54 protein-coding genes and 1 pseudogene (1 of these 55 only partly in view) are annotated in these 57,030 nt (G+C 69.7%); 26 read left to right on the forward strand and 29 right to left on the reverse strand.

Annotated features, from left to right (window positions below; translation table 11 throughout):
- Positions 1-527, reverse strand: a 527-nt coding sequence (locus ON37_RS30865; RefSeq protein WP_157171385.1) for a hypothetical protein, incomplete at its 3' end; no start/stop codon positions are given.
- A 114-nt stretch (positions 528-641) separates the two neighbouring features.
- Here ON37_RS30865 and ON37_RS07930 point away from each other — a divergent pair.
- Together ON37_RS07930 and ON37_RS07935 are read left to right on the forward strand one after the other, a co-directional pair.
- Positions 642-1,370, forward strand: a complete 729-nt coding sequence (locus tag ON37_RS07930; protein WP_157171386.1) for a helix-turn-helix transcriptional regulator — start codon at positions 642-644, stop codon at positions 1,368-1,370.
- 91 nt (positions 1,371-1,461) lie between these two features.
- Positions 1,462-1,941 carry a hypothetical protein gene (locus tag ON37_RS07935; RefSeq protein WP_040718161.1) on the forward strand — a complete coding sequence of 160 codons (480 nt, stop codon included), beginning with the start codon at positions 1,462-1,464 and terminating at the stop codon, positions 1,939-1,941.
- 79 nt (positions 1,942-2,020) lie between these two features.
- Here the strand turns inward: ON37_RS07935 and folE are convergent, their stop codons facing one another.
- From folE to ON37_RS07950, 3 genes are read right to left on the reverse strand one after another with little or no spacing between them, the layout of a single operon-like run.
- Positions 2,021-2,614 carry a GTP cyclohydrolase I FolE gene (folE, locus tag ON37_RS07940; protein ID WP_040718162.1) on the reverse strand — a complete coding sequence of 198 codons (594 nt, stop codon included), beginning with the start codon at positions 2,612-2,614 and terminating at the stop codon, positions 2,021-2,023.
- 1 nt (position 2,615) lies between these two features.
- Positions 2,616-3,047, reverse strand: a complete 432-nt coding sequence (locus ON37_RS07945; RefSeq protein ID WP_040718163.1) for a hypothetical protein — start codon at positions 3,045-3,047, stop codon at positions 2,616-2,618.
- A gap of 33 nt (positions 3,048-3,080) precedes the next feature.
- Complete coding sequence (locus ON37_RS07950) at positions 3,081-3,593, reverse strand: DUF2231 domain-containing protein (protein WP_040718164.1); 513 nt, start codon at positions 3,591-3,593, stop codon at positions 3,081-3,083.
- 131 nt (positions 3,594-3,724) lie between these two features.
- Here ON37_RS07950 and ON37_RS07955 point away from each other — a divergent pair, with 131 nt between their 5' ends.
- The 4 genes from ON37_RS07955 to ON37_RS07970 all read left to right on the forward strand — a co-directional run bounded on the left by ON37_RS07955 (position 3,725) and on the right by ON37_RS07970 (position 7,154).
- Entirely contained in the window at positions 3,725-4,423 is a 699-nt protein-coding gene (locus ON37_RS07955) for a helix-turn-helix transcriptional regulator (protein ID WP_040718165.1), read from the forward strand.
- 137 nt (positions 4,424-4,560) lie between these two features.
- Positions 4,561-6,003, forward strand: coding sequence for an NADP-dependent phosphogluconate dehydrogenase (gene gnd, locus ON37_RS07960; RefSeq protein ID WP_040718166.1), 1,443 nt, complete (start codon positions 4,561-4,563; stop codon positions 6,001-6,003).
- A gap of 284 nt (positions 6,004-6,287) precedes the next feature.
- The gene (locus tag ON37_RS07965; RefSeq protein ID WP_040718167.1) at positions 6,288-6,473 is read left to right on the forward strand and encodes a hypothetical protein; all 186 of its coding nucleotides are present in this window, start codon (positions 6,288-6,290) and stop codon (positions 6,471-6,473) included.
- A gap of 183 nt (positions 6,474-6,656) precedes the next feature.
- Positions 6,657-7,154 carry an SPW repeat protein gene (locus tag ON37_RS07970; RefSeq protein ID WP_083892812.1) on the forward strand — a complete coding sequence of 166 codons (498 nt, stop codon included), beginning with the start codon at positions 6,657-6,659 and terminating at the stop codon, positions 7,152-7,154.
- An 85-nt stretch (positions 7,155-7,239) separates the two neighbouring features.
- Here the strand turns inward: ON37_RS07970 and ON37_RS07975 are convergent, their stop codons facing one another.
- Positions 7,240-8,103, reverse strand: coding sequence for a DUF5995 family protein (locus tag ON37_RS07975; RefSeq protein ID WP_040718212.1), 864 nt, complete (start codon positions 8,101-8,103; stop codon positions 7,240-7,242).
- Positions 8,104-8,375: 272 nt separating this feature from the next.
- Between ON37_RS07975 and ON37_RS07980 the strand changes: the two genes are divergently transcribed.
- Both ON37_RS07980 and ON37_RS07985 read left to right on the forward strand, forming a co-directional pair.
- Positions 8,376-9,368, forward strand: coding sequence for an LLM class F420-dependent oxidoreductase (locus ON37_RS07980; RefSeq protein ID WP_040718213.1), 993 nt, complete (start codon positions 8,376-8,378; stop codon positions 9,366-9,368).
- A 35-nt stretch (positions 9,369-9,403) separates the two neighbouring features.
- Entirely contained in the window at positions 9,404-10,210 is an 807-nt protein-coding gene (locus ON37_RS07985) for a methyltransferase domain-containing protein (protein ID WP_051031334.1), read from the forward strand.
- A gap of 38 nt (positions 10,211-10,248) precedes the next feature.
- On the opposite strand, the gene ON37_RS07990 is transcribed toward ON37_RS07985, so the two are convergent.
- From ON37_RS07990 to ON37_RS08010, 5 genes are all read right to left on the reverse strand, one after another.
- Complete coding sequence (locus tag ON37_RS07990; protein ID WP_040718168.1) at positions 10,249-10,962, reverse strand: hypothetical protein; 714 nt, start codon at positions 10,960-10,962, stop codon at positions 10,249-10,251.
- Between the two features lie 34 nt (positions 10,963-10,996).
- Positions 10,997-11,512, reverse strand: a complete 516-nt coding sequence (locus tag ON37_RS30870) for a hypothetical protein (RefSeq protein WP_051031335.1) — start codon at positions 11,510-11,512, stop codon at positions 10,997-10,999.
- 147 nt (positions 11,513-11,659) lie between these two features.
- Positions 11,660-13,954, reverse strand: coding sequence for a glycosyl hydrolase family 65 domain-containing protein (locus ON37_RS08000; RefSeq protein WP_083892813.1), 2,295 nt, complete (start codon positions 13,952-13,954; stop codon positions 11,660-11,662).
- Positions 13,955-13,998: 44 nt separating this feature from the next.
- Entirely contained in the window at positions 13,999-14,673 is a 675-nt protein-coding gene (locus ON37_RS08005; RefSeq protein WP_040718169.1) for a DsbA family oxidoreductase, read from the reverse strand.
- A complete protein-coding gene (locus ON37_RS08010; protein ID WP_051031337.1) occupies positions 14,666-15,100 on the reverse strand; it encodes an ATP-binding protein in 435 nt (144 codons plus the stop codon). Before ON37_RS08010 ends, ON37_RS08005 begins: the two co-directional genes overlap by 8 nt.
- A gap of 246 nt (positions 15,101-15,346) precedes the next feature.
- On the opposite strand from ON37_RS08010, the gene ON37_RS08015 reads away from it, so the two are divergent.
- The gene (locus ON37_RS08015; RefSeq protein WP_040718170.1) at positions 15,347-15,664 is read left to right on the forward strand and encodes a chemotaxis protein CheB; all 318 of its coding nucleotides are present in this window, start codon (positions 15,347-15,349) and stop codon (positions 15,662-15,664) included.
- Positions 15,665-15,692: 28 nt separating this feature from the next.
- Here ON37_RS08015 and ON37_RS08020 read toward each other — a convergent pair whose 3' ends face one another.
- Positions 15,693-16,469: an STAS domain-containing protein gene (locus ON37_RS08020; RefSeq protein ID WP_051031338.1), complete on the reverse strand. Its 777-nt coding sequence runs from the start codon at positions 16,467-16,469 to the stop codon at positions 15,693-15,695.
- 253 nt (positions 16,470-16,722) lie between these two features.
- Entirely contained in the window at positions 16,723-17,991 is a 1,269-nt protein-coding gene (locus tag ON37_RS08025) for a sigma-54-dependent transcriptional regulator family protein (protein ID WP_040718219.1), read from the reverse strand.
- Positions 17,992-18,139: 148 nt separating this feature from the next.
- Between ON37_RS08025 and ON37_RS08030 the strand changes: the two genes are divergently transcribed.
- Positions 18,140-19,966 (forward strand): NAD(P)/FAD-dependent oxidoreductase, encoded by a 1,827-nt coding sequence (locus ON37_RS08030; RefSeq protein WP_040718171.1) that lies wholly within the window; start codon positions 18,140-18,142, stop codon positions 19,964-19,966.
- Positions 19,967-20,130: 164 nt separating this feature from the next.
- Here the strand turns inward: ON37_RS08030 and acs are convergent, their stop codons facing one another.
- On the reverse strand, positions 20,131-22,062 hold the full coding sequence (acs, locus tag ON37_RS08035; RefSeq protein WP_040718172.1) for an acetate--CoA ligase: 1,932 nt from the start codon (positions 22,060-22,062) through the stop codon (positions 20,131-20,133).
- Between the two features lie 92 nt (positions 22,063-22,154).
- Between acs and ON37_RS08040 the strand changes: the two genes are divergently transcribed.
- On the forward strand, positions 22,155-23,384 hold the full coding sequence (locus tag ON37_RS08040; protein WP_040718173.1) for a GAF domain-containing protein: 1,230 nt from the start codon (positions 22,155-22,157) through the stop codon (positions 23,382-23,384).
- A 58-nt stretch (positions 23,385-23,442) separates the two neighbouring features.
- Here the strand turns inward: ON37_RS08040 and ON37_RS34020 are convergent, their stop codons facing one another.
- Both ON37_RS34020 and ON37_RS34025 read right to left on the reverse strand, forming a co-directional pair.
- Positions 23,443-24,330, reverse strand: coding sequence for an MSCRAMM family protein (locus ON37_RS34020; RefSeq protein WP_245553111.1), 888 nt, complete (start codon positions 24,328-24,330; stop codon positions 23,443-23,445).
- Positions 24,322-25,725: pseudogene (locus tag ON37_RS34025) on the reverse strand (MFS transporter); the annotation flags it as partial. The gene ON37_RS34020 and the pseudogene ON37_RS34025, both read right to left, overlap by 9 nt.
- Before the next feature lie 447 nt (positions 25,726-26,172).
- Here ON37_RS34025 and ON37_RS08055 point away from each other — a divergent pair.
- The gene (locus ON37_RS08055; protein ID WP_245553108.1) at positions 26,173-27,549 is read left to right on the forward strand and encodes a lipase family protein; all 1,377 of its coding nucleotides are present in this window, start codon (positions 26,173-26,175) and stop codon (positions 27,547-27,549) included.
- A 27-nt stretch (positions 27,550-27,576) separates the two neighbouring features.
- On the opposite strand, the gene ON37_RS08060 is transcribed toward ON37_RS08055, so the two are convergent.
- The gene (locus ON37_RS08060; protein ID WP_040718175.1) at positions 27,577-28,905 is read right to left on the reverse strand and encodes an LLM class flavin-dependent oxidoreductase; all 1,329 of its coding nucleotides are present in this window, start codon (positions 28,903-28,905) and stop codon (positions 27,577-27,579) included.
- Positions 28,906-29,147: 242 nt separating this feature from the next.
- On the opposite strand from ON37_RS08060, the gene ON37_RS08070 reads away from it, so the two are divergent.
- The 3 genes from ON37_RS08070 to ON37_RS08080 all read left to right on the forward strand — a co-directional run bounded on the left by ON37_RS08070 (position 29,148) and on the right by ON37_RS08080 (position 32,533).
- Positions 29,148-30,737 carry an FAD-dependent oxidoreductase gene (locus tag ON37_RS08070; protein ID WP_040718177.1) on the forward strand — a complete coding sequence of 530 codons (1,590 nt, stop codon included), beginning with the start codon at positions 29,148-29,150 and terminating at the stop codon, positions 30,735-30,737.
- The gene (locus ON37_RS08075; RefSeq protein WP_040718178.1) at positions 30,737-31,075 is read left to right on the forward strand and encodes a 4Fe-4S dicluster domain-containing protein; all 339 of its coding nucleotides are present in this window, start codon (positions 30,737-30,739) and stop codon (positions 31,073-31,075) included. Before ON37_RS08070 ends, ON37_RS08075 begins: the two co-directional genes overlap by 1 nt.
- 150 nt (positions 31,076-31,225) lie before the next feature.
- Positions 31,226-32,533, forward strand: coding sequence for an NtaA/DmoA family FMN-dependent monooxygenase (locus ON37_RS08080; RefSeq protein WP_040718179.1), 1,308 nt, complete (start codon positions 31,226-31,228; stop codon positions 32,531-32,533).
- On the opposite strand, the gene ON37_RS08085 is transcribed toward ON37_RS08080, so the two are convergent.
- A complete protein-coding gene (locus ON37_RS08085) occupies positions 32,530-33,489 on the reverse strand; it encodes an NADP-dependent oxidoreductase (RefSeq protein ID WP_040718223.1) in 960 nt (319 codons plus the stop codon). The genes ON37_RS08080 and ON37_RS08085 overlap by 4 nt on opposite strands.
- Before the next feature lie 113 nt (positions 33,490-33,602).
- Positions 33,603-34,436: a class I SAM-dependent methyltransferase gene (locus ON37_RS08090; RefSeq protein ID WP_040718180.1), complete on the reverse strand. Its 834-nt coding sequence runs from the start codon at positions 34,434-34,436 to the stop codon at positions 33,603-33,605.
- Between the two features lie 147 nt (positions 34,437-34,583).
- Between ON37_RS08090 and ON37_RS08095 the strand changes: the two genes are divergently transcribed.
- On the forward strand, positions 34,584-35,384 hold the full coding sequence (locus ON37_RS08095; RefSeq protein ID WP_040718224.1) for a nuclear transport factor 2 family protein: 801 nt from the start codon (positions 34,584-34,586) through the stop codon (positions 35,382-35,384).
- Positions 35,385-35,434: 50 nt separating this feature from the next.
- Here the strand turns inward: ON37_RS08095 and ON37_RS08100 are convergent, their stop codons facing one another.
- Positions 35,435-36,370, reverse strand: coding sequence for a GlxA family transcriptional regulator (locus tag ON37_RS08100; RefSeq protein ID WP_040718181.1), 936 nt, complete (start codon positions 36,368-36,370; stop codon positions 35,435-35,437).
- Positions 36,371-36,441: 71 nt separating this feature from the next.
- Between ON37_RS08100 and ON37_RS08105 the strand changes: the two genes are divergently transcribed.
- The 3 genes from ON37_RS08105 to ON37_RS08115 all read left to right on the forward strand — a co-directional run bounded on the left by ON37_RS08105 (position 36,442) and on the right by ON37_RS08115 (position 39,947).
- Positions 36,442-36,777 (forward strand): cupin domain-containing protein, encoded by a 336-nt coding sequence (locus ON37_RS08105; RefSeq protein ID WP_040718182.1) that lies wholly within the window; start codon positions 36,442-36,444, stop codon positions 36,775-36,777.
- A gap of 298 nt (positions 36,778-37,075) precedes the next feature.
- Positions 37,076-38,341: a cytochrome P450 gene (locus ON37_RS08110; protein WP_040718183.1), complete on the forward strand. Its 1,266-nt coding sequence runs from the start codon at positions 37,076-37,078 to the stop codon at positions 38,339-38,341.
- 148 nt (positions 38,342-38,489) lie between these two features.
- Positions 38,490-39,947 carry an amidase gene (locus tag ON37_RS08115; protein WP_040718184.1) on the forward strand — a complete coding sequence of 486 codons (1,458 nt, stop codon included), beginning with the start codon at positions 38,490-38,492 and terminating at the stop codon, positions 39,945-39,947.
- 139 nt (positions 39,948-40,086) lie between these two features.
- Here the strand turns inward: ON37_RS08115 and ON37_RS08120 are convergent, their stop codons facing one another.
- Entirely contained in the window at positions 40,087-41,214 is a 1,128-nt protein-coding gene (locus ON37_RS08120) for an NERD domain-containing protein (RefSeq protein WP_040718185.1), read from the reverse strand.
- Positions 41,215-41,360: 146 nt separating this feature from the next.
- A complete protein-coding gene (locus ON37_RS08125) occupies positions 41,361-41,945 on the reverse strand; it encodes a winged helix-turn-helix transcriptional regulator (RefSeq protein ID WP_040718186.1) in 585 nt (194 codons plus the stop codon).
- A 93-nt stretch (positions 41,946-42,038) separates the two neighbouring features.
- On the opposite strand from ON37_RS08125, the gene ON37_RS08130 reads away from it, so the two are divergent.
- Positions 42,039-43,250, forward strand: a complete 1,212-nt coding sequence (locus ON37_RS08130; RefSeq protein WP_040718187.1) for a pyridoxal phosphate-dependent aminotransferase — start codon at positions 42,039-42,041, stop codon at positions 43,248-43,250.
- Positions 43,251-43,260: 10 nt separating this feature from the next.
- On the opposite strand, the gene ON37_RS08135 is transcribed toward ON37_RS08130, so the two are convergent.
- On the reverse strand, positions 43,261-44,076 hold the full coding sequence (locus ON37_RS08135) for an acyl-CoA thioesterase domain-containing protein (RefSeq protein ID WP_051031342.1): 816 nt from the start codon (positions 44,074-44,076) through the stop codon (positions 43,261-43,263).
- A gap of 203 nt (positions 44,077-44,279) precedes the next feature.
- On the opposite strand from ON37_RS08135, the gene ON37_RS08140 reads away from it, so the two are divergent.
- Both ON37_RS08140 and ON37_RS08145 read left to right on the forward strand, forming a co-directional pair.
- A complete protein-coding gene (locus ON37_RS08140; protein ID WP_245553109.1) occupies positions 44,280-45,956 on the forward strand; it encodes a bifunctional metallophosphatase/5'-nucleotidase in 1,677 nt (558 codons plus the stop codon).
- A gap of 80 nt (positions 45,957-46,036) precedes the next feature.
- A complete protein-coding gene (locus tag ON37_RS08145; protein ID WP_040718188.1) occupies positions 46,037-47,872 on the forward strand; it encodes an Eco57I restriction-modification methylase domain-containing protein in 1,836 nt (611 codons plus the stop codon).
- 80 nt (positions 47,873-47,952) lie between these two features.
- Here ON37_RS08145 and ON37_RS08150 read toward each other — a convergent pair whose 3' ends face one another.
- The 4 genes from ON37_RS08150 to ON37_RS08165 form a co-directional block, all read right to left on the reverse strand.
- Positions 47,953-48,570 (reverse strand): TetR/AcrR family transcriptional regulator, encoded by a 618-nt coding sequence (locus ON37_RS08150; protein ID WP_040718189.1) that lies wholly within the window; start codon positions 48,568-48,570, stop codon positions 47,953-47,955.
- A 114-nt stretch (positions 48,571-48,684) separates the two neighbouring features.
- The gene (locus ON37_RS08155) at positions 48,685-48,864 is read right to left on the reverse strand and encodes a hypothetical protein (protein ID WP_040718191.1); all 180 of its coding nucleotides are present in this window, start codon (positions 48,862-48,864) and stop codon (positions 48,685-48,687) included.
- Between the two features lie 129 nt (positions 48,865-48,993).
- Complete coding sequence (locus ON37_RS08160; protein WP_040718192.1) at positions 48,994-49,512, reverse strand: gamma carbonic anhydrase family protein; 519 nt, start codon at positions 49,510-49,512, stop codon at positions 48,994-48,996.
- Positions 49,493-50,473, reverse strand: a complete 981-nt coding sequence (locus ON37_RS08165; RefSeq protein WP_040718193.1) for a GlxA family transcriptional regulator — start codon at positions 50,471-50,473, stop codon at positions 49,493-49,495. Before ON37_RS08165 ends, ON37_RS08160 begins: the two co-directional genes overlap by 20 nt.
- Positions 50,474-50,544: 71 nt before the next feature.
- On the opposite strand from ON37_RS08165, the gene ON37_RS08170 reads away from it, so the two are divergent.
- Entirely contained in the window at positions 50,545-51,312 is a 768-nt protein-coding gene (locus ON37_RS08170; RefSeq protein ID WP_040718194.1) for an MBL fold metallo-hydrolase, read from the forward strand.
- Positions 51,313-51,405: 93 nt separating this feature from the next.
- Positions 51,406-52,515, forward strand: coding sequence for an alanine dehydrogenase (ald, locus tag ON37_RS08175; RefSeq protein ID WP_040718227.1), 1,110 nt, complete (start codon positions 51,406-51,408; stop codon positions 52,513-52,515).
- An 18-nt stretch (positions 52,516-52,533) separates the two neighbouring features.
- Here ald and sigJ read toward each other — a convergent pair whose 3' ends face one another.
- A complete protein-coding gene (gene sigJ / locus ON37_RS08180; protein WP_245553110.1) occupies positions 52,534-53,454 on the reverse strand; it encodes an RNA polymerase sigma factor SigJ in 921 nt (306 codons plus the stop codon).
- Between the two features lie 167 nt (positions 53,455-53,621).
- On the opposite strand from sigJ, the gene ON37_RS08185 reads away from it, so the two are divergent.
- On the forward strand, positions 53,622-54,713 hold the full coding sequence (locus ON37_RS08185; RefSeq protein ID WP_040718195.1) for a cobalamin biosynthesis protein: 1,092 nt from the start codon (positions 53,622-53,624) through the stop codon (positions 54,711-54,713).
- Positions 54,714-54,754: 41 nt separating this feature from the next.
- Here ON37_RS08185 and ON37_RS08190 read toward each other — a convergent pair whose 3' ends face one another.
- Both ON37_RS08190 and ON37_RS08195 read right to left on the reverse strand, forming a co-directional pair.
- Entirely contained in the window at positions 54,755-55,786 is a 1,032-nt protein-coding gene (locus tag ON37_RS08190) for an SURF1 family cytochrome oxidase biogenesis protein (RefSeq protein ID WP_040718196.1), read from the reverse strand.
- Complete coding sequence (locus ON37_RS08195; RefSeq protein ID WP_040718197.1) at positions 55,783-56,277, reverse strand: low molecular weight protein-tyrosine-phosphatase; 495 nt, start codon at positions 56,275-56,277, stop codon at positions 55,783-55,785. The genes ON37_RS08190 and ON37_RS08195 overlap by 4 nt, the downstream gene beginning before the upstream one ends.
- A 121-nt stretch (positions 56,278-56,398) precedes the next feature.
- Between ON37_RS08195 and cobC the strand changes: the two genes are divergently transcribed.
- Positions 56,399-57,030: the 5' portion of an Rv2231c family histidinol phosphate aminotransferase CobC gene (cobC, locus tag ON37_RS08200; protein ID WP_040718198.1), read on the forward strand. It continues 439 nt past the right edge of the window; only the first 632 of its 1,071 coding nucleotides appear in the window; it begins with the start codon at positions 56,399-56,401; the stop codon falls past the right edge of the window.

The raw sequence follows: 57,030 nt of genomic DNA on the forward strand, positions 1-57,030 counted from the left end.
CGCCGGCCCTGGCCCGCGTCGAGCCGGCGGCGCGCTTCGGCCATCGACTCGCCGATCGACCGGTGGCTACCCCACCAGTGGATGTGGCGCAGGTAGCCGCGGGAACGGTAGGTGTTCATCACCTCGACATGGTCGGGGCTGCCGGTGAATTCGGCCAGTGCCGCCTCGTCCGTCCACAGCGACAGCGAATAGGTGATCCGTCCCCACGGCTGATAGCTCGTGACGATGCCGAGCGCGCCGGGCGTGTCCAGCACCTGCTTCTCCAGTCGCGCGGAGATCGTCGCGACCGGAATCAGGTCGGCGCGCCGATGAGGGCGGAATTCGTTGACACTCAGCAGAATTCGGTCCGGCCACGGTTGGGTGCCGGTCGGGTACCAGGGCCGGTACAGGCGAAAATCGCGCGCATCGAAGCCGGAATCCGCATGCGCTCGCCACGTGATCGCCGGCGAGATCAGAAAGGCTTCCGAGGTGGACCGGATGTGTTGGGCGCGGGCGCGCACCGCGGTCCGGGCACGAACAGGGGACATGATCGACACTCTTTTCCGATGGCCTTCGGCGCGCGGTCGCCGCCGTGCCGCTAGCCTCCCAGTGTGTGCGCCGCGGGACTTCCGAAAACGTGCGGTGATCGACCGTCGCCGGTGGTGTGGATCAGGCCGGATCACGCCGGCTACCTCGGTCCCGATATTCGGGTGATCGCGCATGCCGCGGCCGTCGATGTGCTCAACGTGGGTGTCGACGGCCCGCTGATCTTCGAGGCGCCGGGACTCGGCTCCCGATCGCTGGGCAGTGTGACCGCTCCGGCCCGCGTTCCGCATCGGGTGCGAGTCCCGGAGGGAAGGGCGTTGCTGCTGTTCGCCGACCCGTCCGGGCACGCGGCATCCGGGTGGTCCGAGGCGATGAGTGAGACCCTGGGCGCCTTCGGATTCGGGCATCGCATGGAAGCCGAGATCGCGGCGGCCTGTCGCGCGGGCGCCCCGCCCGAAACCATCGCCGGGTTGGCCGCGGTCGGTACGGCACCGGCGGGCGATCCGCGAATCGCCCGCCTGACCGAGTCGATCCGCCGCGACCCCGGCCGCGGCTATCGGGCGCGGGAGATCGCCGCCGGGCTGGGGCTGTCGCCTTCCCACTTTCTGCGGCTGTTCGCGCGGGAGACGGGTACGACGTTCCGCCGGTATCAGCAATGGGCCCGGCTGCGGTGGGTGGTGCACGGGCTGGCCGGCGGCAACGACCTGACACGCAGCGCCGCCGATGCCGGGTTCGCCTCACCGTCGCACTTCAGCGACACCTTCCGGCTCACCTTCGGGCTCTCCGCCACCGATCTGCTCCACACCGGGGTCCGATTCGACGTCTCGGACCCCGATCTGGGCTGAGGCGCGTCGGGCACCGCCCTCGATTCGCCTGCTCGTGTAGTCCGTCCGCGGCCGGGTATCCGCCGCGCAAAACATCACGAGGAGGTATGTCATGGCGAAATGGCTCACCCGTTGTGCCGTCTCCGCGGCGGCGGTCGCCGCGGCGACGGCGCTCGCGACCGGTCCGGCGGCGGCCGCGCCCGCCGGGGTGTCGATCAACGGCAGTATGCAGGTCATGGGCATGAATGTCCTGCACATCGACGCCCAGGGACAGGGCGACGGGCCGGCGACCGGCACCTACACCGCGACCGCGCAGCTGGGGAATATGCCGCTGCCGGTCAAGGTGACCGGTCCGGTGACCTGCCTGCGCGTTCAGGGCGACACGGTCTCCCTGGTGTATCCGATCACGACGTCCCAGCCGATCATGGTCTTCGCCCCCGATTCCATGGCCATCCAGATCACGATCACCAAGGGGCGCAACGGCGCACCGAACATGATCGGCTACGGCATGCCGATGCCGACCAGCTCGTTCCGGGACTGCATGCCCGGCCCCACGCCGTTGATGTTCGACGGCACGATCGACATCACCTGATCGGCGGAACTCTCGGGGTCGGCGCCCACAGCGCCGACCCCGAGAGGGTGAGTGGGCGCAGCCTCCCGGGGCCTCGGTCTCAGGCCGCAATCCCGGTGAGGGAGAAGAACTCCTGGCGTGAGCGAGCATCTTCGCGCAACGTGCCGAGCAGGGTGGAGGTCACCGTGGTCGTGCCCGCGGCTTGAACTCCGCGCAACGTCATGCAGGTGTGTTCGGCCTCGATGACCACGCCGACGCCCTTGGGCTGCACATGGTCGGTGAGCCAATCCGCGATCTGTTTGGTCAACCGCTCCTGGACCTGCGGGCGGCGGGAGAAATGTTCCACGATGCGGGCCAGCTTCGACAATCCGAGTATGCGTTCGCCGGGCAGATACCCGACGTGGGCGACACCCACGAACGGCAGCAGATGGTGCTCACACACCGACCGCAGCGGAATGCGCCGGGCCAGCACCAGCTCGTCGTAGCCCTCCTCGTTCGGAAATGTGGTCAGGTCGAACGAGCGCGGGGTGAACAGCTCGGCATACGCCCGGGCCATCCGCCCGGGCGTCGCCTGTAGGTGCTCGCTGTCCAGATCGACGCCGAGCGCGGTGAGGAAGGTGCGGGCGGCGTCTTCGGCGACCGCCAGATCGACTGCGCCGGTGTCGTGAACGACACGTAATGCGGGCACGGACACGCTAGCTCCCACCGACGCCGAGGGCCGTCAGCAGTGCGAGCACCACGGTGGCGACCGCGAGCACACCGTGACCGCCGACGATCGCGACCGGGAAGTGGCGCTCGGCCGGCTGTGCCGCCTCGCTCGCGGCCGCAGTCCCCGCGGCGCGGTTCCGGTACACCGGCAGCCAGCGCAGCAGCATCACGAAGCCCAGCAGCGCGACCGGAACCAGGAGTCCGAAGCCGACCCAGGCCAGGGCATCGTTGTCGATGACGAGATAGACGATCCAGACCACCAGTCCGGCGGCGGCGAGCAGGAAGTGCCCGAATACCACCGGTGGCGGGAGGTGGGTCGAACCGGGTTGCCGCGCACCGCCTTTGGCGATCCAGGTAGCCAGCAGGAAGAAGCCTCCGCCGGCGGTGAGCAGCCACAGAATCAGAGCGGCGATGCCCATGATGACTCCTACGGTGTGAGAAGGGGAGGAAGGTCAGCGGCGGAAGCCGGTGGCCTGAGTGGTTTCGTCGGCGACCCGCACGCCGTAGTGGTAGGCGAGCTTGCCGCCCAGATATCCGGAGACGGCCAGCGCCGCGACGGCCACGATCGACAGCGTCAACGGTCCCGCCGGAACCGCGGCGTCGACGCCCGTGCCCGCGGTCCGCCACCAGAAATTCAGCGCGAAGGCGACGGTGACGGCCAGGTTCAGGGTCATGTGCACCAACCCGACACGGAATGCCGGTGTGCCGGTGGGAATCGCGAACAGGTCCAGGAATCCGACCAGGGCGGCGGCGAGGGCGCCGAGTACCCCGATGGCGATCAGCCATTGCGCCCCGCGCGCGAGCGGCGCCGGATCGTCGACCACGTGGGAGCCGATGTCGAACACCACGCTCGCGATCCAGCTGCCGATCGGGACGGTGACCAGGATCGGGTGGAACGGATGTCCGTACGGACCGGCCAGGGCCGCGCTCACCGGACGTTTGGCCTGTTGCAGGTCCTCGGTCATGGCGCCTCCGTTCGATGTCAGGCTTATTACACCAATGAATATTGGTGTAATTGCTATCCGGGGTCAAGATGCGCTTGTTGCAGCGGTACCCGATCCCTTTCGCCACACACGATCGGCGCTACTGTGGTCACGTGACCAGTGATGCGGACATCGGTGCCGTCGCCGCGCTCGACGACGAATCGCGGCGCGGTATGTACTGGTTCATCCGCCGGGCGGGCCGGCCCGTCACCCGGGACGAGGCGGCCGAACAGGTCGGCATCTCCCGCAAACTCGCCGCCTTCCACCTGGACAAGCTCGTGGCGGCGGGACTGCTCGTCGCGCGGTACGAACACGTCGGCGGCATCCGGCGGGTGGGCCGGACGCCCAAGGTCTACGAACCCGCCGACACCGAGGTGCGGGTGAGCATTCCGGAGCGGCGCCACGAAGTGCTGGCCGACATTCTGATGCGTGCGGTGCTCACCGAAGGCTCCGAGGAAACGGCACGCGACGCGGCCCTGCGCGTCGCCGAGGACCGGGGCGTCGCCATCGGACGCGAGTTGCGGGAACGGTGGCGCCCCGGACGTCTCGGCGCCGAGCGAGCGCTCACGCTCCTGCACACCGCACTCGGCGAACAGGGCTTCGAACCCGCCCGCACGGCGCCCGTCTGCCTCCGGCTCCGCAATTGCCCCTTCCATCCGCTGGCGGCGCAGGCGCCCGATCTGGTGTGCGCGCTCAACCACGCGTATCTCGCCGGGCTGCTGCGCGGACTCGAGGCCGGCGGCGTCCACGCCGAACTCGCCCCCGCGGCGGGCGAATGCTGCGTCGAGATCACCGCGGGCTCCCGGGCCTGAGGGCATGCCGGTGCGCGGTGTCACGGTGGGGCGGATTCGGGCGGCACAACCCAGGCGCCGATAATGCGTAACCGGTGTGCACGCAGTCGTACGGTGTCGCCCGGACATCCGCGGCCCGATCCGAAGAGAGATGAATGATGACTTCCCGCAATGCAAGTGCTCAGATCGGCGTGACCGGGCTGGCGGTCATGGGCAGCAACATCGCCCGCAACTTCGCTCGCAACGGATACACCGTGGCCCTGCACAACCGGAGTGTCGGCAAGACGGATGCACTGCTCGAGGCACACGGCCACGAAGGCGATTTCGTACGCACCGAAACCATCGAGGAGTTCGTGGCGGCGCTCGAGAAGCCGCGCCGCGTGCTGATCATGGTGAAGGCCGGTGAGGCCACCGACGCGGTCATCGAGGAACTGGCCGCGGCCATGGAACCCGGCGACATCATCATCGACGGCGGCAACGCCCTCTACACCGACACCATCCGCCGGGAGGCGGCGATGCAGGCCCGCGGCCTGAACTTCGTCGGCGCCGGCATCTCCGGTGGTGAGGAGGGCGCGCTCAACGGGCCGGCGATCATGCCCGGCGGGCCGAAGGAGTCCTACGAATCGCTCGGCCCGATGCTGGAGAAGATCGCCGCCCAGGTCGACGGCACCCCCTGCTGCACCCACATCGGCCCGGACGGCTCGGGCCATTTCGTCAAGATGGTGCACAACGGCATCGAATACGCCGATATGCAGCTGATCGGCGAGGCCTACCATCTCTTCCGCGAGGCGCTCGGCTTCGACGCCGGGCAGATCGTCGAGGTGTTCACCCAGTGGAATTCCGGTGATCTGGAGTCGTATCTGGTCGAGATCACCGCGGAGGTGCTGAAGCAGGTCGACGCCGAGACCGGCAAACCGCTGGTCGACGTCATCGTGGATGCCGCCGAGCAGAAGGGAACCGGCCGGTGGACGGTCAAGTCCGCGCTCGACCTCGGCATTCCGGTGACCGGCATCGCCGAGGCCGTCTTCGCTCGGGCGCTGTCGGGTTCGCGCGCGCAGCGCCGGGCTGCGCAGGGCCTGGCCGCCGGCACCCTGGCCGACAAGCCGGCCGACGCCGCGCAGTTCACCGAGGACATCCGCCGCGCGCTGTACGCCTCGAAGATCGTCGCCTACGCGCAGGGCTTCGACCAGATCGCCGCCGGTAGCGCGGAGTACGGCTGGGATCTGCGCCCCGGCGATCTGGCCACCATCTGGCGCGGCGGCTGCATCATCCGGGCGCGGTTCCTCAATCGCATCAAGGAGGCCTACGAGCAGAACCCGGAACTGCCCAGCCTGATCCTCGCCCCCTACTTCCGCGAGGCCATCGAGCAGGCGATCGACGGCTGGCGTCGCGTGGTGGCCACCGCGACCTTGCTGGGTATCCCGGTCCCGGCCTTCGCGTCCTCGCTGTCGTACTACGACGCCCTGCGCGCCGAGCGGCTGCCGGCCGCGCTCACCCAGGCCCAGCGCGACTTCTTCGGCGCCCACACCTACGAGCGGGTCGACGCCGAGGGTAAGTTCCACACGCTGTGGAGCGGCGACCGCAGCGAAGTCTCCGCCTGACGTTCGCCGAGCAGCGTCGGCCGCCGGCGCGGCCGGGCTGCTCGCGCGCATCGGTCCGCACGCGTGGGTCCGGCAGCGCCCGGATACCCGAACACGGATACGTAGGTAGGTGAGTACGTAGTTCTACCGATGCCGATCGAGCGCCGACCACGAATGCTTGGAGGCGAAGGCCCATTCCCGGATGCTCGAGGACGCTGATGGACCACTCGCCCCATCGATCGGCAAGCGGCGACCGACAATCACGACCGGCGGCACCGTCAGCGGCGTTCCCCGCGGAGGGCGATGTGCATCTGCGGATCTGGCTGCACGGTACCGCCTTCGACTATCGGGCCGCCGCCGGCGCCGCCTACCACTTGATTCGCGACTGGCAGCGGCGACGGTGGTGTGCCGTCGAATGCATCATGGACACGCGCGAGGATCACCTGCCCGAGGAGCGGTTACCGAACGAGCGGCTCTTTCTCGGTCCCTGATCGCACCCCGTTCCCCGCAACCGCGGACCGATCCACGCGCGCACTCCCTTCCGCGGTTGTGGTCCTGATCACTGCGTCCGGCGTCGATTCGCTCCGATAGAGCGCTCGGGTACCGGGTAGCCGAGCAATATCCCTGCTGGACAGGGTGAGGAGGTCGAAAGAGAGAGGAAGAAGGTGTTTGTCATGGCCGATGCGTCGCGACACCTGGATTTCACTCACCATCCGGACGCCGCCGAGATCCGGGAGCGCCACGAGCGCATCCTCGCCGGACCGCAGGCGGTCCTGGTCGACGGGCTCCTGCTGTTGGCCGGACTGTACCTGGCGATCTCGCCGTGGGTGGTCACGCCGTTTCCGACGGCCGCCGGGGGCGGGCTGTCGCGGTTGGGGGTGATCAATCTGATCGTCGGCATTGCGGTTGCCATCGTCGGCCTGTCGCTCGTCGCCGCGCCCGAGCGGTGCCATCGACTGAGTTGGACGGTGGTGGCCATGGGCGTGTGGATGCTGGTCACCCCGTGGGTGATCGGACCGTCCACCACCGCCGTGCTGTGGAACAACCTGTGGACCGGCGGTGTCATCACCGCGCTGGGCCTCGCCGCTACCGGCATGCTCGCCGCCGGGGCGCGGACGACCCGGCACACCACCGCGGCCGCGCCCGCGCAGCGTCACATGGCTGCGCACTAGCCCGGCCCGAAAACCCGTGCCCCACACCGGTCGCCGGTGTGGGGCACCGTTCGGTCGGGACCCGGCGCGGCCGTAGCCGTGGCGGTTACAGTCCACCGGCGGCGGACAGCACCGCGAACGCGGCGTCGGCGCTGTGCCACAGGACGTCGATCTCGGTGCGGGTCGCCGGTTCGAGGGCCGGATCCTGAAGGGCCAGGCCGTTGCCGAAGATCACCACATTGGCGCCGGCATCGGCGAGGCGCAGGAGCGCGCCGGAACCGACGCCCGCGCCCACCACCCGATCGAGGCCCTCGCCGAGGAAGTAGAACCGCCACAGCGGTCCCAGATCGCCGCCGTAGTCGGCCTTCGTCTCGTCGACGATGAGCGACCCCTTGCTCGCGATCGCATCCACGATCCGGAAGTAGTCGGGCGCGTCGGCGGGCGTGGCATGCACCGCCGCCACCGCGTTGGCCAGGTCGACGGTGAGGTGGGCGTTGTACCCCGCCATCGCCACCCGGGCCGGCGACAGTCCGCAATCGCGGGTCAGTGCGAAGTAGTTCGTCCATTGCGGTTCGGTGGGGCCGCCGGTGAATTCGCCGTGCACGTTGCGCAGGAATCGCAGCAGGAGATCCAGGCTGATCCGATGGGCGAATTCCGGATCGGCGAAGGCGGCCGGATCGCGTTGCAGCGGCATGACCGCGGCCTGCTCCACCGCGTCGAGCCCGAGTGCGAGCAACCCGCGCCGATCACGGTGGCCCACCAGGATGTCGGTGATCCGCCGATGCTGGTCCACGGCCTGTTCGAGGCGTTGCAGCGAACTACCCGACAGGGTGGAGGTATCGGACAGGCGCACGATATCGGCGATCTCCGCGGCCGACAGGGGCGCGCCGCAGGCCGAATCGGGCGGTTGGGCCGAGGCCGGCGCGGGAACCACCAGGGCCGCGCTCGCCGCCGCCGCGGTCACCGTCATCGCCACGAGGCGAACAGCGCGCCGGATCCGGTGGCGGCGGGGTGGGTGTGGTCCGGCAGCGACGGGCATATCGTCTCGCCTTCGGTCGGTGGACGGATCGGCGGCAACGCCGCGGCAGGCGCACAGCCTAACCTGCCACCGCCGGTGCGTCGTCCCAGCCGCACGGCGAGTTTCGATGTGGATTCGGCGCGGCGCGCGCGGAACTGTTGCCCGGCGAGGCTTCGATGGGAAAAGTTCCTGCCCGACTTCTGTTCTCACTCGAGGAGGCGCATGTGCGTTTCGGCATCTTCGTTCCCCAGGGCTGGCGGCTGGATCTGGTCGGCATCGATCCGGCCGCGCAGTGGGTGGTGATGCGGGATCTGGCGCGCCGCGCCGATGCCGTCGGCGGCTGGGAATCGCTGTGGGTGTACGACCACTTCCACACCGTTCCGGTGCCGACCGAGGAGGCCACGCACGAGGCGTGGACGCTGATGTCGGCCTTCGCGGCGGTCACCGAGCGTATCCGGCTCGGACAGATGTGCACCGCGATCGGTTATCGAAACCCGGCCTATCTCGCCAAGGTCGCCGCGACCGTGGACGTCGTCTCCGGTGGGCGGGTGGAGATGGGAATCGGCGGCGGCTGGTACGAACACGAGTGGCGCGCCTACGGGTACGGATTCCCTTCGGCCGGAGAGCGTTTGGCCCGATTGGACGAGGGCGTGCAGATCTTCCGCCAGGCGTGGACCACCGGCACCGCCACCCTCGCCGGACGGCACTACCAGGTCGACGGCGCCATCGTGCGGCCGTTGCCGCTACAGCAGGGCGGTATTCCGATCTGGGTCGCCGGTGGTGGCGAGAAGGTCACCCTGCGGATCGCGGCGAAATACGCGCAGTACACGAACTTCTCGGGTGATCCGGAGACGTTCGGCCGCAAGTCGGCGGTGTTGCGCGAGCACTGTGCCGCGGCGGGTACGGACTTCGAGGCCATCACGCGCAGCTCCAACTTCAACACGGTGGTCGGCTCGACCGAGGCCGAGGTGCGCGAGCGGATCGCCGCGATCCGGTCGCGGCTGGTTCCGGTGCTCGGCGCGGACGGCGCCGAAACCCAGGTGCGCGCCCTGTTCGGCGACGCGCCGGCGGTGGGCACACCGGAGCAGATCGTCGAAAGACTGTCGCACCTGCGTGATCTCGGGTTGGGCTATGCGATTCACAACTTCCCGGAGTCGGCCTACGACGTGTCGGGTGTCGAGTTGTTCGAGCGGGAGGTGCTTCCCGCGCTGCGCTGAGCTGCGCCGACACCCGGCACGGGCATACTGTCGGGGTGAGCGATGACCGCGGTGTCCCCTCCTTTCATATCGGCAAGGTCCATCACCCCGAGCAGGAGTTGATCGTCCGGGTTCTCGACGATCAGGCCGGATTACCGGGAGTCGTGCGGATGCGTGCCTGGGCCCGGGCGGCGTTGCGGGTGCGGCCGGGCGATACCGCCCTCGACATCGGCTCCGGCACCGGCAGCGAGGTCGTCGAACTGGCCGGCCTGGTCGGTGCGGACGGCCGGGCCATCGGGGTCGATCCGAACCCGTCCATGGTGGCGCTCGCGCGCGAGCGGGCGGCCGGGTCGCGGGCGGAATTCGTCGAGGGCTCGGTCTACGACCTGCCGCTGCCGGATGCGACCGTCGACGTGGCTCGCTGTGAGCGGGTGTACCAACATCTCGACGATCCGGCGAAAGCGACGGCGGAGATCGCCCGGGTGCTGCGTCCGGGCGGGCGTGTGGTCCTGATCGACAGCGACTGGTCGACCGCGATCTTCCACCCGGGCGATCCGGAGGTGATCGACGCGCTGCGGCGGTATGCGGATGCGGACAGCCCGAACCGCAACTCCGGCAGGCAATTACGCGGTTTGCTGGTCGCCGCCGGTTTCGAGATCGACGATATCGGTTCCGAGGCGGTCGTCTGGGAACCGGCGGCGGTCCTGCCGATGTACACCGCGATCGCCGAACGAGGTGTCGCGGCCGGCGTCATCACGGCCGAGCAGCGCGCCGAGTTGTTCGCCGAATTGGATCGGGGTATCGAGGCGGGCAACTATCACTTCTCGGTGACGATGTTCGCGGTGGTGGCGCACCGGCCCTGAGGTCCGGCCGGCCCTCGGGCCGGCCGGAACCGAGTTCGTCAGTTCGCCGCGCCGTGCGCGTGCTCGGCCTGGAGCTGATTGAATTTCTGTGTGCCCGCGGCGATTCCGACCGGAATCGCGACGGCCACACCGCCCACGCTGGCACCCAGTCCGCCGACCGCGACCACGCCGACCAGACACGACGCCACCATCGCCGGGATGGTCATCGTGCCCGCGGTGGCGAGGGAGATCAGGGTGCCGCCGGTGGCGATGCCGAGCGGGCAGCCGAGGCCCGCGCCCACCACCGATCCGGCCAGGCCGCCGACGGCCATCGCCAGGCCCATATGCGGTGCGGCCGCCGCCACCGCCTGCTGCAGATCGGCGGCGAGTTGATCGCCGGCGACCGGCTGTGACTGTGCCGCAACGTCTTCCGCGTCCTCGGCGACCGCGGTGGCCGGTTCGGCCGCGGCCGGTTCGGCCGGTGCCGGAACCTCGATCGGTGTCCCGAGCACGGTGGCGCCGGTGGCGTCCCGGATATCGAATCGGCCGGGCCCGACGGCAACCGTGCCGAACGGTGTCCGGAGCGCGGCGGTCGCGGCGGATGTGTTGTCCTGATACCGGATATCGGGGGCCAGTGTGGTGGTGGTCCATTCCGACGGCGGCGTCGCGACCGTGGGTGCGGCCAGCGTTTCGGCGTGGGTGGTACCGGCCGCGGTGACCACGGCGATGGCGAGCAGGCCGGCAACGGCGCCGGTCCGGGTGAACGTCTTCATCTGATCTTTCCGCTCTGGGGTCGGGGCTGTTGAATTACCGCGCGTCGGCCTGGACCGGCATCGCCTGTGCGATCAGGCCTTTCGCGTGCAGTGATCCGTACTGTTCGCCCACCGCGTTCGCCAGACTCGGCCCGCCGCTGACGATGCCGCCGGCCATTCCACCGAGGAATCCGAGCGTGCCCGCACCCAGGATGCAGCCGCCGACGACGCCGATCGGTGTCAGGACCGGAACCGGGATGGTCAGCGTGCCGCCGGTGACGGCACCGAGCGGACAGCCCACGACGACACCGGCCGCCGTGCCGACGACCTGTCCGACGGCGGAGCCGTCGGCCCACGCGCCCGCGATGGCGTCGAAGGCGTTGAGATATTCGGTCGTCGGGTCGACGACGGGCGCCGGGCCGGACGGATCGATGTCGGTGGCTGTGTCATGAACGCCCGCGGCCGGATCGGCCGCGGGCTGTCCAGACCCGGCGAAGGCCGGAGCGGCGAGGGCCACAATGGCGGACGCGGCGAGGACCGCCACGGCGGCCGCGCGTGTGAGGTGACGCATGGTTCTTCTTTCTCGATGCCTGATTGCGACTCGTGACTTCCCGATTCGCCGAACCGGCATTCTCACGAGCCGTCCGTACAGTAGTCAGCCGGCGTTCGCAGCCCGGAACCAGTCGGGCTCGTCGGGCAGCTCCGGGGACGACGCGGGTCAGCACCCGGGCCGGGTGGGCAATCGCATCGGGCTGCCCGGCGCGAGGGTCCGGGTGCCGCTCGGGGTGTCGATCGCGATCGGTTCGCCGGCGGTGAGAGTGACCGTCGTGGTGTCGGTGGCGATTCGGAGGTCGAGCGTCGATGCGCCCACCCGCAGGCCGCGGATCCGCAGTCCGTCCGGGAAGCCGGTGGGCAGCATCGGATCGAGGGCGATTCCCGAATCCGTCCAGCGTAATCCCGTGGGGCCGTAGAGCATTCCCTGCAGGAAGCCCGCGGCTCCGGTGACGAAGACCCAGGCCGATTGGCCCAAGGCGTTGGCGCCGGAACGGTTTCCGCGCGCCTCGGATTGGAAGTCGTAGGGTGGGCGCACATACGGCTGCACCGACCGATCCAGGTAGTCCTGGGTGCGGCACGGGTCGTAGCGGGCGCTCAGGATCGCCCCGACGCTGTTGGTCATATTCGGTCCGTCGGGATCGGTGCGGTCGAAGTAGTAGCGCAGGGTGGCGGCGGGGGAGTATCCGGGCGCGGAGTAGGAGAACGGGTAGCTGAGCAGCACCGTATCGGCCTGCTTGATCGGCGCGCCGGTGTAGCCGAGGTATTCCGCGGGTACGCCGGGCGCGACATCGGGCGGCATGGCCATATTGACCGCGATATCGGCCCAGCGCGGATCGACCGGCAGCCCGCTGTCGTGTGCCGCGCGCGCCGCGATCCGCATCGTCTCCCGCACGCCGCCGTTGGTGAGGGCGTTGTCGACGGAGACGGCGACGTATTCGTCGGCGCCGGCCGCGGGGGCGTAATGGTATTTGCCGTCGGGCAGTTTCGGGCCCACCCGGGCGGTCAGGTACGCCGCGATCGCCGTGATGACCGGCGCACCGGTGGTCCGCAACCACTGGCGGTCCCCGGTGGCGAGGTAGTACTGCCATTGGGCCAGCGCGATCTCGTTGTGCAGATGTTCCTCGGTGAGTCCGCAGCCCACCGGGGAGGCGCACCGCTGGGCCGGTCCGTCGTCCCACGGATACAGCGCCCCGGGCAGTCCGTAACCGCGCGCGTTCGCCTGCGCGGCGGGCAGGGCGGCACCGCGGAAATCGACGATGGTGCGTGCCAGGTCGGGATACAGCGCCAGCAGGGTGGGGAAAATCCAGGTGTCGGCGTCCCAGAACGTCATGCCGCCGTAATCGTCGGAGGACAGGCCCGCGGGTTGTACCGACCAGTGCTCCCCGGCCCGGACGCTGGACAGCACCGAATACAGCGCGGCACGGATCCAGCGGGGATAGTCCACGCGCCCGGACACGTCGATCGCCGGCTGCCACAACCGATCCCATTCCGCAGCATGGGCGGCGTGCTCGGCGTCGAACCCGGCGGAGCGGGCGGTGACGGCCGTGGCGGTGGCCGCCGCCAGTGGGTCGGTGCCGTAGCAGGTGGCGGAGATACCGACGAATTTGGTGAAGGTGTAGCTCGTGCCTGCGGAAACCGCGGTGCCGTATCGCATTTCGTTACTTCCCGGCACGGCATCGGTGGTGGTGCCCGCCGGTGCGTCGACGGCCGACACCACGAACGCGGTGTCGGCGGTGCCGTCGGCGCGCACGCCCGCCACGCTCTGCCTCCGTTCCGGGTCGGCGAACGCGGCCACCGGGGCGGCCCGGCGCGCGGCGGCGGTGTCGACGCGGTCGACGACGTCGAGCGGGCCGGAGTACGCCGGCGTGATCGTCAGTTTCTGGACGGCGAGATCGGGCCGGGACCGCGAGACGAACGTGTCGTAGCGCAACCGCACGGAGTGCGCGGAATCGGGAGCCCAGACGGCCTCGGTGGTCACGGTGGCGGTGCGGTAGTCGAGCCGCTGGTGGTACTCGGTAACGGTCGCCGGGTCCACCGCCGGGTCGTAGGTGTGGCCCGCGACCCGCACGGCGAACCCCGACCAGGCGGGCAGCGCGGCGATCACCTGGGTGTACTGCGGTGACGGTGCGGCGCGCGCGTAGAAACCGGCCAGATACGTTCCGGTGTAGCGCGATTGCTCCAGTGGGAACGAGGTCCGCACCGCATCGCCGTAGTCCTGGTACCCGCCCCCACTGGGCGGCAGCACCGTGCCGATCCGGCCGTTGCCGAGGTAGGGGGCGGCGTGGAAATCACTGGGCGCGAACGTGTCCGAACTCGCCGACCACGAATCGCCGGTGTCGGTGTTCTCGGCCACCGCCGGAGCCGATCCGGTCACGGGCGCCAGCAGCCCGATCACCAGCACTGCGGCGGGCCACAGCCGCGCCCGGCGCATCCTTGCCATCGGGGTCACGGCGCTCATGGTCGGTGGCGTCCGGACCTCGGTCAACCCGACACGCTCGCCGGTCAGCCGGCGGCGGCCGCGAGGAGGCGGGTGACGGCGTCGGGATCGTCGGCATCGACCACCGGGAACCCCGCGCCCGGTTCGCCGACCCAGTGCAGTTCGATGCCGGGATTGTGGACATCGGTGCCGTCGGGCAGAAACAGGTGCGGACTGCCCTGGACTTCCGCTCGGCCGGTGCGGTAGGTCCGCATCAGGTCCGCGCGGGCGGCGCCGGTGTCGAGATCGGCGGCCAGCCGTTCGGCATCGACAGCCGGGCAGGTTTCGGCGATCGCCACGAGTTCGTGCCGCAGGTCGATGGGGCGGCTGTCGCAGAACAACGCCCGGCGCACCGCCATATCGAATTCCTCGGCGGCGGTGCGGGACTGGCGTGCGGCGGCATGGACCGCCTCGTTGGCCGGGAGCGTGGAATTGGGCCAGGTCTGCACATCGGCGCGCCACGGGCGCCAGCCGAAATCCGGTGCCAGCGCGCCGATTACCGGTATCTCGACGTCGACGAGGCGCTTCGGGACGGGCGATCGGTTCACGTCCTCGAGCGAGAACAGGCGCAGATCCATCCGCACCGCGTCGTCGAGGCCCAACTCGGTTCGGCGTCGATACAGCCGGTCGAGAATCAGCGTGGACCAGCCACACGCGACATCGGTGAATATCGCGATGGTCCCGGCCGCCACGTCAACCATCCGCGGGTCCCGTCTCGTGGGTCCGGACGAAGCCGACGGTGACCGGAAAGCCGTGGCGTTCGGGATCGAAGGGTTCGGCGACCGTCGCGAAGGAATGGGTGACCGTGTCGAGCACCTGCCACGGGAGGGTTTTCTCGCCGATGGCGTCGGCCGCCGCCGCCACCGCGCCGACGGTGATCGACAGCTGCCCCGGCCGCGTGACGAACTCGCATTCGATCGGTGCGTCCCGCACCGAGGCACAGATCAACGCCGTGGCGACCTCGTCGAGAGCGACCCGGACGTCCTCGGTTTCCTCCGCCGACAGCGCCGCGTTCAGCGTGACGGTGTCCGACAACGCCCGCAGCATCGTGAGCTGGTCCAATTCGGGGCTGGTCCGAACGGTGATCGTGGCCGCGTGTGGCGGGAGCTGTCCGGCGCCTGTACCCATGGCTGATCCTCCTGCGCTCGGTATCCGGCGTTGCGGTGCGGCCGATGGCGGGTGGCGGTGCGCACGGCGAGCGGATACCCGGGTGTGGAAGCGGAAAACGGGTGTCGGTGGGCCGCTGTTCGATCGACGCCGGTGGTGTTCGGCCGCGCCGGGCGTGGAGAAGTCCCGTGCGGCGCGGTTCGGAACCACCCGCGCGGGTATGCGTCCGGCAGGTGGCGACGCGGGCACGGTGCACGCCGATTCCGCGTGGCCACGACACGGGTCGGCTCCGAGCCGGGCAGCTGCGGCGCCAACACGCCGAGGCACGATGGTGGCCGGCGCGCGCCGCAGGACCTGATCGTCGTCGGCGCCTCGGCCGGCGGCGTCGAAGCGCTGCGCGAATTCGTCGGTGACCTACCCGCCGATCTCGATGCGGCGGTGGCGGTGGTGCTGCATATGCCGCCGCACGGCGCCAGCGCCCTACCGGCGATTCTGGACCGGGCCGGGCCGTTGCCGGCGGTCGCCGCGGCCCAGGGAACTCGCTCACCGATCGCAACGGCTCGCCGGTGGGCGCCGTTCTGGTGATGGAGCCGGTGGACGGCGAGGGCGGGATTCAGCCGAGTTGACGCGGCCGGGCCGTCGGCAGAGTCGCCCACACGATCTTGCCGGACGGCCAGCGCGGTGCACACCCCCAGGCCGCGGCGAGCCCGGCGACCATGTGCAGTCCGTGCGTCCGGCGCCCCGACGGTTCCGGCTCGGTCTCCAGCAATACGGCCTCGTGCGGGTCGGGATCCGCCACCGCGACGGTCAGCAGATCGTTGCGGTATTCGAGGTGCACGTCGATGTCGGCAATCTCGGCGAAGATGCCGTGCTGATAAGCGTTCTCGACGAATTCGGTGGCGATGACCTGAGCGTCCCCGCTGGTGCCGGCGATCGCCCAGTCGGTGCACACCTCGTCGACGAAGCGCCGGACACGGGGACCGGTATCGGCGGTGAGGGCCATGGTGAGGTCCACCCGGCGGCGCAGCGGCGGGTCGGCCAGGGCCGCGACCGCCGCGGGCACGGAGGCGTGGATCGGCAGAAACCGGCGGATGGCGCTGCGGACGAGCCGCTGTCGCAGCGCATCGCCCCGGGCTACCAGCACGATCGGCACTGCCGGCCAGTCGGCGGTGCGCAGCCGAGCGCTGGTGAAGGCGGTGAGCGCCGTCTCGGAGCAGACGGTGAGCTCGTCCAGGCATACGACGACCGCGCGCGGCTGCTCGACCACGTACTTGACCAGCTCCGCCGCGAAACGGCGATAGGTCACGGCATCCAGCGGGCCCCGTGGTTGCAGGACCGTGCAGCACTCGACCTCGTTCGGCTGCCAGCGGATATCAGCGGCGGTGTCCACGGTGGATCGGATCCGGTCGTGACGGGTGCGCCATCGCGGCGACCGCGGCGAGATCTGTTCGCCGGGCGGGCGGCTTCGTCGGCATAATTGGACTTTACCCGCGTCGATCGCGGTTATTCGCGGTAGGGGCAACGGGCCGTGAGCGAATTCGGGTCGCCGGCATCGGTCGTCTCGTTGCTCGTCCGACCTTTGCGAAATGGTTACCGGTGATCGTGAGTTTCGCTTGTCGACATATCGAATTCGCACACCGAGATCAGTGTTCGGTGAGGCCGAGCGCCTGCCGCACGGATCGGTCGGCGGCCTGCAGGAACGGGCAGTCGGCGAGCCGGTCCGCATCGCCGAGGTCCAGGGTCAGCTCGACGCCCGCGGCGATCCGGTAGGGCCTGCTCTCGACGACCGAGCCGAGGATGCGCCGCAGTCGCGACAGTTCGGCGCGGATCGCCACCGCGTGATCGGGATCGCCGTGCACCGCGGTACTGAGTTCGGCGACCGACATCCCGCGCCGGCCGCGCCGGTGCAGCAGCAGCAGGATCTCCGCATGCCGCCGCGAGAGCGGTGTGCGCCAATCGGCTTCGCCGCCGGTACTGCGAACCATCGGTGGCCCGGTGAGGTCCAGGGTCATCCGGATCCGGGCGTCGCCGGGCGCGGGGCGCAACAGCCAGCCGTCGAGCAGCGGCTCCGCGACGCACAGGCCCAGGCCCGGAACCTGCACGGCCCGTTCGGCATTCGGGACGGCGATCCGACGCGCCGGCGCCACACCGGTGGCATGGGCGACCCAGCCGTGCCGGTCGATCAGCAAGGCCGGGCCGGTCAATGCCGACAGGGTGGGCATGGCGGTGTCGCGCAGTCGCTGCAGCCGCTCGTATTGCCGGTGCAGCAGTTGTCCCTCGGCGATCTCCACCGCGGCGCTGACCAAGGCGGTGACGGTGGGATGCAGGGTCAGCGCGGGCCCGCTCACATCGACGACGCCGAGCAGATCACCGCTGCGCGGATCGTGCACCGGCGCGGCGGTGCAGTACCACGGATGCTGGGACTGTTCGAAGTGCTCGCCCGAAAACAGCTGCACCGGAACGGCTTCGGCGAGGGCGGTGCCGATGGCGTTGGTGCCGACGGTGGTTTCGGTCCACGTCGCACCCTCGCGGAAGCCGAGGTCGTCGGCGCGGCTGCGCACCCGGGCGGCGCCCGAGCGCCAGAGCACGATGCCGTCGGCGTCGGTGACGACCATCATCATCTGCGAGGAATCGGCGACGGAGGTGAGGATCCGCGACAGATCGCCGATCACCTCCTGCAGCGGCGTGGCACGGCGGCGTTGCTCGATATCGTCGAGCGGCAGGATCGCGCGCGTATTCGTTCGATCCGGGGCCAGTCCGGCCGCGAGCACCCGCGACCAGGACCGGGCGACCACGGTGCGCGGGCGCAGCGGCGGCCGCCCGCCGCCGATGACCGCGTCGTGCATGCGCACGAGTTCGCGAGCGTAGCGCGGCAGATCCGTTCCGGGGGTGATCGCCTCGAAGCTGCCCACGTCGTCCATTCCTGATCCGCTCGGTGCGCGCGCCCGGCGAATCCGTGCCCGGCGCGGCGCACCGATGATGCAACGCCTTGCAACGATTGTGACACCGGTTCGACTGGCGTGTGCTGTAGGTCACAGATCTTCGTGGAAGGAGTATCCGATGACCCGGACATTGGAACCGGTGGCGGCGCAGTCCGACGGCGCGGGGCCGCAGCAGCGCGTCGAAATATGGCTGCGTGAGTTCGAATCCGCGCTGGTCGCGCGCGATATCGAGGCCGCGGCCGGGATGTTCGCGCTCGACAGCTTCTGGCGGGACCTGGTCGCTTTCACCTGGAATATCAAGACCGTCGAGGGCCGGGACGGGGTGGCCGACATGTTGCGCGCCCGCCTGGCCGACACCGACCCGCGCGGATTCCACACCACCGAACCGGCCACCGAGGAGGGCGGTGTGATCACGGCGTGGATCGCTTTCGACACCGCGGTGGGGCGCGCCGCGGGCCATCTCCGCCTCACCGACGAGGGTGCCTGGACCCTGCTCACCAGCCTGCGTGAATTGACCGGGCACGAGGAGAACAAGGGGCCGCGGCGGCCGAAAGGCGCCGAGCACGGGGCTAATCGGGACCGGATCACCTGGTCCGAGCAGCGCGAGCGCGAGGAGCGCGAACTCGGATACACCAGGCAGCCGTACGTCGTGGTCGTGGGCGGCGGCCAGGGCGGTATCGCGCTCGGCGCCCGGCTGCGGCAGCTGGGGGTGCCGGCCCTGGTGATCGACAAGCACGATCGGCCCGGCGATCAGTGGCGCAAGCGCTACAAGTCGCTGTGCCTGCACGACCCGGTCTGGTACGACCACCTGCCGTATCTGCCGTTCCCGGACAACTGGCCGGTGTTCACGCCGAAGGACAAGATCGGCGACTGGCTGGAGATGTACACCCGGGTGATGGAGGTGCCGTACTGGTCGAAGACGACCTGCACCTCGGCGGCCTACGACGAAAGCACCGGCGAGTGGATGGTGCACGTCGAGCGCGACGGCGAGCCGGTGGTGCTGCGGCCGCGGCAGCTGGTGCTCGCCACCGGGATGTCCGGCAAGCCGAATATCCCGAATTTTCCGGGCATGGACCGCTTCCGGGGTGAACAGCAGCATTCGAGCGAGCATCCGGGGCCGGACGCGTACGCCGGGAAGCGGGTCGTGGTCATCGGCTCGAACAACTCGGCGCACGACATCTGTGCCGCCCTGTGGGAGGTGGGCGCGCACGTCACCATGGTGCAGCGGTCCTCCACCCATATCGTGCGGTCGGATTCGCTGATGGAGCTCGGGCTGGGTGATCTGTATTCGGAACGGGCGCTGGCCGCCGGAATCACCACCGACAAAGCCGATCTGATCTTCGCCTCGCTGCCGTATCGGATCATGCACCGATTCCAGATCCCGATCTACGACGCCATCCGCGAACGCGACGCCGAATTCTACGACCGATTGGCGAAGGCCGGCTTCCAATTGGACTGGGGTGACGACGGTTCCGGCCTGTTCCTGAAGTATCTGCGCCGCGGCTCCGGCTACTACATCGACGTCGGCGCCAGTGAATTGATCGCGAACGGCGATATCGCGTTGGCGCACGGGCAGGTTCGGGAATTGACCGAGGATGCCGTCGTTCTCGACGACGGGACCGAACTGCCCGCGGATCTGGTGGTCTACGCGACCGGATACGGCTCGATGAACGGCTGGGCAGCCGATCTGATCGGCCAGGAGGTCGCCGACAAGGTCGGTAAATGCTGGGGATACGGCTCGGGTACCACGAAGGACCCCGGCCCGTTCGAAGGGGAGCTGCGCAATATGTGGAAGCCGACCCAGCAGGAGGGCCTGTGGTTCCACGGCGGCAATCTGCATCAGTCGCGCCACTATTCGCTGTATCTGGCGCTGCAGTTGAAGGCGCGGTACGAGGGCATCCCGACCCCGGTGTACGGCCTGCAGGAAGTGCATCACCTGAGCTGAGAAGCCCGGCCGGGCCGTTCGCGTCGAACGGCCCGGCCGATCCGGAACATGCTGTAGGAGAAAAGTTTTCGTGAGGTGAACGGCCGATGATGTCCGCGACGCCCACGGCGAAGAACCCCGCCGCACCCGATGACGTGTGCGGCGGGGTTCGTTCGGGCCGTCGCTCAGTTCACCGGGCTGAACTGCCGCGCGATCTGCTCCACCACGGTGGGATCGGCGAGGGTGGTCGTCTCCCCGATCTCGCGGCCGTCGGCGATATCGCGCAGGATGCGGCGCATGATCTTGCCGGAGCGGGTCTTCGGCAGTTCGGGCACGATCTGGATGTGCCGCGGTGCGGCGATCGGCCCGATTTCCGCGGTGACGTGGGCGCGCAACTGCTCGACCGAGGTGTCACCACTGCCGTCGCGCGCCACCACGAAGGCGACGATGCGCTGTCCGGTCACCGCATCGGCCGCGCCGACCACCGCTGCCTCGGCCACCGCGGGGTGCGCGACCAGTGCCGATTCGATCTCGGCGGTCGAGAGCCGGTGCCCGGAGACGTTCATGACGTCGTCGGTGCGGCCGAGGATCCAGATATCGCCATCGGCGTCGTAGCGGGCGCCGTCCCCGGCGAAGTAGTAGCCGTGTTCGGCGAAGCGTTCCCAGTAGGTGCTGCGGAAGCGGTCCGGATCGCCCCACACCCCACGCACCATCGACGGCCACGGCTCATCGAGGACCAGATAACCGGATTCCCCGGGCGCCACCTCGACGCCGGTGTCGTCGACCACCTTCGCCGAGACGCCGGGCACCGGTTGTTGCGCCGCACCGGGTTTCGGTGCGCGCATCCCCGGCAGCGGGGCGATCATCACCGCACCGGTCTCGGTCTGCCACCAGGTGTCGACGATCGGCGCCTGCCCGGCACCGATGTGTTCGCGATACCACGCCCATGCCTCGGGGTTGATCGGCTCGCCCACACTGCCCAGCACCCGCAGACTGGACAGGTTGTAGCGGGCGGGGATGTCGGCACCCCATTTCATGAAGGTGCGGATCAGCGTCGGCGCCGTGTAGTAGATGGTGACGCGGTAGCGCTGGATGATCTCCCAGTGCCGCCCCTCGTGCGGGGTGTTGGGGGTGCCCTCGTAGACCACCTGGGTGGCGCGGTTGGCGAGCGGGCCGTAGACCAGATACGAATGGCCGGTGATCCAGCCGATATCGGCGGTGCACCAGTACACGTCGCGGCCGGGTTCGTGGTCGAACACCACACTGTGGGTGTACGCGACTTGGGTGAGATAGCCGCCGGTGGTGTGCACGATGCCCTTCGGATTACCCGTCGTGCCCGAGGTGTAGAGGATGAACAGCGGGTGTTCGGCGTCGAACGCCTCGTATTCGTGCCGGTCGGGGACACCGCTCAGCAGATCGTCCCACCAGATGTCCCGGCCCGGCGTCCACGGCAGTGCGGCCGGCAGGTCGTCGCCGACGCGGCGGATCACGATCACTTTCTCGACGGTGGTGGATCCGATCAGCGCCTCGTCGACCTTCTCCTTCATCGGTACCGCCGTGCCGCGCCGGTACTGGCCGTCGGCGGTGATGACGACTCGTGCCCCGGCATCGTCGACGCGAGCACGCAGCGCGGCCGGGGAGAATCCGGCGAAGACGACGCTGTGCACCAGTCCGAGCCGGGCGCACGCCAGCATGGCGACGATCGCCTCCGGGATCATCGGCAGCTGGATCGCGACCCGGTCGCCGGCCCGCATACCGAGGCCCGCCAACGCGTTCGCGGCGCGATGGACCGCCCGCTGCAGTTCGGCGTAGGTCACGTCGCGGGTGTCGCCGGGCTCGCCGACCCAGTGGACGGCGACCTGATCGCCGTATCCGGCGTCGACGTGCCGGTCGACGCAGTTGTAGGCGACATTGAGCCGGCCGCCGGTGAACCAGCGGGCCAGATGCGGTTCGGGGCGCTCCAGCACGGTGTGCCAGGGGGTGTCCCAGTGCAGGCGTTCGGCCTGGCGGGCCCAGAAGCCGTTCCGGTCGGCGGCGGCCGATCCGTACAGTTCCGCGGCGGACACGTCGTTCCGCCGCGTCGAGAGAGCCGGATTCCCGGTGGTCGAGTCGTTCATGGCGGCAGTGTGGTGCGCCGGGGTTGGCAAGTGGTTGAGGCGGCGATCCGGCCGGACGAGATGCAGTTGTGGAAAGGGCGGAGCAGACGACGATGAACGACACCAGCACGCTGGCCCGGCGACGGGCTGCCCTGGAGGACGAGTGGGCGCGATGGGTCCGCACCGCGGGCGCGCCGCCCGCGGACGACCGGAAAGCCTTGGGCCGGATCATGATACGGCCTGAGGTGAGCCGATCGTGGCACCGTTCGCTGCGGTCGGTCGATCCGGCACGCGACAGCGCACCGGGCGACGACTCCGATATCGGCGCACGCTGGCTCGAGTCGCCGCTGTACCGTCCGGTCACCGAGCTGGCCGACCAATTGCGCGGCATCGCCGAGGACGCCGGTTTCGTCGCGGCCGTCACCGATGCGGACGGGACGATTCTGTGGTCGTGCGGCGGTCCGGTGATGCGCCGCCGCGCCGAACGGGTGAACTTCGCGCCCGGCGGGCGGTGGGGCGAGCCGCACATGGGTACCAACGCCCTGTCGCTGGCCCTGCGCACCGGGCGGCCCAGCACCGTGTTCTCGGCCGAACACCTCGTCGCGGCGCTGCACGGCTGGGTCTGCTACTGCGCGCCGATCCACGGCGCCGACGGGCGCCGGTTGGGTTCGCTGGATCTGTCCTCGACGTGGGACCGCACCCATCCGCTCGCGATGGCGACGGTGCAGTCGCTGGTGACCGCGATCGAGAATCGGTTGTGCACCCTCGCGCCGCCCGCGGGTGGGCTCCGGCTGACCTGCCTCGGCGCCGGCCGGGTGACACGGGACGGGCACCCGATCCGCCTGCGGCCCCGGCAGATCGAGATCCTCACGTTGCTCGCGCTCGAGCCCGGCGGCTTCACGCCCGAGCGGCTGCATTACGCGATCTACGGTGAGCGCCCGATCGTCTCCAGCACGCTCAAGGCCGACGTCTCCCACCTCCGGCGCGCGACCGAGGCGGCCATCGCCAACCGCGTCTACCGGTTGACGACACCGCTTCGCTGCGATGCGGCCGATCTGCGCACCGCGCTGGAGGCGGGTGACGCCGAGGCGGCGCTGCGGCTCTATCGTGGCCCGCTGCTTCCGGATTCGGAGACTCCCGGCATCGTGCAGTGGCGGGAGCATCTCGATGTCGCCGTGCGCACGGCCGTCCTGTCCAGCGGCGATCCGGGTCATGCCCTCGCACTGGGTGAGCGCATGCCCGCCGATATCGAGATCCACGAGCGCGCACTGGAACTACTACCCCCCGACGACGGCCGACGGGCGGTCGCCGCAGCGCGACTGCATACCGCGCTGCGGGGCTAGCGGGTCGCCGCGGTCCGGCCGGGTGCACCGGCCGGACCGATCTCGTCCGAAGCGCGGACTATTCGGCGGAATGCCGGGCCGCGAGGTGCGCGGCGAAACCGGATTCGTCCGAACGGGCGTGTCCCAGTTCGATATTCAGCTCCTCGGCCGCGGTGCCCACCACGACCGGAGTGTGCACCGGTGCGTATCCGCTGGCCACCACCGTGTAGGTGCCGTCGTGCAGGCCGGCGAAGCTGTAACCGCCGTCGGGGCCGGTCACCATGGTGTCGACGACGTTGCCGTCCCAGTCGGTGAGGGTGACGAGGGCATCGGCGAGCGGGCGGCCGTCGCGCCCGCGCACCACGCCGTGTAACCGAGCGCACGGACGCAGGGCCACGTCGAGGCGGGCGAGGCCGCTGTGGCCGGCCCGCACGTGGCGGGCGGTCGGGTGAAAACCGTTGGCACTCACGGCGATCGTGACATCCGCTGCGGGCAGTTCGGCCAGTGTGAACTCCCCGTCGGCGGCGGTGGTGGTGGAGGCGAGGATGTCACCGCTGCCGTCGAGGGCCGACACCCGGGCGTTCGCGACCGGGGTGCCGTCGTCGGTTCGGGATACGGTTCCGGCCGGACCGGCCGGCGCGGTCAGGGTGATGTCGCAGGGCGTCGGGCGTTCGGTCAGCTGCACGGCGGACGCGTCCGGGTGGCGGCCGTCGACCGAGGCGATCAGGACGTAGGAACCGGGTTCGGGGGCGGTCAGTTCGAAACGGCCCTCGGCATCCGACAGCGCTCGGCCGATCTGGCGGCCCGACATCGAGATCAGGGTCAGCACGGCATGGGGCAGGGCGTCGCCGCGGGTGTCGTGGACTCGGCCGACGACGATCGGACCGGAACCGGCGCCGACGCGCGTGAGCTGGATGGGCCGCGGGCCGCGCTCGGTATTCCGCTCGACCGCGGACCCGGCCGCCACGGCGCGTCGTCCCGGGATGAACGTCGCGACCAGCGCACCTGCGACGGCGACGCCACATCCGATCAGCAGCGACACCCGGAAGCCGTTCTCGCTGGGCACCGCATGCCCGCCCAGCGACAGCGTCATCTGCGCCAGAACCGCGCCGACCACGGCCGCCGCCACCGAGGTGCCGATCGAACGGACCAGGGTGTTGAAACTGTTGGCGGCGGCGGTTTCCGACAGCGGCACGGCGGCCATCACCAGGGCGGGCATGGCGCCGTAGGCGAAGCCGACGCCGATGTTGATGATCAACGTCACGACCAGCAGGCCCCAGGTGCTGCCCATGAGCGCCATCGACGAGCCGTATCCGGCCGCGATGACCACGCAGCCGACGATGAGGGTGAGCTTCGGCCCGCTCCGCGCCGAGAGTTCGGCACCGACGGGGGACACCAGCATCATCATCAGTCCGGCCGGTGCCATCCACAGGCCCATCGCCATCATGGATTGGCCGAGGCCGTAGCCGGTGGCCTTCGGTAGCTGCAGCAGCTGCGGTACCACCAGCGACTGGGCGTACATCGCCATGCCGACGACCATCGAGGCGGCGTTGGTGAGCAGCACCTGCGGGCGCGCGGTCACCCGCAGATCGACGAGCGGGTTGCGGACCGCCAACTCCCACCAGCCCCACAGCAGCAGCACGACGACCGCCGCGGCGAACAATCCGAGGGTCAGCCCGCTGCTCCACCCCCAGCTCGAGCCCTTCGAAACCGCCAGCAGCAGACAGACCAGTCCGGAGCCCACCCCCAGCGCGCCGAGCACATCGAACCGGCCCGCGGCAGCGGGGCTCGCCGCGGTGGCGGGAATGACCGTGACGATCAGCAGACCGATCGCCGCGGCCAGGCCGGCCATGGTCCAGAACAGCACGCGCCAATTCGAATACTGGATCACCGCCGCCGCCATCGGCAGCCCCAGCGCACCGCCGATACCGAGCGAGGAACTGATCAGCGCGATACCGGACCCGAGTCGTTCCCGGGGCAGCAGGTCACGCAGGGCCGCGATTCCGACGGGCACGATGCCGGCGCTCATTCCCTGCAGCCCGCGGCCGACGATCATCGGCCACAGCGACGAGGACAGCGCGCAGATGACCGAACCGGCCAGCAACGGCACGGTCGAGCCCAGCAGGACCGGACGCTTGCCGTAGAGATCACCCAGCCGTCCCGACACCGGGGTGGTGACCGCCGAGGCCAGCAGGCTCACGGTCACCACCCAGGTGGCATCGGCCGCGCTGGTGTGCAGCAGTTGCGGGAGCTGGCCCAGTAACGGCACGACCACCGTCTGCGTCAGCGAGACGACGATGCCGGCGAAGGCCAGCACCGCCAGGATCGCGCCGGAACGCCCGGCGGTTCGTGCTTTCTCCACGCCCTACTCCTCGAACGGTGCTACCGGTGTTTGCATAGTACATATCAAATGCATCATGCACATTCGCTGCCGTCCGCTCGTACGCTCACCGGGCCTTGTGGTCGATACCGATAGCGGGTGCGCACGCGTCGTGAGATCCGAGTGATCCCGGCCGGACCGCGGTGCCGGGCCGGGCCTCGGGCTATGGTGTGCCTGCGTCGGGCGGACTTCACAAAGGGGCACAGTGGTTTTCAGTGCGGCAACCGGGCAGCACGGGTGGCCCCGCCGAACAACGGCACACGCCGGTGCCCGCTGCGCCGCGGACGCGATCGCCGGCTCGGCGGCGCGTTTCATGCCGGTGCCGACGACCGGGGATATCGTTGTGCCCGGCGGGTCCTTCGAACCCGGTCTCGGCTCCAGCCATTACCGCCGGCGCGACCGGCCGTTCGATCTGTTGCGGAGGTTGTCGTGAAACAAGCCCGGACGCTGATGCTCGTCGTGCTCGCGGCCTGCGCCCTGCTGGTGTCGATGACGGTGCACCCGGCGGCGGCCCGCGCCGACGACGGTCCGGCGCCGACCGATTCGACCGAATGGCAGCAGTGGATCGACCGGACGATCCCGGCACCGAATCTGCCACCCGCGCCCTCGCCGCCCTATACCGAACTGCGCCCGGAACTCGCCGCACTGTGGCGTTCGGTGCTGTCGCCGGCCGCGGGCGATCCGCTGTTCGATCAGTGGCCGGCCGGACTCGACGCGCTGCGTCCCGGTGATCCGATCGAGGTCCGCGATGTGACGGCCACCGCCGCGCTGCTCGCGGTCGTGCCGATCGCGCGCGCCCTGCTGCTGAAATTCCGGTCCACCAGCGCGACCGGCAAACCCTCGTTCGGCACGGCGACCCTGCTGATTCCCGCCGCGGCGTGGACCGGTCCGGGACAACGGCCGGTGCTGGTCAACGCCATCCCGATCAATTCGCTCGGCCTGCGCTGCACGCCCGGTTACGCGTTGGCACACGGGCTACATCCGAAATTCAGTGCGGGCGACCTGTTTCCGCCCACCACCTGGTGGGGGCTCGCCCACGGCTACGGCGTCCTGATTCCCGATCACGAGGGCCCGTGGATGTCCTACGCGGAACCACATGTCGCCGGACATGTGATCCTGGATGCGATGCGCGCGGTGCGCGCGGTCGAGCCGAAGACGTTGGGGGACAGCAAGTTCGCGATCGGCGGCTATTCCGGTGGCGCGATCGCGGCCTATGCCGCGGATATGCTGCTCGGCGAGTACGCGCCCGAACTGTCGGGCGCGCTGGCCGGAGTGTCGGTGGGCGGGCTGGTCACCGATTACCGCGAGGTCGCCCATCATTTCGACGGCAACATCGCCTCGGGAATCCTGATGGTGGTCGCGCTGGCCTTCGCGCGAGAACATCCCGAACTGCTGGATCAGCTCAATCATCTCGGGGCGTGGCTGGCCACATCCCCGGTGAAGGACACCTGTGGCGACAGCAACGGCCCGCTGGGCGTGACCGGGGTGCCGATCGAGGTGGCGACCGATACCGCCCATCCGCTGGACACCGACGCGGCCCGCGCGCTGTTCGCCGCGACCGATCTGCGGGACCGCACATCGGCTGCGCCGCTGTACATCTACCACGGCAACTTCGACATCTGGATTCCCGAAGCCGAATCCACCGATCTGTTCCGCCGGCAGTGTGCCCGGGGCGTACCGGCGGTGTTCCGCAGTGTTCTCGGCGAACACTCCATCACCCTGATGGCGGGATTCCCGGGCGCGATCGACTGGCTCGATCAGCGTTTGCGCGGACTCCCCGCACCCGACGAATGCCCTGCGCGCTGAAACCGCTGCCGCGCAACGGTTCCGGCCTCAGTTCGCCGCGGCGGAACCGGGCCGCGGCAACCCGAGGTGTTCGCGCAACGTGGTGCCGGTGTATTCGGTGCGAAACAGCCCGCGGCTGCGCAGAATCGGCACCACGGTATCGGTGAACACCTCGAGGCCGCCCGGATAATACGGCGGCATGACATTGAATCCGTCCGCGGCGCCGTGGCGGAACCAGTCCTCGATGGTGTCGGCGACCTGTTCAGGCGTGCCCGCGACGACGCGGTGCCCCCGCGCACCCGCCAGCCGGTGCAGCAGGCCGCGCAGCGTGGGCCGCTCTCGGGTGACGATGCCCGCGATCACCTGCCGGCGACTGGCCGCGTTGTCGGTGACATCGCCTGCGTCGGCGAACAATTCGACCGGCACCGGTTCGTCGAGTGCGAGCGTCCGCAGCGACTGCCCGGCCAGGCTCTCCAGCTGACCGAGACCGTATTCGGGCACGGTCAGCTCGTTGAACTCGCGCTGGAGCCGGTGCGCCCCCGCCTCCGTGTCGGCGATGAACGGGCTGATGCCCGGCAGGATCTTCACATGCCCGGGATCGCGGCCGAATTCGCGGGCTCGCCGTTTGACGTCGGTGTAGAAGGTCTGAGCGTCCTCCAGCCGCTGATGCGCGGTGAAGATGGCCTCGGCGTAGCGGGCCGCGAAGGCCCGGCCGTCGTTCGATGCCCCGGCCTGTACCAGCACCGGATGACCCTGCGGAGTGCGTGCGGCATTGAACGGTCCACGCACGCGCAGATATTCGCCGCGGAAATCGATGCGATGGATCTTGTCCGGGTCGGCGTAGATGCCGGCGGCACGGTCGAGTACGACCGCGTCGTCCTCCCAGCTGTTCCACAATCCGACGACGGCGTCGACGAATTCACGTGCGCGCGCATAACGCTCGGTGTGATCGGGATGGCGATCCAGACCGAAATTCGCGGCGGCGAGATCGGTTCCGGTGGTGACGATATTCCATCCGGCGCGCCCGCCGGAAATGTGATCGAGCGAGGAGAACAGCCGGGCCAGATTGTAGGGCTCGTAATAGGTGGTCGAGGCGGTCGCGATCAATCCCAGGCGGCTCGTGGCGGCGGCGATCGCGGTGAGCAGCGTGATCGGTTCCAGCCCGGGTGCGGCGTTGTAGCGAACATCGGTGCGCAGGGCCGGCCCGTCGGCGAAGAACACCGCGTCCAGGGTGGCGGCCTCGGCGGTGCGGCCGATCTCCTGGTAATAGGTGACGTCGTAGATGCGGTCGGGCCGGCTGTCGGGGTGACGCCACGCGGCCTCGTGATGGCCCGCGGGATAGATGAAGGCGTTCAGATGCAATTGCCGTTCACTCATACGAGCACACCCGTCCGATCGTCGTGATTGTTCCGCACCCGGCGCACCGGGCGACGGCAGTCAACCAAACGGATGCGGCCGGGTAAACGGTTTGCGCGGGCCGTGATTCCAATCCGGCTGCCGCACAGAATCGTGGTGATCCAAAGGATTCTCGGCGTCCGTTCCGTTCGCCGACAATGCCTTTCGGATTCCGTTCCGGGCGCGCGCAACGGATTCCGCCGCGACGTCGAAGGAGCGCACTGATGAGCGAGGCATGGCAGATCGATGCCGATGTGCTGGTGATCGGCGGTGGACCGGCCGCCTGCTGGGCCGCCGTCCACGCCCGCGAGGCCGGGGCCGAGGTGGTGCTGGTCGACAAGGGCTACTGCGGGACCAGCGGCGCCACCGCACCGGCGGGCACCGGTGTCTGGTACGTGGCTCCCGATCCGGCCGCCCGGGTGGCGGCCAAGGCGAGCCGGGAAGAACTGGGTGGTTTCCTCGCCGACCACCGGTGGATGGATCGGGTGCTCGACCAGACCTATACGAATATGCACCGGCTGGCCGAGGAGGGACGCTATCCGTTCCCCGTCGACCCGCGGACCGGTGCTCCGATTCGCACCGGTGTGCAGGGCCCGGAATACATGCGCCGGATGCGAGCCTGGGTGCAGCGGCTGGGCGTGCGGATCGTCGATCACGCGCCGGCGCTGGAACTGCTGGTCGATCGCGACGGTGCGGTGCGCGGCGCGGCCGGATATCTGCTGCGCGAGAGCCGGGACTATCGGGTGCACGCCGGTGCCGTGGTCCTGGCCACCGGCGGCTGCGCGTTCCTGTCCCGCGCGCTCGGCACCAATGTGGACACCGGTGACGGCACGCTGATGGCGGCCGAGGTGGGCGCACGCTTCTCCGGGATGGAGTTCTCGAACGCCTACGGCATCGCGGCGAAGGGCTCGACCGTCACCAAGACCGCCTACTACCGCTATGCGACCTTCTTCCACGAGGACGGCAGTGTTCTCGAGGGCGCCGGCTCGGTCCAGGGACGCTCGATCATCGCTCGAACACTGTTGCGGGAGAAGGTGTTCGCGCAACTGGACCGGGCCGACGCGGCGACGCAGGAGCAGATGCGGCGCGGACAGCCGAACTTCTTCCTCCAGTTCGACCGGCGTGGGATCGACCCGTTCGGCCGGCGTTTCGAGATCGAGCTGCTGGCCGAGGGCACGGTGCGCGGCACCGGCGGCATCGAGGTGGTCGACGACGACTGCGCCACCTCGGTGCGCGGACTGTACGCCGCCGGCGATGCCGCGACCCGGGAGCGCATCTGCGGTGGCTTCACCGGTGGCGGCAGCCACAACGCCGCGTGGGCGATGTCGTCGGGTAGTTGGGCCGGCCGCGGCGCCGCACGGTTCGCCCGGCGCGCCGGCCGGCCGGCCGCGCTGACCCGTGCCGGACGAACCGGATTGCGACCTACCGGATCCGGGCGCGTCGACGTGAACGAGGTCCTCGAGGCCGCCCGCGCCGAACTGTTGCCGGTCGAGAAGAACTATCTGCGGCACGGCGACCGGATTCGCCCCGCGCTCGCCGCGCTGGACGCGGTGTGGGCGGATGCGGCCGCGGGACTGCGGGCGACGGGCGCCGACCGGGTGCGGGCGCGGCAGGCGGCCGCGATCACGGCGGTCGGCCGGCTCATGTACCGATCCGCCTTGGCGCGCACCGAATCCCGCGGAATGAGCAAACGCGCCGACCATCCGGACCTGGACCCGGCACAGCATCATCACATCCTCAGCGGCGGTCTGGACGAGGTGTGGACCGTACCCGCGGCACTGCGTTCGGCCGACGTCCCCGCGGCGGTGGCCTGATGATCGAACTCGTGCACGCGTCGGCCTGTATCGCCTGCGACAAATGCATCGTGGTCTGCCCGACGAACGTCTTCGAGCGGGGTGCCGACGGAATCCCCGTGATCGCACGGCATTCCGACTGCCAGACGTGTTTCATGTGCGAGGCCTATTGCCCGGTCGACGCGCTGTACGTGGATCCGCAATCCACTCCGCTCTCGCCGGATCGGACGGTGCCGCAGCAGCACATCGGCTCGTACCGGCGCGAAATCGGGTGGGGGAAGGGACGCCGGCCCGGCAGCCTGGTCGCGGTCGGGCCGGAACTTCCACCCGGACCGCCACCCCGGATCCCCGGAGCCTGATCCGCGGTGGCGACGGCGTCTCGGCCACCGGACGGTGCGTGGCCGAGACGCCGAAACACTCTGCGGTGCAACGGCATTCCCGATCCGGCCGAAACGATCTCGATGAGTACAACCGGTGGGGCCGGGAGCCCGGATCGATACGGTCGAGGTATGGGCAGTACTGCGCAACGGCGTCGGCCGTTGAAGATCGTGACCGGAGTCAGCGGGTCGCCGAAGATCTACGATGCCGCGATCGACCCGCGGCGCAGCACCCTCGACGAGGCGCTCGCGGTGGCGAAGCTCGCGGAGGAGCATCATTTCGACGCCCTGTTCGCCGCGGATCTGCTGAGCTTCGGCGCCCAGGGTGCGATCGGCGCGCAGGAGCCGCTGATCTTCCTGTCGGCACTCGCCTCGGTGACCCGGCACGTGGGCCTGATCGCGACCGTCACGACGACCTTCCATCACCCCTACAACCTGGCTCGGCTGTTCGGCACGCTCGACCACATCAGTAACGGGCGGGCGGCCTGGAACGCGGTCACCTCCTCGGTGGGCGAGGAGAACTACGGCGCCGACGAACTGCCCGGTCCCGAGGAGCGCTACGCCCGCGCGGGCGAGGTGCTCGAGGTGGTGAATGCCCTGTTCGACAGCTGGCGGCCGGGCGCGCTCACGCCGGACGGGCACGGCGGCGCCGTCCTCGACCCGGATCTGGTGCGGCCCATCGACCACGCCGGACGGTACTTCACCGTCCGCGGCCCGCTGAACATTCCGCCGCTGCCGCAGCGGCGGCCGGTGCAGTTTCAGGCCGGGCAATCCGCGGGCGGGGTGGAATTGGGCGCCCGCTACGCCGAGGTGGTGTTCACCTCGCTTGCGACCCTCGACGACGCCCACACCTATACCGCGAAGATCCGCGCCCGCGCTGCCGAATTGGGCCGCGCCGACGGGCTGCCGCTCATCTTCAGCTCCCTGCACACCACCTACGGCGCCACCGAAGAAGAGGCGTTGCGACTGGTCCGCGAACGCGCCGAGGCCACCGATTTCGAGGCCGGCCGGCACCTGCTCGCCGATATGCTCGGCGGTGCCGTCGATCTGTCCGACCTGCCGTTGGACCGTCCGATTCCGGATTCCCTGCTGCCCCGGGTGGATTCGGTGCACCGCCGCCGCGGGCGGGTGGAGATCTTCACCGCGCTGGCGCGATCGGGGAAGACCCTGCGCGAATTGATCGTGGCGGCCAAGGACACCGGCCACTGGGCCGCCGCCGGCACCCCCGAACAGCTCGCGGACGCGATCCAGGAACGTTACGACGCCGGGGTGCTCGACGTGATCGGCCTCGGCGGTCTCGACGACGACCGCACTCGCGATTTCCTGCTCAACGGTCTGCTGCCGGAACTGCGGCGGCGCGGCATCGTCGGCGCCGAACCCGTCGGCTCGACCTTTCGCGACAATCTCGAGCTCCCGCCCTTGCCGCCGCCGGCTTATTAGCCTGTCGCGGTGGGGAATTCGAGCACGATCCGACCCCGCACGCCGCCGCCCTCGAGAAGTTCGTGTGCTCGCGCGGCCTGTTCGGCGGGGAGGGTGCGCGCCACGCGGAGGCTGAGCGCACCCGCTGCGGCGAGACGGCTCAGCTCGCCGAGGGCCTCCGGTTCTTCCAGGTGATCGGCCACCATCACCAGGTCGACCGAAATCCCGCGCTGCGGGGTGGCGCCGCCACCGAGGGCCGGCGGCCGCAGGGTGACGAACGAACCACCGTCGCGCACGGCCGCGATGACGGTGTCACCCAGTAGTGCGGTGTCGATCAGGGCGTCGACGCCCTCGGGGACGTGGGTCCGGATCCGATCGGCCAGGCCCGCACCGCGAGCCAGGACCAGATCGGCGCCGAGATCGCGCACCAGCCGCTCATCGGACGGTTTCGCGTCGGCGATCACCGTGAGCCCGCGCGTCTTCGCCAGCTGAACAACGTAACCACCGACCGCACCTGCCGCGCCCGTCACCGCGATGGTGCCGGTCGCCGGGGCGAGCGCCGCCAGGGCGAACCATGCGGTGAGGCCGTTCATCGGAAGCGTTGCGGCGCAGACGTGATCACTGCCCGTGGGCAGGCGGGCCACCGAACCGCTCGGCACGACGATCTTCTCGGCGTAGGCGCCGCCGCCGGCCAGCACCGGCAGGGTGATCGCGATCACCGGGTCACCCACCCGCCAGCCGGTCGCCGGATCCGCCTCGTCGACGACGCCGGCCGCATCCCAGCCGGGGATGTAGGGCGGGGTCACGGCCCGGTAGCGATCGTGTGCCGATCCGGCCCGGGTGACGATATCGGAGGGGTTGACCGTGGCGGCCGCGACTCGAATCCGTACCTCACCGGGTCCGGCGTGCGGTTCGGGGATGTCGACCGGCCGCAGGACCTCCGGGCCGCCGGGCGCGTCGAAGCCGATCGCCAGCATCACTCTCCGATCTCACGGTGGGTATCTGCCGGGGGCAACGCCGAGCCGTCGGAGATTTGTTCCGTGGGCGCTGTGTGCCGGGCGGCCGGATTCGCGAATCTCGCGGCCGGCGGTCAGCGGGCCGCGGATGTCCGCGCGCGGACCAGGTGCGGTCCGGAAAGGGCGGGGGTCGTGGCGAGATCGCCGGTGTAGGCCGCCATCGCCGCTGTCGCCGCACGATCGTCGATCTCGGTGAATCCGGCGGATTCCAGCTCGGCGCGCATCTGTTCGGCGGTGAAGAAGCTGACCCACGGCTCGCCCGCGCGCGCCACTCGTTGCCCCCGGGCTTGTTGCGCCGCGTCGGGCGGGTAGGAGTAGTCGAATACCGCGACCGACCCACCACCCTGAGTCCCCATGTAGCGCAACGTATCCCGGATGGCGTCGAGCTCCAGATACACCAGCACGCCGAGCCAGACGAAGGCCGCGCCGGCGGTGCGGTCGAATCCGGCCCGGGCCAACCCGTCGGCCAGCGAGTCGCGGTGGAAGTCGACCGGGGTGAAGGTCAGTGTCGGCGGCACGTCGATCCCGGTCTCCGCCAGCCGGTTTCGCTTCCAGTGCTGCGTGTCGGGGTGGTCCACCTCGAAGTACCGCACGTCCGGGTGTTGGTTGCGATACGCGGCGGTATCCATGCCCGCGCCGAGGATCACCACCTGCCGGATGCCCGCCGCGACCGCCTCGGCCACGGTGTCGTCCGCGAATCGGCTGCGAGTGGCGAGGAACAGCCGGCGCCGCCGCGCGAACTCCGGATCCACCCCGCGATCGAATTCGTTGTCGCGGGCCGCCGCCTCGCCGCCCACGATCAGCACCGCCAGCGGATCGGTGAAGATCCGCGGTTCGTCCGCGAGTTGGTGATACGCCCGCGCCTGCGCGGTGGCCATCGCTGTTCTGCTCGGCTGCCCGACCTGCATGCGGACACGGTACGCCCGGCCGGCGGTTCCCGGGCGGTGAGCCGGTGCCGACCGCGGTTGCCGAGCGGTCGCTGCTGCCGGATCCGCAGCCGAAAATTGAAACAGGTTATAGATTGGAGGTGGCAGCGACGAGGATCGGGAGGAATGATGCCCACGAATGCGTCGGCGGCGGAACTGCTCGCTGCGGTGGAACGCTCGCCGCGGGCCGTGGCCGTGCACGACCGCGCGGCCTGGGTCGGCCTGTTCGCCTCGGACGGGCGGGTCGAAGATCCGGTCGGCTCCCGCCCGCACATCGGGCGCGCCGCGATCGAGCGCTTCTACGACACCTTCATCGGCCCCAACGACATCGCCTTCCGCGTCGACCACGACGTGGTGTGCGGTGCCACGGTCTATCGTGACCTGTCGATCGAAACGACCATGTCCACCGGCGTCACCCTGCGCGTCCCGATGCATCTGCGCTACGACCTGGCGGAGAGCGGCGGTGAGTGGACGATCGCCCGGCTGTACGCGCACTGGGAGCTGCCGGTCATGGTCGCCCAACTGCTCGCGGCCGGTGGTCGTGGTGTGGGCGCGGCGGTGAAACTCGCTCCGCAGTTGCTCGGGAACCAGGGGCCGGCCGGGGCGCTGGGTTTCGCTCGCGGCTTCATCCGGGTGGGCGCCGCGGGGAAGCGTGCCGCCACCGGATTGCTGGCCGCGGCCGCGCGCGGTGACGTCGCCGGCGTGCGGGCGGCACTGAGTCCGGACGCGGTGGTGGAGTGGCCGGTCGGATCCGGCATCGGCCACGCCGAATTCGTCAAGCGTGTTCGCGGTCTCGAGTTCGACAAGCCGATCGCCGCCGGCCGCTTCGTGACGGTGAGCGTGCGCACCCCGGCCGAGCGAGGCATCGCGGAACTGGAGTTCGCGGGCCGGCGGGTCGTCGCCCTGCGCGGGTTCGTCGCCGCGGACTGAGCGCTCACCGCGGGCACGAGAACCGGAAGCGGAGTTTCGTCGACCGGGAGCTACGCGCCCCGGAACGCTCGCCGGTAGGCGCCCGGGGTGGTGCCGACCTGATCGTGGAACCGGCGGCGGAGATTGACCGCGGAGCCGAGCCCCACCCGGCCGGCGATGGCGTCGACCGGTAAGTCCGTGTCCTCCAACAACCTTCGCGCCCGGGCCACCCGGCGCGACAACAGCCAGCCACCCGGGCTGGTGCCGAGTTGGTCGGCGAACCGGCGGGCCAGCGTGCGCGGCGAGACGTTGAGCCGAGCGGCCATATCGGCCACCGACAGCGACGTCTCGAGCCGCTCCTCGGCCCATTCCAGCAGACCGTCGAATCCGTCCTCGGGCGGCGTCGGCGGCGCGTACTGGACCTGTCCGCCGTCGCGATGCGGCGGCATCACCATATGGCGTGCGATGAGGGCCGCGTGGGCGGCGCCGTGGTCGGTGCGAACCAAATGCAGGCACAGATCGATACCGGCGCCGGCCCCCGCACTCGTCGCCACATCGCCGTGATCCACGTACAGCCGATCCGGCTCCACCCGGACCCGCGGAAACTCCCGCGCCAACTGGTCGGCCCGCGCCCAATGCGTCGTCGCCGACCGCCCGTCCAGCAGTCCGGTCCGCGCCAACGCGAACACCCCCGAACAGATCGTCACCAGCCGTGCTCCCCGGTCGTGCGCGCGGATCAGGGCCCGGCGCACCGCGTCCGACGGCGGCGTCTCCACGGGTAGCCAGCCCGGAATGATCACCGTGTCCGCCGTATCCAGTGCCGACAACCCCCGCGTCACCGAGATCGCGTAGCCGGCGGTCGTGGGTACGGTCCCGGGCGTCTCCGTGCACACCTCGAACTCGTAGTGCTGCGGCACTCCCTCTCTCGGGGTACCGAAAACTTCCATGGCACAACCGAGTTCGAACGTCGACTGCACCGGCCGTACCAGCGCCACCACACGATGCATGGCAAGAATGTACCCCTCGACGTCATCTCGGACACTGTCGGGGGTCTGATCCCTCCGGCACGGTGGCAGGTATGAACACCGAGATCCTCGCCCAGCCGGGCTACACCTGGACCGACGTCACCGAGGCTCCCAGCCGCGAACTGTTCCCCGGCATCCGGACGCGTGAACTGTGGCGGGGCGACAACGGCGCCCACGCCCACGTGCTGGAGATGGACCCCGGCACGTCCTGGCCCCGCCGCGACGTGCACGAACCGGGACCCGAAGAGGTCTACGTCCTGTCCGGCACCTTCAACGACGGCGCCCGGGACTACCCGGCCGGGACCTTCATCCACGCCCCGGCCGGAAGCTGGCATGTCCCGGCGAGCGAAACCGGGTGCCGGTTGTTCCTGTTCTACCCGGAGGGGTAGACGCGCCTGCGACGGTGCGAAAGGACATTCTCCGAGCAGGGTGGTGACAACCGGGAAGCCGAATTTTTCGTGCAAACTCGCGCGGATGAGGGAGGAAAACCCGCACCTTCGGCCGAGTCTGCACGAAAAGTTCGGCCCGCGACCGTTTTCGGCGCGCCGGATAACCTTCCGATTCGGGCAAACGCTGGCTGAGGGGCTGCCGAACCCCCTATCCTCACCACCAGCACGAGGTGACGTCGTCGGGTCGACGGCGAATCCCCGGCCGCGCTTGTTGGTTCATTCTCTGGAGTCACCCCTTTTGTCAATCCCACCCTCTGACCTGTCCGCGGCCCACGCGCATCCAGTCCAGCAGGCCGGTACCCCGTTCGATACCGACGGACCCCGGATCGTCCTGGACACACCGGAATTCGTCGCCGACCCCCACGCCGCCTACGAGGCGATGCGTCGTCGCTATGGCTCCATGGTGCCGATCGAGCTGGCGCCCGGCGTGCCGGCGACGCTGGTCATCGGCTATCACACCGCGTTGCGGATCCTCAACGATCCCGACCATTTCCCCGCCGACCCGCGGGCCTGGGAGCGGACCGTTCCCGAGGACTGTCCGGTGCTGCCCATCATGCGCTGGTATCCGAACGTGATTCGCAGCGCGGGGAGCGCGCACGCGCGGTATCGGCAGGCGTTCACGTCCGCCTTCGACCGGGTCGACCTGCACGAATTGCACACCACCGTCGAGAAGATCGCCGTCCCGCTGATCAACGAGTTCTGCGAATCCGGTTCGGCGGATCTGGTTTCGCAGTACGCGTTTCCGCTGGCTTTCGAGGTGCTGAACCGCATGGTGGGCTGTTCGGCGGAGCTGGGACGGCGGGTAGCCACCGGGATGGCGGCGATATTCGACACGATCAACGCGGCGTGGGGTATGGAGCATATGAGCCAGGCCCTGATGGAGCAGGTCCAGCTGCGGCGCAACATACCCGCCGACGATGTCACCTCGCATCTGGCCCATCATCCGGCCAACCTCGACGACGAGGAGATGCTCCGCAACCTGATCGTCTTCTACGGCGGGGGTATCGAGCCGCAGCAGAATCTGATCTCCAACACCCTGCTGCTGATGATCACCGACGAACGGTTCGGCGGCGACATCCTCGGCGGCAGCCTGTCCACTCGCGATGCGCTGGACGAGGTGCTGTTCACCGACCCGCCGCTGGCCAATTTCTGTATGAGCTATCCGCGCCAGCCGATCCTGATCGACAACACCTGGTTACCCGCCCACCAGCCGGTGGTGATCAGCCTGGCCGCCTGCAACAACGATCCGGACATCGCGGGCGGTGATCGCACCGGGAACCGATCGCATCTGTCCTGGGGCGCCGGACCGCATGCGTGTCCGGCCCGCTCGGTGGCGTATCTGGTGGTGCAGGATGCGATCGATCAGCTGCTCGATGCGCTGCCGGACATACGTCTCGCCGTCGATCCGAGCGAGATCCGTTGGCGGCCAGGCCCGTTCCATCGCTCGATGACGGCATTGCCGGTCGTCTTCCCGCCGGCGCCGCGGCTGAACCTGGGGTCCTGACCGCGCCACCAGTGTCTGATTGCGTTCTGGGGGAGTAAATTTCGTCCGGCAGAGGTTTGTACGGACCGCGTCTGTCACGGCGGGTCCCGACCGACGCTTCGGCCACGACCACCGGGTGCGTACGAACCCGGAGATGCAAGGAGAACCGATGCCCGGACCGGAGTTTGCGACGCTGCGCGATCAGATAGCCGCGTTGCAGGCCAAGACCATCTCGGCGACCGAACTGCTCGAACTGAGCATCGCGCGGATCGAGAAGTTCGACGAGAAAGTCAATGCCGTTGTGGTGCGGGATTTCGAACGCGCTCGCGTCGCGGCGAAACAGGCCGATGCGGCGCTGGCGCGGGGAGAGGACGCACCGCTACTCGGCGTTCCGGTGGCGGTGAAGGAATCGTTCAATATCGCCGGGCTGCCGACCACCTGGGGAAGCCCGGACGCGAAGGGCTGGGAGCCGGCCGAGGACGCGGTGCTGGTGTCGCGCGTCAAGGCAGCGGGAGGAGTTGTCGTCGGCAAGACGAATGTGCCGTTCTTCCTGCGTGATTGGCAGTCCTACAACGACATCTACGGCACGACCAACAATCCGTGGGATCCGGCCCGGTCGCCCGGTGGATCGTCCGGAGGGTCGGCTGCCGCGCTCGCGGCGGGGTACGTCTCGCTCGCACTCGGCTCCGATATCGGCGGCTCCCTGCGGGTGCCGGCGCACTTCTGCGGCGTGTACTCGCACAAGCCGTCCCGCACGCTGTTGCCGGGCCGCGGCCACGTACCGCCGCGCATGCCGGCACTGGCGGCTCCGGCGGACCTTCCGGTCGTCGGGCCGATGACCCGCAGTGCCGCGGATCTGACCCTGGCGACGCGGCTGCTGGCCGGTCCCGACGACGCGGAGGCAGTCGCCTACAAGCTGGAGCTGCCACCACCGCGCGGCGAGGAATTCGCCCGGTTCCGTGTGCTGATCATCGACACCCATCCGTTGGTGCCGACCGCCACCGTGATCCGCGACGGATTCGAACGGCTCGCGCGGGGGCTCGAGCAGGCCGGTGCGGTGGTCGCACGGCAGAGTGCGTTGCTGCCCGACCTCACACTCACCGCGAAAACCTATTTCACACTGCTGATGTCGCAATTCGGCGCCGATGCCCCGCCGGAAGCCATCCGGGCGATCCGAGCCGCCGTGGCCGACATCCCGCCGGAGACCGACACCCTGGAGGCGGTCATCCAACGAGCGTTCGTCGCCGGCCACGCCGACTGGGTGAAGGCCGACCGGGTCCGCATCGGCCTGGCCGACGGGTGGCGACGCCTGTTCACCGAATTCGACGTCGTGCTCTGCCCCATCACGCCGACACCCGCTTTCCCCCACGACCATTCGGACATGGACACCCGCACGATCGACATCGACGGCACCGCCCACCCGTACAACTACAACCTGATCTGGGCGAGTATCGCCACCCTGCTCGGGCTGCCGGCGACCGCCGCACCGATCGGACGGTCGCCGGAAGGGCTGCCCTTCGGCATGCAGATCATCGGCCCCTACCTCGAAGACCCGACGACCCTGCGGTTCGCCGAACTGCTCGAGCAGGAGTTCGGGGGATTCACTCCGCCGCCCGGATTCGAGTAGGACACCGTCGACACGGAGTAGTCGGGCAGGGCGAGAGGTCTCGCCTCTGGCGACCTGCCAACTGCGCTCGCGCTCGCCGAGCCGGACGGCCGTTCTCGCCGTATCCGGCGCGCCGTGAGTGTCCTCGGCGCCTCCGGCGTCAGCAACCTGATTGGAATGGATAGCAGGGTGCCGGCTCGGAGGGGAGGGGGCCGGGATTCCGTTGCGGTACGGTCGCTTTCGCGCTCGGCGGCGACGCAGTGGGCGGCGGGCCGCCCGGAGCCGGGCGGACGTCGGAGCGGGGAGCCGGGTGATTGTCGGCCGGTCGCCGGCTGTGGTCGTTCACGGCCAGATACCCGACGCCGGCCGCGAGGACGGCTACCGCGGTGAGACCCAGCAGCGCGGTGCGTACCCGGTGGCGCGTGGGAGCCGTCGGTGGTGCATCGTGTCGGGACGGGGTGATCTCGTCCTGCTGTCCCGCGAGCGTCGGGTCGGCCTGCGGGCCGGAAAGGCCGGCGCCCCGGTGGAATTCGGCGACCGGAACGGCGGCGTCGCCGACCGGTGGGCGGGCCGGATCGGGTGGCGTATCCAGGTCGGGCGGTACCGGTGTGGACGTGGCGCTCGTGTCGGTCACCTGATCCTCGGCGGGGAAGCCCTCGGCCACGAGATCGGCATACAGCCGCCGGGCCTGCTCCGGATCGCGAGTCCGGTCGACGCGCAGTGCGGTGAGAACCCGCACCACGAGCTCGGCGGTCCACGGCGTCCGGTTGTGGCGGTGGGCCGCTCGGCCGAACCAGGAATACAACTGCGAGGCGTCCGCGCCGTGCAGGACGGAGAAGCCGCCGGGCATCGGTCCCCGGTCGAGCGTGACCGCGCTGCCGGGTTTCGGCACGACCAGGACCAGGCCGTCGACGAACGGCTCGGCGCCGGCCGCGTGATCGGCGGCGAGCTTCCGCAGCCGAAGAACGGGGCCTCGAACCCGATGGAGCGGGTTGAGGTCGCCGCTACCGATCGGCATCGGATCGCCGCTGATGCCGGGAACAGACCAGCGCTCGTTCATCGCGCACGACAGTGTGCCCCGAATCTTCCGGCGGAGGAGGCCGACCTCGAGAACGGCGGCCACGTGCGGGGTGAAGACGACCAGATGGGGTTCGGTGCTGTGACCGTCCGGCCCGGGGACGAAGACGCCCGTGACCGCGACACCCGGATGGGTGACGTAGTTCGCGAGCCATTCGACCACCTGCTGTGTCGTCCTCGGTTTCCTGAACTCGCCGTCGATGATCAGCATGGCCGCCGCGACCTCCAGATGCGTTGGTACACATCAAAGGTAACGCCGGACGATGCTGACTGTCGTCCGAAAAGTTTGCGCTGCAATGTTTTTCACAGTGCGTCCGAGATCGGTATATCAGGGGTGCCGGTGCGAGGAGAGGTACTTCATCCCTGCGGAACGGTGGCCATGACCTCCGCGAGAGATCGTGCGCCGGTGGCGACTTCGGTCGCGCCCGTCAGGTCGAGGTGAAGTTCGCGATCACCGGTGACGGCGGGGCCGTCGTAGTGGGTGATGCCGGAGGCGTCGACGACGTAGTGCAGCACCGTCTCGCCGATGTGCACGGTGGTGGTTCCCTCGCCCGCGAATTCGGCGACCGCGCGGCCGAGGGGGAGTGCGAACCAGTGGGCGCGCACGGCGTCGGTGCTGCGCCGCTCGCCCAGCAGGGGAGCGCCCCACTGGGCGAGGGTTTCCAAGACCGGTCGCAGCGCGTGCCCGGCGGGGGTGAGCTCGTACACCGCGGCTGCCGAGCGCGGGCCGACGCGCCGGTGGGTGAGCACGCCGTCACGTTCCAGATCCTTCAGCCGGCCGGCCAGGATATCGGTGCTGATGCCCGGTAGATCCGCGAACAGATCGCTGTATCGCCGTGGCCCGGAGCACAATTCGCGAACCACCAGCAGGTTCCAGCGATCCCCGACGACCTCGAGGGCCCGGCTCACCGGACAGTAGTGGTCATAGTTTCGGCGTGGCACGGTCCCTACTGTAGTCGACTGCTTGGAAATACCAAGCGAAAACTTGGAAAGACCAAGTACAGTATCCGTGGCAACCGTCGGAAGGGAATATCCATGCAGGTCAGACAGTCGAGCAAACTTGTCGGAGTCTCCTACGAGATCCGCGGACCGGTCGCGGAGCAGGCGGCGCGGCTGGAGGCCGAAGGTCACCACGTGGTGAAACTCAACACCGGCAACCCCCTGCCGTTCGGATTCGAGGCGCCCGCGGAGATTCTGCAGGACATCGTCCGCAGCCTGCCCGGTTCGACCGGTTACTCCACCTCGAAAGGGCTGTTGCCGGCGCGCCGGGCGGTCGTGCAGTACTACCAGACCCTCGGTGTCGCCGATATCGACGTCGAGGACGTCTTTCTGGGTAACGGGGTCTCCGAGCTGATCATGATGGCGCTGACCGCGCTGCTCGAAAACGGCGACGAAGTCCTCGTTCCCGCACCGGATTTCCCGCTCTGGACCGCGGCGACCGCCCTCAACGGCGGCCGGCCCGTGCACTACATCTGCGACGAAGCCGCCGACTGGTATCCGGACCAGGCCGATATCGAGGCCAAGATCACCGACCGTACCCGCGCGATCGTGCTGATCAACCCGAACAACCCCACCGGCGCCGTCTATCCGCCCGAGGTGCTGCGCCAGATCCTGGATATCGCCCGCCGCCACAACCTGGTCGTCTTCGCCGACGAGATCTACGACAAGATCTATTACGACGGCCTGACCCACACCTCGATCGCCGCGCTGGCCCCGGACCTGTTGTGCCTCACCTTCTCCGGGCTCTCGAAGGGGTACCGCTGCGCCGGTCTGCGCTCGGGCTGGCTCGTCGTCTCCGGCCCCACCGGCCACGCCGAGGACTACCTCGAGGGTCTGACCATGCTCGCCGGGTTGCGGCTGTGCGCGAACGTTCCCGCGCAGCAAGCCATTCAGGCCGCGCTGGGCGGTCATCAGAGCATCTACGACCTCACCCTGCCCGGCGGCCGGTTGCGGGAGCAACGCGACCGGGCCTGGGAGGCGCTCAACTCCATCCCCGGCATCAGTTGTGTGAAACCCAAAGGCGCGCTGTATGCCTTCCCGCGGATCGACCTGAACACCTACGACATCCACGACGACGAGAAATTCGTCCTCGATCTCCTGCTGCAGGAGAAGCTGCACATCGTGCAGGGCACCGGCTTCAACTGGCCCCGGCCCGACCACTTCCGGATCACGACGCTGCCCTACGCCGACGAACTCGAGGCGATCATCGAACGCATCGGCCGCTTCCTCGGCACCTATCGGCAGTGAACGCCCGACCTCAGCCGGGTTCGCCCGCGAATTCGGCGCTCGACGTGGCCGCGAAGTCGATCTGCCGCAGTGCATTCGACAGGGTCGTGACCACGCAGGTCCCGAACGTACCGGCGCGGTCGTAGAGAGTGGCCGTGCCGATCGAGATACCGGCTGCAGCATGCGTGTCGTCCCCGCGCAACCCCACCTCGTAGCCGACGGGCAACCGTGAAAGCGCCACCGTGACATCGGTATTGATATAGCCGGCGCCGGCCGAGCCCCAATGACAGACGTGGTTGGCGGCATCGGCGAGAATCGCGACGCGCTGGAACGGCGTGAGCGGTTCTTCGGCTACCAGGGGCGGCAGACTCTGCCAGCAGAACTTGCGGTCGGCGTTCTGATGGGCGGCGAAGTCGGGACTCCAGTCGCCGGTGCCGCTGCGGAACAGCGGCGGCGAACCGTGCGGGGACATGGTTCCTTCCGGTGGCATCGGCAGATCGTCGCGGCGGCACCAGACCTGTCCGGGTGGTTCGTCGCCGGTGGTCAGGAACAGCGCGGAGGCGCGGGCTCGTTCCGTGTTCTCCTGCATCAGTGTGGCATCGGCGAGCAGGATGCGAGAGCCGCTACGGACGACTCGGCTGCGAATGTCGAAGTTTCCGTTGGCTACCGGGCGGTAGAGATCCACTGTCAGTCGGGCCGGGACGAAGCCGTCCGGACCGTGTGGCTCCAGGGCGCGAGCGAGGAGTCCACACACGCCCGTCCCGGCCAGCTGAGTCGGAGTCCACGGACTGACGGCGAGACGCTCGGGGACCAGACGATCTCCCTGGCGGGCAAAGAAACTCACCATTCGTGTACTCCTTCACGGATCCGCCCCGCAGTCTGAAGTGAAACACGTTACAGCGTTACCTGCGCCGTCTCCCGCACGAGGCCGGTAGGTGCCGGCTGTCGAACGTCAGCCGGGGACGCTGCAGCGGCGGAAGGCCCGCGGGTGGGGGAGAATTCACCGCGTCGTTGCCCGCACGCTGCCGCGGACTGTGATGATGGGATGTCATGGGCATGCTGCGGCGGATGATGGCCGGGGGCGCGGTGCTGGGCCTGGTGCTGCTGACAGCGTGTGGGGCGGATCGGTCGGTGCCACCGCGCGGGTCGATTCCGCTGGTCACCACGACGGATCTGCCCGCAGCGGAACCGGGCGAGGTGCATCTGTTCGGAATCAACGACCTGCACGGCAATCTGGAACCGCCGAGCGGCGGGAACGGGCAGGTGGGTGAGTTCAGCGCGGGTGGAGCGGCCTATCTGTCGACGCATCTGCAGCGGTTGCGGGCAGCCTATCCCGACAGCGCGGTGCTGTCGGCCGGGGACAATATCGGCGCCGGCCCGCTGGTGTCCTCGCTGTTCCACGACGAGCCCACGGTGAGCTTCCTGAATCACGCCGGGGTCGTCGCCTCCGCGGTCGGCAATCACGAACTGGATCACGGGGTTTCGGAGTTGGGCCGGCTGCGGTCGGGTGGATGCGCTCCGGACGGCTGCTCGCCCGGGGAACCGTTCACCGGTGCGCGCTTCGACTATCTCGCCGCCAACCTCACCGACGCCCACGGCGAGTTCCCACCGGGCGTGCGGCCCTGGACCATGCTGACGGTCGGTGATCACAGAATCGGCGTGGTCGGGGTCGTCACGCCCGATACCGTGAATCTCGTATTCCCGGAAGGCATTCGCGGATACACCTTCGGTGACGAGGCCGAGGCGATCAACCGATACGTGCCCGCCCTGAAGCAGGCCGGCGCCGAAACCGTCGTCGCCCTCGTCCACGACGGCGGCGCCCAGGGCACCGCCCCGGCGGCCACGGATTACAACGGGTGCGCCGAGATCAGTCCCGATGTGCCCGCCCTGGCCGCCCATACCGACCCGGCCGTCCGCGTGCTGTTCACGGCGCACAGCCACCAGGCCTACAGCTGTGAATTCGACGGGAAGGTGGTGACCCAGGCCGCCTCCTTCGGCCGCCTGATCACCGATGTGACGCTGCGCTTCCGGGACGGCACGGTGACCGCGCACGCCGTGAACCGGGTGGTCACCCGCGACGTGCCGCCCGATCCGGAGGTCACGAAGCTGGTCGGCTACTTCTCCGCTCAGGCCGCGCCCCGAGCGCAACGGGTCGTCGGCACCGCCGCGGCGCCGTTGTCGCGCGCCGCAAGTGCCGGCGGTGAATCCCCGCTCGGCGCCGTGATCGCCGATGCCATGCTCGACGTCACCCGTGATTCGGGACGGGCGGTGGCGGCGTTCATGAATCCCGGCGGCGTGCGCGCGGACATCGATCCCGGGCCGATCACCTACGGCGGCATCTACCGGACCCAGCCGTTCGGCAATCAGGTCGTCACCCTCACCCTGACCGGCAGGCAGATCCTGGACCTGCTGGAACAGCAGTGGAACAACCAGAGCAAACCGGGCGTGCTGGCGGTGGCGGGAATGTCCTACGCCTACGACGAGAAGGCCGCCCCCGGCCACAAGGTGATCGCGGATTCGGTGCGGATCGGCGATCAGCCCCTGAACCCCGTCGCGACCTATCGGGTGAGCACCAACAACTTCCTCGCCTCCGGCGGCGACGGCTTTTCGGTCTTCACCCGCGGCACGGACACCACGGCCGGTCCCACCGACCTGGACGCATTGGAGACCTACCTGCGTGAGCGCGGCCCGATCGGGCCGCCGACGCAACGCATCGAGCGCCGCTGACCGAGCCCACCACCCGGCATCCCACACCCCGATGCGGTGAGTTCCCGCATATCCGTCCCGGGTGCGGGCACAATGCTCAGATGCGCGGCGGGCGAGAGCAGCCAGCAGCAGACCGCCGGGTCGACCGGGAGCCGGGCGGGGGTGCGACGCGTAAGCGGCACGGGCGGCACTACACCCCGATGCGGCTGGCCGAATTCCTCGCGGAACGCATGCTGGCGCACCTGCGGCCGGGCCCGGAGATCTCGATCCTCGACCCCGCCTGCGGGGACGGTGAGCTGCTGCTCGCGGTGGCCGCGCTGGCGGCGCGGCGCTATCCGGCTACCTCGGTGCGGTTGATCGGCTACGACCTGGACGCGGAGGCGGTGCGAATGGCACGGTCGCGGGGCGTACTCGCGCTGGGGCGCGGTTGCCCCGACATCGTCGCGGAGATCGGCGCCGCGCCGGGCCGGGTCGATTTCGACTGGCGGACAGGTGATTTCCTCGCCGCGGCAACCGAATTGGCCGATTCCTGGGTCGACGCGGTGATCACCAACCCGCCGTACGTGCGTACCCAGCAGTTGGGTGGTGGCACCGCGCAGCTGTTGAGCAGGCAGTTCGGCCTGTCCGGCCGGATCGACCTCACGCACCCGTTCGTGGCGACCGTGCCGCGATTGCTGCGTCCCGGCGGGGTGCTGGGCCTGCTGTGCGCCAACCGTTTTCTCAGCACCAAGGCCGGGGCAAACCTGCGGTCGCTGCTGTTCGAGCAGCTGACTCCGGTCGAACTCTACGATCTCGGCGACACCCGCTTGTTCGAGGCGGCGGTGCTGCCCGCGGTGACGATCGCGGTGCGGGGGCACCGGCGGCGCACCTGCCGCTTCGTCACCGCGTACGAATCGGATCGGGAACCGACCGGCCGCGCGGACCTGTTCGCGGCCCTGACCGCCACGGACGATTCGGTGGTCCGGCACGGCGGTCGCCGGATCGCGATCGAGATCGGCACGTTGTGGACCGGCGCGCCGGCCGAGGGGAGTGCGGCGAGCCGGTCCCGGCACACGGCCGGTGCGCCCACCGAGCCGGCCGGCGGGCCCGCGGCCGCCGGATTCGATCCCGCGGTCCCGTGGCGGATGTCGCGACCGGAGACCGACGAGTGGTTGCGCCGGGTCGGCGGCGGGACCTGGCGCACGTTCGGCGATATCGCGCGCATCCGAGTGGGGATCAAGACGACCGCGGACCGCGTCTTCATCTCCGACCGCTGGGACGACCGACCGTGCCGGCCGGAGCCCGAACTGCTCCGGGATCTGCTCACCCATCACGATCTCGCCCCGTGGCGGATCGAGCGAGCCCGCGACACCCGGGTGCTCTATCCCTACGACGGCTCGTGCCCGTGTCGCAGACCCGTCGATCTGAACGACTATCCGGCGGCCGCAGCGTATCTCGCACAGCACAAGGACGTCCTCGCCGCGCGCGACTATCTGACCGGCAGCGGCCGGGAATGGTACGAGATCTGGGTGCCGCACCGGCCGCAGCTGTGGGGCCGGCCGAAGGTGGTGTTTCCCGATATCAGCGTGACGCCGCGATTCGCCCTCGATCGCAGTGGCGCGGTGGTCAACGGCGACTGCTACTGGATGTCCTTGGCCGACATCGGCGACGAGCGGATCGCGTATCTGCTGATGGCCGTGGCGAATTCGACGCTCGGCCGATGCTTCTACGACGCGGTGTGCGGGAATCGGCTCTACGCCGGCCGGCGTCGATGGATCACGCAGTATGTGATGCGGCTACCGCTCCCGGACCCGGAAACGGCTGCCGCTCGGAGCCTCGTCGAGCTGGCCGGTGCATTCGCCGACGGGCGCGCCGAACCCGATCAGGCGGTGCTGGACGAGCGGGTCGCCGCGGCCTTCGGCCTGGATCCTGCCGGTGTGCGGCCGGTGGGAAGGTGACGACGCGATCAGGACGCGGCGTGCGCGCCGATGCGGCTGGTACTCCGGGCTCTCGAGCGGAATCCGTGGACCGGTACCGGTCAGGCGCCGCCGCCGACCATCGGCAGGAGGGTCCGCCGGGCGAAGGCGCGGGCGGCCTGCGCATCCGACAGCGGTATCAGCCCGTCGGGCGTCAACGCCAGCGACTGCGCCAGCCGGGCCATGATCTCGGCGACCAGATCGGCGTCGAAATCCAACTCGGCGTTGGCCTTCTGCAAGCCGCGCAGCTTGTCGGCCAGATACGCCCGGCCCACGGCGAGGATCGGGCCGGCATCGGTGGTCAACCGGGGCAGGATCAGCTCGGGTTCGGTGCGCAGGAGCCGTTGCAGCAGCTCGTTGTGGGCCAGCGCGGTGATGAAGACGACGAAGATCTCCACCAGCTGGTCCTCGTTGTCGGCGATACTGCCCACCCGCTGCTCGATATCGGCGACGAAGCGTTGCGCCTCACGCACACTGACCGCTTCGACCAGATCGTTCTTCGACTCGAATCGGCGATACAGCGTCGCGGGACTGATCCCGGCGCGGCGCGCGATCTCACCCATGCTGGTGCGCTTGATCCCGAAGTCCAGGAAGGCCGACAGGGCGCTCTCGAGCAGCTGCTCACCATCGGAGCGCGGCTTCTCGAGGATCCGGGCCAGGATGGACGGCACAGGTGGCATGGGGACTCCAGTCGAATCGGCGTAGTACCGCGTCGATGCGGAAGGCTGACGATCATTATCTCATCGCCACGCGCCGGTTCCGACGGGCCGGACCCCGGGCCTACCCGGCCGGGTTCATCGCAGGTTCAGCGCGGCCATCTCTCGCTCGATCGCATTGGCGGCGAAATCGCTTCCGCTGGAACGTAATTCGTGGACCCGGCGCTGCAGCGCCTCGATTCCCCCCGGTTGGGCCGCGATATCGGCCACACTGATCCGCCCCTTGGGTCGGTGCATACCGGACTGCTCGTACGACACCGTCTAACCTCCTGCATACCCGCTCCGCAGCGCGCCGTCCGTGGCGATGGTTCACTGCCGCGGACCGCGAACATGCTGCGACGATGCTATCAAGAGATCAACATGGGCGTTTGACCAGTGTGGTCTGTCTCACAGCGGACTGCCGGTGTCGCGGTGAGTGCTCATATTGTGCAGATAGACCGCCGCGTTCAGCTTGATCCGGTCGCGCTCGGCCTCGCCCAGTTCCCGGCGCACCTTGCCGGGTACGCCCGCGACCAGCGAGCCCGGCGGGATCTGCGCGCCCTCGGGAATCAGGGCGTTCGCGGCGATCAGGCAGCCCTCACCGATCACCGCGCCGTTGAGTACGGTCGCGCCCATCCCGACGAGCACGTCGTCGCCGACCGTGCAGCCGTGCAGAATCGCGTTGTGGCCCACCGATACTCCGCTACCCACCCGCAGTGCGAAGCCGGGATCGGCGTGCAGGACACAGCCGTCCTGGATATTGCTGCCGGAGCCGACGGTGATGCCCTCCAGGTCGCCGCGGATCACCGCGCCGTACCACACGCTGACCTGCTCACCCAACCGCACCCGGCCGATCACCGTGGCCGTCGGCGCCACCCATGCGGTGGCGTCGATCTGCGGTTCGTGCTCACCCAGCTTGATCCTCATGCAGGCCAACATAGCTGGCCCGGAACTGGGCGCGATGGGCGGCCGGAGGCAGTCCGAGGCTGCGATGGAAGTGGTGGCGCAGGTTCATCGCCGTGCCGAGGCCGGTATCGGCGGCGATGCGGTCCATGGTGTCGTCGGTCGACTCCAACAGCAGCCGTGCGCGGTCGATGCGCTGCTCGAGCAGCCAGCGCTGCGGGCTGGAACCGGTGCGCTCGCGGAACCGCCGGGTGAAGGTGCGTCGCGACATCAGTGCCGTGCGCGCCCAGCCGTCCAGGTCGATCGGCTGGTCGAGATGCGTTCGGGCCCAGACCATCGCGGCCTCGATCGGATCGTCGTCCGCGGCGTCGGGGACCGCCAGCGGAATGTACTGGGCCTGCGAGCCGGCGCGGTAGGGCGCCAGCACCAGGGTGCGCGCGAGTTCGGTCGCCGCGCGGGCACCGTGGTCGGCCCGCACCAGATGCAGGCAACAGTCCAGTGCCGCAGCCACTCCCGCGGAGGTGACCACGTCACCGAGATCGGTCCACAGCCGGTCCGCGCGCACGGTCACCGCCGGATGGGCGGCGGCCAGGGCCGCAGCCAGACCCCAGTGCGTGGTGACCTCCCGGCCGTCGGCGAGGCCGGTGGCCGCGACCACCCAGGAACCGCGGCACAGTCCCACGATGCGTGCGCCCCGCGCGTGCGCGTCCAGCACCGCCGACCGGATGGCCGGGGAGACCTCGAGTCCGGGAATCCAGCTCGGGATCACCACCGTGTCGGCGCGCTCGACCGCTTCGAGGCCGGATCGCACGGCGAGATCGAAATCGCCTGGTGTGCGCAGAATTCCGGGACGTTCGGCGCAGGTGAGCACCTGATACGGCGCGCTCTGCTGCGCGCTCGTGCCGATGCGGCCGAACACCAGCGAGGGCACCGAGAGATGGAACGGGCTGATGCCGTCGAAGGCGAGGACGGCGACCACATGCATGGCCCGATTTTATCGAAGGATGGCCTTCGGGCCACTGTCGGTGCGGGCGCCGGGCGGCCAGGCTGTAGCTCATGACGAACACGCTGTCCACCACGGTCGAACTGCTCCACATCGGCGGCCCCACGGTCCGGTTGAACTACGGCGGGCTGGTCTGGCTGACCGACCCGACCTTCGACGCCCCGGGCGCCTACACCTCGGGCGCACTCACGCTGCACAAGCTCACCGGCCCCGCGGTCGGCGCGGATCGAGTGGGCCCGGTGGACGTGGTGCTGCTGTCCCACGATCAGCATCCGGACAACCTCGACCCGGCCGGGCGGGCGTTCCTGACCGGCGTGGCGACGGTCCTGTCCACGCCCGAAGCCGCGCAGCGGATCGACGGCGTGCGCGGCCTGCGGGTGTGGGAGGCGGTGACGATCGGCGCGGTCACGGTGACCGCGGTGCCCGCCCTGCACGGACCCGAGGGCGCGGAGGCGTTGAGCGGCACCGTCACCGGGTTCGTCCTGCAGGCCGACGACCTGCCGACCGTCTACATCTCCGGCGACAACGCCTCGGTCGACTACGTCGAGCGGATCGTCGCACGGTTCGGTCGGATCGATATCGCCCTGCTCAATGTGGGCGCCGCCAACGTCGGACGTTTCGCGGACACCGATGTCACGCTGAACGCCCGCACCGCACTGGCAGCGGCCCGGGCACTCGGCGATGCCGTGGTGGTTCCGGTGCACGCCGAGGGCTGGGCGCATTTCACCGAAACGCTGGATCACCTGCGCCGCACGTTCGAATACGGCGGCCGCGGCGGGCAACTGCGCATTCCGCCGCTCGGCGAAACGGTTCCGCTCTGAGAACCGGCCCCGCGATTGCCATTCGATTGCCGATCTACGAATCGCCGCCGCGTCAACGTGGCGGCACGACGCGATCCGGGTCACGATGGCGGTATGAGAATCGGGGTTCCGCGCGAGATCAAACCGCAGGAGAGTCGGGTTGCCCTGGCCCCGACCGGCGCCGGTGAACTCGGCCGGCACGGTCATCGGGTGCTGGTGGAATGCGGTGCCGGGCTGGGGTCCGGATTCACCGACGCCGACTATCTCGCCGCCGGCGCGCAGATCGCCGGATCCGCCGACGAGGTCTGGGCCGAGGCCGAATTGGTGCTGAAGGTGAAAGAACCGGTGGCAGCGGAATACTCCCGCATGCGCGCCGGGCAGGTACTGTTCACCTTCCTGCATCTGGCGGCCTCACGGGAATGCACCGACGCGGTGCTCGCCTCCGGAATCACGGCGATCGCCTACGAGACCGTGCGCGCCCCCGACGGATCGCTGCCGCTGCTGATGCCGATGAGTGAGATCGCGGGCAAACTCGGCACCCAGGTCGGCGCCTACCATCTGATGGCGCCGACCGGCGGTGCCGGAGTGTTGCTGGGTGGGGTGCCCGGGGTGCGGCGGGCCGACGTGGTGGTGATCGGCGGCGGCGTCGCCGGCACCAACGCCGCGAGCGTCGCCGTCGGAATGGGTGCCCGGGTCAGCGTGCTGGACACCAACCCGGTGCGGCTGCGCGAACTCGACAGCCGATTCGGCGGGCGGATCACCACCCTGGCCTCGAACGCCGCCGAGATCGATCGTGCGGTCACCGCGGCCGATCTGGTGATCGGGTCGGTGCTGGTACCGGGAGCCCGTGCGCCGCAACTGGTTCCGGACACCCTGGTACGACGGATGCGGCCCGGGTCGGTGCTGGTCGACATCGCCATCGATCAGGGCGGCTGTTTCCAGAACTCACATCCCACCACGCACGCCGAACCGACCTTCCCCGTGGCCGATTCGCTGTTCTACTGCGTCGCCAATATGCCCGGCGCGGTACCGCACACCGCCACCGTCGCCCTGACCAATGCCACGCTGCCGTATGTCCGCGTCATCGCCGACCTGGGGTGGCGGGCCGCCTGCCGGACCGATCCGGGTCTGGCGGCGGGACTCACCGCCGATGCGGGACAGCTGTATTCACCCGAGGTGGCCCAGGCGCACGGTCTGCTGGCGGCCGGTTCCGGCGCGGCCTAGCCCGCCCCGGCACCGGCGTCACAACATCCAATCCGGCTCGCCCTCGGGCAGATTCCGCAGCTTCTCCGGATTGCGGACGATGGTGATCGAGGTGATGCGGTCCTGTTCGACCGTGAACGCCATGATGCCCATGTGCTGCCCGTCGAACACCATGAGCCCGCGCTGTCCGTTGACCTGCACCATCCGCGCCCACGCGCCCTGTCCGGCGCGATACCAGCCGAAGTAGAGCTTGGCCACCAGTTCCGCGCCGTGCACCGGCTGCCGGATCGCGGGCACGCGGCCGCCGCCGTCGGCGGTCAGGGTGACGTTCTCGTCGAGAACGCCGAGCAGGGCGTGCAGATCGCCGGAACGCCAGGCCAGCGAGAAGGCCGAGACCACCTTCTCGTGTTCGTCGCGGCTCGCGGGAAAACGCGGCGTGCCCTGTTCGACGTGTTTGCGGGCCCGCGAGGCCAGCTGCCGCACCGCGGCCGGGGTCCGGCCGACCACCTCGGCGACTTCGGGACCCGTCATACCGAAGATGTCCTGCAGCACGAACGCGGTCCGCTCGGCCGGTGACAGCGATTCCAGCACCACCAGCAGCGCCGTGGTGACCCGCTCGTCCTGTGAGATCCGGTCGGCCGGATCGTCCCACGCGGTCACCTCGGGTTCCGGCAGCCACTCGCCGACGTACTGTTCGCGGCGGGCCCGGGCCGAGCCCAGCTGATCGAGGGCCAGCCGCCCGGTGACGGTGGTGAGCCAGGCCCGCAGATTGTCGATCTGCTCGCCGGGGGACCGTGTCTCGTACCAGCGTTGCAGGCGCAGCCAGGCCTCCTGCACGACATCGTCGGCATCGCTGAGGCTGCCCAGGGTGCTGTAGGCCACGCGGCGCAGATACTGACGATGCTCCTCGAACTGCCGTGCCAGCTCGGCGGCGTCGATATCGTCGGGTCCGGTCGTCACTGCTGCCATCCTCGTCTCGGGGGCGCCCGGGTGCTCCGGCGCCGCGGGCCGTTCTCCTCATGGACGACGCGACCCCGACGAGTGTGACATCGCCGTCCCGCTCGGGACGAGCCACGGGCGGTGACGTGCCGGGCGGACGGCGCTGCGCGGGACGATAGTCTCGCGCGGTGCGTAACGGAACGGCGCGGGCCGCGGGCCTGGTACTCGGCTTCGTGGCGGATCGGATGTTCGGTGATCCGCGACGGGGACATCCGGTGGCGCTCTTCGGTTCGGTGGCCGCGCGTGCCGAATCGTTGAGCTATCGCGATGCGCGCGGAGCCGGGCTGGTGCACGAGCTGGTGTTGGTCGGCGGGGTCGTCGCCCTCGGATCGGCGGCGGAGTCGATCGGCCGGTCGGTAGGAGCTTTCCGCGCCGATCGCCCGGCAGCGGCCGGTCCAGACCGCGGGACGGGCGCGGTTTCGCCGGTCGCACGGCGTCGTGCCCGGGCGAGGAACCGCCGTCGTTCTCGTGCGGGCGCGGGGCTCGGCACGATCCTGGCGACCGCCGCCGGGACGTGGGTCGCGCTCGGCGGTACCACGCTCGCGCGGACCGGTCGCGAGCTGGCCGACCGATTGGAAGCCGGGGATCTCGACGGGGCGCGCACGGTGCTGCCCGCGCTGTGCGGCCGCGATCCCGATGTGCTCGACGGTGACGGATTGGCCCGCGCCGCAGTCGAATCCATTGCCGAGAACACCTCCGATGCCACGGTCGCCCCGCTGGTGTGGGGAGCGATCGCCGGGGTGCCGGGAGTGCTGGGTTATCGCGCGATCAACACCCTGGACGCGATGATCGGCTACCGCAACGAACGCTATCGCCGATTCGGCTGGGCCGCCGCCCGCGTCGACGATCTGGCGAATCTGCTGCCCGCCCGGGTGAGCGGGGCGGCGACCGTCGTGCTCGCCCCGCTCGTCGGCGGCCGACCGGGCGCGGCGTGGCGGGCGTGGCGCCGGGACGCCGGCGCCCATCCCAGCCCCAATGCCGGCGTCGCCGAGGCCACCATGGCAGGGGCGCTAGGGGTCGCGCTGGGTGGGCGGACCGAGTATCGCCACGGCGTGGAACTGCGACCGGTACTGGGCCGGGGGCCCGCGCCCCGGGTCCCCGACCTACACCGGGCGGTCCGCCTGTCGAACGCGGTGCAGGTGGCCGCCGCGGTACTCGCGGCGGGCGCGGCGTACGGACTCGGGCGCCGCGGCTCGGCTCGCGCCGAGGCGCCGGCGTAGGGATCCGCCAGCGGCGGTGTCGTAGCGCTGCGAGGTGCGGGTCAGCGGCGCGTGTTGCCGTAGCGGTCGGCGAGGCGATCCGCGGTGGTTCGCGGCGCGGTGGGTTTCGGCCCTGCCGCGGGCTCGGCCGGGCGGTCGTTTCCGGATGGCGCCGGGCGGGTTTCGTCGGTTCGGGTCGAGGTGGCAGCCGGAGCGGGTGTGCTCTCCGCGGCCGAGGCAGCGACGGCTGCGGGGACATCGGCCGGGCTCGGCGCATCGGTCGTCGCCACCGATTCGGCGGCGGCCCGGTCGCGGCGGCGTTCCCGCAGTTCGGCGACGATGAAGTAGCCGAGCCCGAGCGGGGCCATCACCCCGAACGCGATCCATTGCAGGCCGTAGGACAGGTACGGGCCGGCATCGAGTTGCGGCAGCGGTTGCGGGGTGAACGCGCCCGGTTGTCCGGCGTCCAGCTGCAGATATCCGCCGTGCTCGCCGGTGGCGAAACTGGTCAGCGGAGAACCGAGCACCGTCGACAGTTGCGTCGTGTCGACCGAGTACACCTGGCGCAATCCGTCACCCACCATGGGGTCCTTACCCGGAACGACACCTTCGGACCTGCGGACCCGTCCCTCGATGCGCTGCGGGCCCGACGGCGGCTCGGCGATCACCGGCAGCTGGGAGCCGTTCACCGCGGCGATCAGTCCGCGATCGACCAGCACGATGCGGCCGTCGTCGAGCCGGAAGGCCGCCAGTACACCGTAGGCGGGCTGGTCGTTCAGTCGCTGCAAACGCTCGACCACCAGCGAGTTCGGCACGTAGCTCCCGGTGGCGATCACCCGCCGCCACTCGGTGTCGGCGGGATCCGTTCCGGCCGGTGGGGCGCCCGTCGGGCTGTTCAGCAGATCGGCCGCCGGTACCGGATCGGCGTTCACCGAGGCCGCGATCAGGTTGTTCCGATGGGAGGTCGACGTGTTCTTGCCCAGCTGCCAGGGGGCCAGCACGGTGAAGCACAGATAGGCGAAGGCGATCACGACGACCGCCAGAATCAACCAGCTGGGCCGCAGCAGAAAGGTCAGCCGCCGTGCGAGGTTCATCGCCCGGATCCGGTCGCGACGGGCTCGCCGAGCTGTTCACGCACCCAGTCCAGCAACGCCGGAACGGCAGCCTCGATCTGCTCGCGCACCAGCTCGAAATCGGCGTCGTCGCCGTAGTACGGGTCGGGTACGTCGTGATCGTCGGCGGCGGGATCGAAGCTGCGCAGCAGCCGCCGCCGGGCCTGCGGAATCCGCAACCGGGTCAGCTCGCGATCGTGCGTGGAATCCAGGGCGACCAGGAGATCGGCGTCCAGATGGTCGGGTCCGATCACGGCGGCGACGTGCCCGACCGGATACCCGTGCCGGGTCAGCAGGGCGGTGGTGCGTGGGTCGGCGTCGGCGCCGACATGCCACGCGGTGGTGCCGGCACTGCTCACCCGCACCCGATCGGCCAGTCCGGCACGTTCCAGATGCGCGGCGAAGATCTTCTCGGCCATCGGCGACCGGCAGATGTTACCGGTGCAGATGAAAGTCACGTGCAGCTCGCCCACGCACCCATTGTGGCCGGTCGGTGCGGGCGACGGCCACGTAGGGTGGGTGGCTGTGCCAGAGGACACCCCCACGACCGCCGAGCCGCGGACACGCCGAGGCCCGGGCGGCCCGGATACGCCGGTGGCCGGGCCCGGAGTCGCCGCGGGTTCGTCGGGCGCCGGTTCCGCTGTCGATCTCGCGGCGCTGCGTCATCACGGGGACCGCGAGGTGCGGCCGGGGATGGTCGACTTCGCGGTGAATGTGCGCGGGGACGCGCCACCCGAATGGCTGCGGCGGCGACTGGCCGCGCGCCTACCGGAGCTGGGCCGATACCCGTCCGACACGGAGGAGCGGTCCGTGCGGTCGATCGTGGCCGCCCGGCACGGCCGGGCACCGGAGGAAGTGCTGCTGCTGGCGGGGGCGGCAGAGGGATTCGCGCTGTTACCGCGACTGGCGCCCCGGCTCGCCGCCGTCATCCACCCGTCGTTCACCGAACCGGAGCTCGCGCTGCGGGAGGCCGATATCCCGGTGACCCGGGTGGTGCTGCCACCGCCTTACGCGCTGGCGGGTGCCGGTGTCCCCGATGCGGCCGATCTGGTGGTGCTCGGCAATCCGACCAACCCGACCTCGGTGCTGCATCCTCGTGCCGTCGTCGAATCGCTGCGGCGGCCCGGTCGTATCGTCGTGGTCGACGAGGCCTTCGCCGATGCCGTGCCCGGCGAACCGGAATCGCTTGCCGGACAGTCCTATCCGGACGTCCTGGTGCTGCGCAG

The sequence above is a fragment of the Nocardia veterana NBRC 100344 genome (genome assembly GCF_000308855.1).
In the GTDB taxonomy this organism is placed as follows: Bacteria; Actinomycetota; Actinomycetes; order Mycobacteriales; family Mycobacteriaceae; genus Nocardia; species Nocardia veterana.

Bases quoted from the DNA above. Each gene is read 5' to 3' on its own strand.
- ON37_RS08135 (WP_051031342.1), bottom strand. From the start codon at position 44,076: ATGGTGAGTTTCTTTGCCCGCCAGGGAGATCGTCTGGTCCCCGAGCGT.
- ON37_RS08030 (WP_040718171.1), top strand. From the start codon at position 18,140: ATGACCCGGACATTGGAACCGGTGGCGGCGCAGTCCGACGGCGCGGGG.
- ON37_RS08170 (WP_040718194.1), top strand. From the start codon at position 50,545: ATGACGAACACGCTGTCCACCACGGTCGAACTGCTCCACATCGGCGGC.
- ON37_RS08105 (WP_040718182.1), top strand. From the start codon at position 36,442: ATGAACACCGAGATCCTCGCCCAGCCGGGCTACACCTGGACCGACGTC.
- ON37_RS08075 (WP_040718178.1), top strand. From the start codon at position 30,737: ATGATCGAACTCGTGCACGCGTCGGCCTGTATCGCCTGCGACAAATGC.
- ON37_RS30870 (WP_051031335.1), bottom strand. From the start codon at position 11,512: ATGCGTCACCTCACACGCGCGGCCGCCGTGGCGGTCCTCGCCGCGTCC.
- ON37_RS08145 (WP_040718188.1), top strand. From the start codon at position 46,037: ATGCGCGGCGGGCGAGAGCAGCCAGCAGCAGACCGCCGGGTCGACCGG.
- acs (WP_040718172.1), bottom strand. From the start codon at position 22,062: ATGAACGACTCGACCACCGGGAATCCGGCTCTCTCGACGCGGCGGAAC.
- ON37_RS08085 (WP_040718223.1), bottom strand. From the start codon at position 33,489: ATGCTGGCGATCGGCTTCGACGCGCCCGGCGGCCCGGAGGTCCTGCGG.
- ON37_RS07975 (WP_040718212.1), bottom strand. From the start codon at position 8,103: ATGACGGTGACCGCGGCGGCGGCGAGCGCGGCCCTGGTGGTTCCCGCG.
- ON37_RS08060 (WP_040718175.1), bottom strand. From the start codon at position 28,905: ATGAGTGAACGGCAATTGCATCTGAACGCCTTCATCTATCCCGCGGGC.
- ON37_RS08140 (WP_245553109.1), top strand. From the start codon at position 44,280: ATGGGCATGCTGCGGCGGATGATGGCCGGGGGCGCGGTGCTGGGCCTG.
- ON37_RS08005 (WP_040718169.1), bottom strand. From the start codon at position 14,673: ATGGTTGACGTGGCGGCCGGGACCATCGCGATATTCACCGATGTCGCG.
- ON37_RS08190 (WP_040718196.1), bottom strand. From the start codon at position 55,786: ATGAACCTCGCACGGCGGCTGACCTTTCTGCTGCGGCCCAGCTGGTTG.
- ON37_RS08100 (WP_040718181.1), bottom strand. From the start codon at position 36,370: ATGCATCGTGTGGTGGCGCTGGTACGGCCGGTGCAGTCGACGTTCGAA.
- ON37_RS07970 (WP_083892812.1), top strand. From the start codon at position 6,657: ATGGCCGATGCGTCGCGACACCTGGATTTCACTCACCATCCGGACGCC.
- ald (WP_040718227.1), top strand. From the start codon at position 51,406: ATGAGAATCGGGGTTCCGCGCGAGATCAAACCGCAGGAGAGTCGGGTT.
- ON37_RS08115 (WP_040718184.1), top strand. From the start codon at position 38,490: ATGCCCGGACCGGAGTTTGCGACGCTGCGCGATCAGATAGCCGCGTTG.
- ON37_RS07990 (WP_040718168.1), bottom strand. From the start codon at position 10,962: ATGAAGACGTTCACCCGGACCGGCGCCGTTGCCGGCCTGCTCGCCATC.
- ON37_RS08120 (WP_040718185.1), bottom strand. From the start codon at position 41,214: ATGCTGATCATCGACGGCGAGTTCAGGAAACCGAGGACGACACAGCAG.
- ON37_RS08080 (WP_040718179.1), top strand. From the start codon at position 31,226: ATGGGCAGTACTGCGCAACGGCGTCGGCCGTTGAAGATCGTGACCGGA.
- ON37_RS07945 (WP_040718163.1), bottom strand. From the start codon at position 3,047: ATGGGCATCGCCGCTCTGATTCTGTGGCTGCTCACCGCCGGCGGAGGC.
- ON37_RS08160 (WP_040718192.1), bottom strand. From the start codon at position 49,512: ATGAGGATCAAGCTGGGTGAGCACGAACCGCAGATCGACGCCACCGCA.
- ON37_RS08040 (WP_040718173.1), top strand. From the start codon at position 22,155: ATGAACGACACCAGCACGCTGGCCCGGCGACGGGCTGCCCTGGAGGAC.
- gnd (WP_040718166.1), top strand. From the start codon at position 4,561: ATGACTTCCCGCAATGCAAGTGCTCAGATCGGCGTGACCGGGCTGGCG.
- ON37_RS08070 (WP_040718177.1), top strand. From the start codon at position 29,148: ATGAGCGAGGCATGGCAGATCGATGCCGATGTGCTGGTGATCGGCGGT.
- ON37_RS07950 (WP_040718164.1), bottom strand. From the start codon at position 3,593: ATGACCGAGGACCTGCAACAGGCCAAACGTCCGGTGAGCGCGGCCCTG.
- ON37_RS08090 (WP_040718180.1), bottom strand. From the start codon at position 34,436: ATGCAGGTCGGGCAGCCGAGCAGAACAGCGATGGCCACCGCGCAGGCG.
- ON37_RS08095 (WP_040718224.1), top strand. From the start codon at position 34,584: ATGCCCACGAATGCGTCGGCGGCGGAACTGCTCGCTGCGGTGGAACGC.
- ON37_RS08150 (WP_040718189.1), bottom strand. From the start codon at position 48,570: ATGCCACCTGTGCCGTCCATCCTGGCCCGGATCCTCGAGAAGCCGCGC.
- ON37_RS08000 (WP_083892813.1), bottom strand. From the start codon at position 13,954: ATGAGCGCCGTGACCCCGATGGCAAGGATGCGCCGGGCGCGGCTGTGG.
- ON37_RS07935 (WP_040718161.1), top strand. From the start codon at position 1,462: ATGGCGAAATGGCTCACCCGTTGTGCCGTCTCCGCGGCGGCGGTCGCC.
- ON37_RS08165 (WP_040718193.1), bottom strand. From the start codon at position 50,473: ATGCATGTGGTCGCCGTCCTCGCCTTCGACGGCATCAGCCCGTTCCAT.
- ON37_RS08130 (WP_040718187.1), top strand. From the start codon at position 42,039: ATGCAGGTCAGACAGTCGAGCAAACTTGTCGGAGTCTCCTACGAGATC.
- ON37_RS08010 (WP_051031337.1), bottom strand. From the start codon at position 15,100: ATGGGTACAGGCGCCGGACAGCTCCCGCCACACGCGGCCACGATCACC.